We start from the raw sequence: 47,734 nt of genomic DNA, 5'->3' as shown, positions 1-47,734 counted from the left end.
GCGGTGTTAGCCCGCTTTCTTTGCTTACTTTCTTTGCGGCGGCAAAGAAAGTAAGTGCCGCCCCGCACAGGGGCAACCCTGGCAGACCACTAACAAAAAGCGGATGCCAGCGAAAAACACCCACAAAATGCCGGCGACGCATAAGCAAACCACGTCCCACGCGCCGCAGGCAAAAAACAAAAAAACAAAAACCTCAGAATGAGTAAATAAACTGCGTCGCCAGCAAATCATTCGACTTGCTATAAGACCCATCATTCCGCAGGAACACATTCTGATTCGCCCAGTCATGGCGATATTCCACCTTGACGGTAATCTGCTGGGTCGGGAAGAACAACAGATCCAGCGCAACATCCTGACGATTCGCACCCTTACACTCGAACCCAAGGCCACCATTGGACAGCGAATTCGCGCGGCAATCGGCGCCGATACCGAACCCGTTATTCACATCCATGCCATTGGAATTGAGCGCAATACCACCACCGCCGCCGCCGTTCTTGCTATTGACGAGCAGGTCATAGCGCACAGTCGCACCCATGCGGCCAACAACCGGCATGTTGAACTTGCGGTGCGCCAGCAGCGACAGACCATACCATTGCGCCTGGCCGCCGTTATACGCCGCGTGCTGCTGCTGACCATAGTCCAGTTCCGCGTTGTACTGGATATCCGCAAGCGTATAAGTCGCATCCACTTCGCCGAAGAAGAACGTGCCACCCGATCTCGGCGACTGGCCGCCTATGCCATAGCTGACGTTACCCGTCGTAGGATCGACCGAGCTCGGCAGTGTCTGACGTCCAATGTTGAACGAGCCGCCAATATCCAGCGCGCTCGACCACGTGTAGTCGGCACGCGCCGTGAACGTCGGAATTTTGTTGCTTGCCGTGATCGGGTCGCCCAGCGCGTTCGTGCCCGTCTGCGTGACGGCACCATACGTGCGGTACTGTTCGTTGCCAACGAAGAACTTCCACGCCCAGTTGCCCGCCGTGTAGTTCGCACCCACGCCGACGTAGCTGCCCGGATCGGAGAAGTCATACAGCAGGTTGTGCGTGAGCGTCAGCATCTGGTTCGATTGCTGGACTTCATAACCGCCGAAGCTCGGAATCAAACCCGCAACGAACGTCGTCGAACCCGTCAACGGCACGTTGATCACAGCCGTATTCAGGATGTTGTTGCCAATGTCGCCGTGCGAGTTCTGCAACAGCGTAATGCCGTTGCCACGGTTCGGCATCAACGTGATTTCCGCCGACGGCGCCATCGGGCCGACACCAAATGTCTTCTTGATGTCGAGGTACAGATCGCCGAAGGTACTGTTGTAGTAGTTGTAGACGTTTTCGTGGTTCGCGAACAGGAACGACGAAGAACTTTGTGCGCGGTTATAGATGTACGTCGGATCGATATAACCCGTCACCGAAAGACCCGCAATCGGGCCCGTCTGCGCTGCATCTTCAAGCGAATCCACCTTCAACTGCTGGTTCGCGATCTGTTGCTTGATCGTGGTCAGGTCGTCGTTGGAAATCGATGCGGGCGCCTTGCCGTAATCGGGCGAACTGATATCGACAGGCGCGGCGGCCACTGCAGGTGCTGCCGCCGTACCCGCTAACGCCGTTCCCGTCTTCGCATTCGGATTAGCCGCAACCTGCGAGCGCAGTTCCTTCACTTCCTTCTGCAGCGCGTTGAGTTGCTGCTGAAGCGCCTTGATCTGTGCACTGGTCGAATCCGCAAAAGCGGCTCCCGGCAGCGCCCCCGCTACCAGTAGACAGATAAGTTTCTTTCTCATGCAATTTTCTCCTTGTTTGTCGTATTGCGAAGAACTTCTTATGCGTTGGCCGTATCGAGCGTGCTGGTCGCCACGGCAGGGCGTGTGGTGGAAGAAGGCGCATCGGCGATGGCGAACGCCATCTGCATGTCGCGCGTACGCTTGCGGTCACGCATCAGCATCCATTGATTGACGGCGATCACGCCGATCGTCACGGCTGAAATAAAGAGCGTGGCAAGTGCGTTCATTTCCGGATTCAGGCCAAGACGCACGCGCGAGAACACCACGAGCGGCAGCGTCGTCGAACCGGGGCCCGACAGGAAGGCGGACAGCACGAGATCGTCGATGGAGAGCGTGAACGAGAGCAGCCAGCCCGACAGCAAGGCCTGCGAGATCAGCGGCAGCGTGATGACGAAGAACACCTTGAACGGTGTCGCGCCGAGATCGAGTGCGGCTTCTTCAAGCGATTTGTTCATCTCCTTGACGCGCGACTGCACGATGATCGCTACATACGACACGCATAGCATCACGTGGCCAATCCACATCGTCAGCACACCACGCCCCTTGGGCCAGCCGATCATCTGCTCAAGTGCAACGAACAGCAGCAGCAGCGAAATGCCCTGGATCACTTCGGGAATCACCAGCGGCGCGTTGATCATGCCGGCGAAGAACGTGAAGCCACGAAAGCGCCCAAAGCGCGCGAGTACATAGCCCGCCCACGTGCCGATCACGACTGACGCGCACGCCGTCATCAGGCCGATCTTCAGCGACAGCCACGCGGCCGTGAGCAATTCGTCGTCGTGCAGCAGCGCGGCATACCACTTCAGCGAAAAGCCGGACCAGATAGTGACGAGCTTCGACTCGTTGAACGAGAACACGACGAGGCTGATGATCGGAATGTAGAGAAAGAGAAATCCGAGTGTCAGCACTGTCGCCGACAAAGGCTTATTCGGCTTGATCATTTCGCGCCCTCCAGTTCCTTGACCTGGTAGTACTGGAATACGGCCATCGGCACCAGCAACAGCAGCACCATCGCTACCGTTACGGCAGACGCCATCGGCCAGTCCATATCGTGGAAGAATTCATCCCACATGACACGGCCGATCATCAGCGTGTCCGCGCCGCCAAGCAGTTCGGGAATCACGTACTCGCCCACGGCAGGAATGAACACCAGCAGAGAGCCCGCGATGATGCCGTTCTTCGACAGCGGCAAGGTGATGCGCGTGAAGGCCGTCCACGGCTTTGCGCCGAGGTCATAGGCAGCTTCGAGCAGCGTGAGATCCATCTTCACGAGGTGCGCATAGAGCGGCATCACCATGAACGGCAGATACGAGTAGACCATGCCGATATAGACGCCAATATCCGTGTGATAGAGACGGAAAGGCGAATGGATCAGGCCGAGTGCCATCAGTGTGTGATTGAGCAGGCCGTCGTCCTTGAGAATGCCGATCCATGCATAGACGCGGATCAGGAACGATGTCCAGAACGGCAGCATCACGCCCATCATCAGCAGGTTGCGCGTAGCGGGTGCCGAGCGCGCGATGTAGTACGCAATCGGATAGCCGATCACCAGACAGCAAAGCGTCGAGATCGCCGCCATCTTCAGCGAGCTGAGATACGTCGCGACGTACAGGCTGTCCTGCAACAGGAACGCGTAGTGGCCCAGTTGCAGCGCGAAATGCACGACGCCGTCCTTGACGCTGACGAGTTCCGTATAAGGTGGAATGCCCAGTCGCAGATCGGCAAAGCTGATCTTGAACACCAGTACGAATGGCAGTGCAAAGAAGACGGTGAGCCAGATAAAGGGAATGCCGATCACAGTGCTGCGGCCCGAAGGCAGCAGCTTCGCGAGGCTCTGTTTGATCGAGGCGAGCGCGGAGCTGCCATTCGATGCGGCGCCCATCTGCGCCGCCGTGGTTTGGGCAGGATTTCTCATTGCGTCAGCACCACGCCGCTCGAGGGCGACCAGGAGACGAACACGTCGTCGTTATAGACGGGCGCACCTTCGCTCATCAGGTGCGAGCTGGAGAGATTCGACATCACGGTCTTGCCGCTCGGCAGACGCACGTGATACAGCGAATAGCTGCCCATGTACGCGACATCCGTGACGACGCCACGCGCCCAGTTGTGCGACGCTCCCGGCTTTTCGCGCGACACGCGCACACGTTCTGGTCGCACCGAAATGCCGACGGGCATGCCAAGCGGTCCTGTGACGCCGTGGCTCACATACATACGCGCTTCGAGATCTTCGCTTTCGACAAAGATGTGATCCGGTTCGTCTTCGACGACGACACCTTCGAACAGATTGGTCGAGCCGATGAATTCGGCAGAGAAGCGGCTATTCGGAAACTCGTACACCTGCGTCGGCGAACCGATCTGCACGATGCGGCCTTCGCTCATCACAGCGAGACGGCTTGCCATCGTCATCGCTTCTTCCTGATCGTGCGTGACCATCACACAGGTGACATCAACTTTCTCGATGATGTTCACCAGTTCGAGTTGCGTCTTCTGGCGGATCTTCTTGTCGAGCGCGGACATCGGCTCATCGAGCAGCAACAGCTTCGGGCGCTTGACGAGCGAACGCGCGAGCGCGACGCGCTGCTGCTGACCACCCGAAAGCTGATGCGGTTTGCGTTGCGCGTACTTGCTCATCTGCACGAGATTCAACGCATCGGCGACGCGCTCCTTGATCTCGTTCTTCGGCGTGCCTTCCTGCTTGAGGCCGAACGCAACATTCGACTCGACCGACATATGCGGAAAGAGCGCATACGACTGGAACATCATGTTCACGGGGCGTCGATAGGGCGGCAGGCTCGCGAGGTCTTCGCCGTCGACATAGATCTTGCCGGACGTGGCCGTCTCCAGGCCTGCCAGCATGCGCAACAGCGTGGACTTGCCGCAGCCCGAGCTGCCGAGCAGCGCGAAAAGCTCGTTCTTCGCAATGCTCAGGTTGACGTTGTCGACAGCCGTGCTGTCGCCGAACTTCTTCACGACGTTTTCGATGCGAACGAACTCGTTCGTCTTCGTCGTCTGGGGCTGCGTAGCCGCTTTCGCTGCTTGCGTGTTATGCGTCGTATTCATGTGTACCGTTCTTTACGGATCGCGGGCACGAACGGGCCCTTACGAGGCGCGCGAAGCGCTCGCAGGCGTCATGCTGCAATCGGGGAAACAGGGGGCTGCGCACAAGGCGCAGACTGACTGCGCTACTGCTTCACGACGAGGGATCGAGCGATCCCTCGTCGTCTCATTCAGTTCCCTTTTATGTCCCTGAAAACCGGCTTTGAATCACCAATCAATGGCCGGTCTTCAGCTGTGCCCACAGGCGGTTTTCGAGCCGCAGAATATCTGTCGGCATCGGTTTCATCAGTGTCATCTTCGAGAGCACGTCGTCGGCCGGGTAGACCGTCTGATCCTGCACGACAGCCGGGGTGACGAACTGGCGCGCGGCGCGATTGGCAGTGGGGTAGAAGACTTCGTTGGTAATCTCTGCGTTGTTCTTTGCATCCGAAATGAAGTTGATCCATTTCATGGCGGCTTCAGGATGCGGTGCGTCCTTCGGTACGACCATCACGTCGAACCACAGCAGGCCGCCTTCCTTCACGTTCGAGAACTTGATCTCGTACGAACGTTTCGCTTCCAGCGTGCGGCGGCGTGCAATGCCGACGTCGCCCGACCAGCCCACTGCGACGCACACGTCGTTATTCGCGAGGTCGTTGATGTAACCCGACGAGTTGAACTGCGTGATGTACGGGCGGACTTTCTTCAGCACTTCGAAGGCGGCCTGGTAGTCGGCCGGGTTCGTGCTGTTGGGATCCTTGTGCATGTACTGCAGCGTGGCTGCAAACACGTCCACAGCCTGATCGAGGAACGACACGCCGCAGCTTTTCAGCTTGGAAAGATTGGCGGGATCGAACACGAGCGCCCAGCTATCCACGGGCGCATTCGCGCCGAGTGCTTTCTGCACGGCCTGCACGTTGTAGCCGATACCGTCCGTGCCGTACGCCCAAGGCACGCCGTACTGGTTGCCCGGATCGGCGTCGGCGATCATCTTCATCAGCGTCGGGTCGAGGTTCTTCAGATTCGGCATCTGCGACTTGTCGAGCTTCTGGTACACGCCAGCCTGAATCTGCTTGGCCATGTAGTTCGACGTCGGCACGACGATGTCGTAGCCCGAGCTGCCTGCAAGCAACTTGGCCTGCAGCGTGTCATCACTGTCGTAGTTGTCGTACTTGACGTGAATGCCCGTCTGTTTCTCGAAGTTCGGGATCGTGTCCTTCGCAATGTAGTCGGACCAGTTGTAGACGTTCAGCTCGGTATCGGCCGCTTGCGCTGCCGTGCCCGACAGCGCGGTAATGCCTGTCACGGCAACCAGCGCGGCCCCCGCGACCGCATGACGAAGATGACAAACGCTCATGTTGATTTTCCCTTGGTGGTAAAAGTCCGGCATGAGCGTGTGTCGCGTTGTCGATGCGTCACGGCGCCCGCGCCGGTGGTCTGACTGCCGTTACAAAAGTCCTAACTGTTGTGCGGTTGCGTCGATGGCCTTTTTGGCCTTCGCGACGATCTCGTCGATCTCGTTCTTCGTGACGACGAGCGGCGGCGAGAGCAGCATGCGGTCGCCCGTCGCACGCATGATCAGGTTGCCGTTGAAGCAGAAGTCGCGGCAGATCGTGCCGACGTCACCGCCGTTCGCGAAGCGCTTGCGCGTCTTCGGGTTCTCGGAAAGCTGGATACCCGCGACCAGACCCGCGCCCGCGATTTCACCGACAATCGGATGATTCGCGAAGGTCTCGCGCAGCAGCTTCTGGAAGTACGGGCCCGTTTCGTTCTTCACGCGCTCGATGATCTTTTCGTCGCGCAACAGCTTGAGATTGGCGACGGCCACGGCAGCGGCAACGGGATGTCCCGAGTACGTGAGACCGTGATTAAACTCGCCGTTCTCGATGATCGCTTTCGCCACGCGGTCATGCAGGCCAACCGCGCCCATCGGGATATAACCGCTCGTCAGGCCCTTGGCCATCGTGATGAGATCGGGTTCGAAGCCGAAGTGCTGATGCGCGAACCATTCTCCCGTGCGGCCAAAGCCGCCGATCACTTCATCGGCTACGAGTAGCACATCGTATTTGCGGCAGATGCGCTGGATTTCCGGCCAGTACGTCGACGGCGGGAAGATCACGCCACCCGCTCCCTGGAAAGGCTCACCAATAAACGCGGCGACGTTCTCCGGACCGAGTTCGAGAATTTCCGTTTCGAGCTGGCGTGCACGTGCAAGGCCGAATTCTTCCGGCGACATATCGCCGCCTTCGCCAAACCAGTAGGGCTGCTCGATATGCACGATGTGTTCGACCTGCGAAGGCATCTGCTCATGCATATAGCCCATGCCGCCAAGCGTGCCACCTGCAATCGTCGAACCGTGGTAACCGTTCTTGCGCGAAATGACGAACTTCTTCAGCTTCTGGCCTTGCGTCGCCCAGTACTGGTGGACGATGCGAAGTACTGTGTCGTTACCTTCCGAACCACTGTTGCAATAGAAGAAGTGGTTGAACGGCGCAGGCGTCAATTCAGCGAGCAACGCCGACAGTTCGATCACGGGCGGGTGTGTTGTCTTGAAGAACGTGTTGTAGAACGGCAGTTCCTGCAATTGCTGATAGGCAGCGTCCGCGAGTTCCTTGCGGCCATAGCCGACATTCACGCACCACAGGCCCTCCATGCCGTCGATGATCTTGTTGCCGTCCGAATCCCACAGATAGACGCCTTCCGCTTTCTCGATCACGCGGCTGCCGGTGCGATTGAGCGCGCCCATATCCGAGAACGGATGAATGTGATGCGCGGCGTCCATTGCGCGGTATTCGGCCGTGCTGCGTTGCTGTTGCGATGCTTTCGCGGCCGGTTGCGCGGGCTGCACGTAAGCGACTTCTTCTGTTCTGAAACTCATGTTGCCTCCATTTGTTTTGCGGATGACGCCAGGTTTTAGACGTGCAGCAGCAAATGCTTGCGTTCCCACGAACTGATCACGCGGAAAAACGCTTCATATTCGGTTTCCTTCAGCGCGAGATAGGCCTTGATGAACTTCTCACCCATGATTTCGGAGAGCGGTTCGGATGCGCCCATCAACGTGAGGCCTTCTTCGAGGTTGCGCGGCAACTGGTACGGCAGTTCATAGCCGTCGCTGGTGAGCGGCTCGGTCGGCGTGAGACGCTGCGTCATGCCGAGATAACCCGCTGCGAGCGTGCCTGCAATCGCCAGATACGGATTGCAATCGACACCCGGTATGCGGTTCTCGATGCGGCGTGCCTGCGGACCCGAATGCGGAATACGGAAGCCGACCGTGCGGTTGTCATAACCCCATTGCACGTTGATCGGCGCAGCCATGAAGCGCGACAGCCGGCGATACGAGTTGATGTACGGCGCAAAAATCGGCATCAATGCGGGCGTGTACTTTTGCAGACCGGCGAGATAGCCATCGAACAGTGGCGTCGGCATGCCGTCCGGGCCCGTGAACAGGTTCTGGCCCGTCTCTTCATCGACGAGACTTTGATGCACGTGCATGGCCGAACCCGGTTCGTTCTCCATCGGCTTCGCCATGAAGGTCGCGTACATGTGATGACGCAATGCCGCTTCGCGCACCGTGCGCTTGAAGAGAAAGACCTGGTCCGCGAGCTTGAGCGGGTCGCCATGCAGGAAGTTGATTTCCATCTGCGCGGCGCCGACTTCGTGAATCAGCGTGTCGACTTCGAGTTCCTGAATGTCGCAGTACTCGTAGATGTCTTCGAACAGCGGATCGAACTCGTTCACCGCTTCGATCGAATAGGCCTGGCGTCCCGTTTCCGGACGGCCTGTACGGCCTACAGGCGGCTGCAAGGGCAGGTCCGGGTCCTTGTTCATGTCGACCAGATAGAACTCCAGTTCCGGTGCGATGACGGGCTTCCAGCCCTTGGCCTTGTACAGATCGAGCACCTGGCGCAGCACGCGGCGTGGCGAGATCGCGACGGGCGTGCCGTCGAAATGCACGCAATCGTGAATCACCTGCGCGGTCGGATCGACGGCCCACGGAATGATGCGGATCGTCGACGGATCGGGGACGCACACCATGTCGGGGTCGGTGACGCCCGTGAGTGTGCCGTCTTCAGGGTATTCGCCCGTCACCGTCTGGATCATCACGGCCTGGGGCAGGCGCATCGATTCGCCCGATTCGAACTTGCTGCGCGGAATGATCTTGCCGCGTGCGATGCCCGACATGTCGGGGATGATCGCTTCGATTTCGGTGATGCGGTGTTTTTTCAGAAACTCGTCAATGTCATGCATGATCGTTCTCTCTGTTTTATTGCGCAGGACGGGGATCAGACATGTGCGCTTGCAGCCGCTGTTGAACCCATCCTCGTGCGCATTCGATCGCGGCACGCTGCGCCGAACGCACTGAAAATCGCTGTCGATAGCGCATCGTTCGCGTGCTTCCATTCCGGGTGCCATTGCACACCCAGTGCGAAGGCACGCGCGTGCGTCGCGCTGATCGCTTCGATCAGGCCGTCCGGTGCGCGGGCTTCGACCGTGAGGCCGTCGCCGAGCCGCTCGACGCCCTGTCCATGCAGGGAATTCACGCGCACTTCGCTCGCGCCGCCGGCGAGCTTCTGCAACAGCCCGCCTTGCACGAGATGCAGCGCATGCGAAGGCGCGTACTGCACGTCGAGGTTGTCTTCCTTGTTCTCGCGGTGGTCGTCGTAACCGTCCACCGTTTGAACGCTTTGATGCAGCGTCCCACCGAAAACCACGTTCATTTCCTGAAAGCCACGGCAAATCGCGAGCACGGGCACGCCTGCGTCGATGGCAGCACGCATCAGCGGCAATGTGGTCGCATCGCGTGCGGCATCGTGCAGCGTGCCAGGCGCGCTTGCATGACCGCCATAACGATGCGGTTCGACATTCGAATAGCTGCCCGTAAAGAGCAGGCCATCGATATGCACGAACAGTTCTGCGGGTGTTTGACGCTCGCCGAGTGCGGGCAGCAGCATCGCCAGCGCCTGCGCGCCGTCGACCACGGCAGCGATGTACTTCTCGCCCGTCACGTGCGACGCATGCGCACCCATCATCGTTCTGTCGGCCGTGACACCGACCAAAGGTTTCATTTGCATGACTAACTGGTATTCGTCGTTGACTGCGGGAACGCGGCAAATGTCGCTGTATGTATGCGCGGCACGATTCCGCAGCTTTGCGAAAGCGCAAAGCTGCTGGAAGGGTGCGTGCGTGGCAGCGTCGTCAGCGGATCGCGCCGCGCGTCGCAAACAGATAAGCGGTCCGGGTAGCTCCGCTGCGCTCGATCGCAGGCGTGCAACGGCGCGCGTCCAGCGTAGGGACGAGCGTGACCGAAGACGCGGCGCGACAAGGCGCGCGAAGCCATGACCCGCAAGCGGGCCGGACTGCAGCAGGAGGAGAGGCGCTAGGGCAAGAGCGATGCGACTTCGTCGGTATGAACCGCGATGAACGCACGCGCTGAAATGGCGTTATGACGACGGACGGAACGGCGCGACAGGATCGTGAAGACGGACAGAAAGCGGCGAAACGCAAGCCTGCCGTTGCTGCCGTCGGCGATGGCGTTGTCAGCGCGAAGACACCTCGCGAACTGACTACGATCCCACCTAACCAAAGGGCCTCGGACTCTCACGATTACACTCGACTGGCACGTTGAAAGTATTGAACACCTCGTTCAGGAAAACGCACGGGGCGTTTAAAGAAACGAGACGCCAGGTTGAGATTCGAATTACATTCTTTATCGGTTACAGCGCACTGAATTGAATCAGGCTGCATGCAAACGAATCAGGAAACATCAACCTGTAGGTCAGCATATACGAGTCAAAAAGGCCGTCAAAGTCTTTTTACGAATCTTTGATGAGGGCTTTCCCTGAGCTATCTATACCCATTCAAGTCCACTTTGAAGCAGATCGATGCGTAAGAATTTCGTTTGCCTTTCAGGGTTTTCCCCAGAAGCCGCCAAATTAAAGTGATTAGAATATTCAACACACGCGCGTACTATTCGAAAGACGCTTCTTTTATGAAGTTCTGCCCGTTCTCATGAGTGCATCGATGTCAATTGAAGTGGCAACCCGCCTGCAGTACATCCGCAAAAAGCACGGTCTTTCGCAGCGCGAGCTGGCGAAACGGGCGGGCGTGACGAACGGCACGATTTCGCTGATCGAACAGAACCGCGTGAGTCCTTCCGTCGGCTCGCTGAAGAAGCTGCTCGAATGTATTCCGATGAGTCTCGCCGAATTCTTCACATTTGAAATCGAGGCCGACCGCAACGTGGTATCGCGCCGCGCGGAGATGCCGAATCTCGGCAACGAGCAGATCGAGTTCTATCTGGCGGGCGCGAGTGTGAAGGATCGCAATATGGGCATCATGCGCGAGGTGTATCAGCCACTCGCGGATACCGGCCCCGAAATGCTGCAGCACGCAGGGCACGAGGGCGGCGTCGTCGTCAGCGGTCAGCTCGAATTGACTGTCGATGGCACGACGTGGCTGCTCGACCCCGGCGACAGTTACTACTTCGAAAGTCGCTTACCGCATCGTTTTCGCAATCCCAGCGCGCAGCAGGTGTGCGAAGTCGTGTCGGCCAATTCGCCGCCCACTTTCTGATTCTTCGCACATCGCTTCGCGTCAACGCGTCGGGTGCAGCACGGCATCGCACATGCGCCGATGCACTGCGCCCGACACACAACATTGAGGCATCCTGATGGACAAGACGACCCTGGCTTACTGGCAAGACAAGGCAGCGACGCTCGCAATCGAAGGGCGCGCATTTATCGGCGGCGAGTATCGGACGGCTGAAAGCGGGCGCACGTTCGATTGTGTGAGTCCTATTGACGGCAAGGTACTCGCGAAAGTCGCCGATTGCGGCGAAGCGGATGTGAATGCCGCTGTGCGCGCAGCGCGCGATGCGTTCAACACAGGCGTATGGGCTGGCCTGAATCCACGTCAGCGCAAAGCGAAGCTGCTCAAATGGGCGGCGCTGATGCGCGAGCATCTCGACGAACTCGCGCTGCTCGAAACACTCGACGCAGGCAAGCCGATCGGCGATACGACCAGCGTCGATGTGCCGGGTGCGGCGTATTGCGTCGAATGGTTTGCGGAAGCGATCGACAAGGTAGGGGGCGAAGTCGCGCCCGCCGATCATCACCTCGTCGGTCTCGTCACGCGCGAGCCGCTGGGTGTCGTCGCAGCAGTCGTGCCGTGGAATTTCCCGATCCTGATGGCATCGTGGAAATTCGGACCTGCGCTCGCGGCAGGTAACAGCGTCGTGCTGAAACCGTCGGAGAAGTCGCCGCTCACGGCCATTCGCGTCGCACAACTCGCGCACGAAGCGGGCATTCCTGCCGGCGTGTTCAACGTCGTGCCAGGTGGCGGCGAGCCGGGCAAACTGCTCGCGCTGCATCACGACGTGGATTGTCTTGCGTTCACGGGCTCGACGAATGTCGGCAAGCTCATCATGCAATACGCCGGGCAGTCGAATCTGAAACGCGTATGGCTGGAACTGGGCGGCAAGTCGCCGAATATCGTGCTACCCGATTGTCCCGACCTCGACCGCGCCGCGAAAACAGCGGCGGGCGCGATCTTCTACAACATGGGCGAGATGTGCACGGCAGGCTCGCGCCTGCTCGTGCATCGCGACATCAAGGACGTGTTCCTCGACAAGCTCGTCGCCGCGGCGCGCAGTTATGCGCCGGGCAATCCACTCGATCCGAACACATCGATGGGCGCAATCGTCGATCAGGTGCAACTCGACCGCGTGCTCGGCTATATCGAAGCAGGGCGCGCCGAAGCGAAGCTGTTGCATGGCGGCGCGCGCGTGCAGCAGGAAAGCGGCGGCTTCTATATCGAGCCGACCGTATTCGATGTACCGAAGCATGACGCGAAGATCGCGCGTGAAGAGATCTTCGGGCCGGTGCTGTCCGTGATTACGTTCGACACGATCGACGAAGCCGTGCAGATCGCCAACGACAGCGATTATGGCCTCGCCGCCGCTGTCTGGACCGGCAACCTGACTACCGCGCACGAAGTATCGCGGCGTCTGCGTGCAGGCACGGTGTGGGTCAATTGCTACGACGAAGGCGGCGACATGAACTTCCCGTTCGGCGGCTACAAGCAGTCGGGCAATGGTCGCGACAAATCGTTGCACGCGCTGGAGAAGTACACGGAGTTGAAGTCGACGCTGGTGCGCTTGCGTTGATGCGAATGCGGCGCGCGGAATAAAACATTCGCGCGCCGCACGATCATATAGACGGAGCCGAAGGCGCGCGTTGCCGCGCCTGCCGGTGTCCTTCGCGCATGCCGAGTGTGTAGATCATCAGCGCGCCGCTGATGATCGCGAGTTGCCACATCAACATGTCGTTGCCGAGTGCCTTCATGGCGGTCCCTGCAAACAGAGGACCGACGATCGAACACGCCGTGAACGCGAGTGACAGCAGCCGCATGTTGCGCGTGATTGCCTGCTTGTCGCTGCAAGCTGCGGCATACATGCCGAGCGTGATGTACGCGCTGTTCATGCCGCCGAGCAGCAGCGCCGCGCCGACATAAGCAAGCGATGCCGTAGGCGCGCACGAAAACGCGACAATCGCCACCGTGCTCGCCAACGCGCAGACGATCACCGTCGATGCAAGGCCGCAGCGATCCGCGAGCCATCCAACGGGAAACTGCAACACCATCCCGCCGATGCCGAAGCACGCGAGCATCGTGGCCGTTTGTGCGGCCGTGAGTCCGCGGCTCTCGGCGAACAGCGGAAAGAGTCCATACAGCGCGCCATCGCCGATACCGCCAGCTGCAATGGTGACGAGGCCGAGGCACACGATTGGCCCAGGCTCGAGCCGCTTGCCGTTCGTCGAGACAGGCGTGGAGACGGGCAGGGACGGCGACGAGCGCGTGAGCCACAACGGCAGCGCGGCAGCGAACGTCATCAGCGAGCCTGCGACGAACACCAGTGACCCGCTGGCATCACCATAGACAGCAAGCGCGGGCGCAAGCACACCTGCCGATGCAATCAGCGTTTCGTGCACGCCGACCACCTTGCCGCTCTTGTCTGCAGGCACGAGGCTGTAGAGCCAGGTTTCATTCGCGATCCAGCGTAAGCCGATACCGAGCCCCGTCAACATGCCGGGCAGCATCCACGCGGGCCACGACACGGCGCCGAACGACGCGTACGCAACCAGCGACGCAGCCAGCCCCAGCGTCACCGTCAGCTTCGCACCGATGCGTCCCATCAGCCGCGGCGCGACCAGCAACCCGATGAACATGCCCGCCCATTGCGCGGCAGCGAAAAGACCGGCGCGCGGCGCATCGAGTCCCTGATGCGCGAGCCACACGGGCAGCACCATGAAGCCAAAGCCGAACTGGCCGATCTGTGCGAATGTCGATACGGCAGTCAACGCGGCCACCGCACGCCAGCGCACGGGCGGCGCCGTTGCGTGCGGCGTGTTCATGTCGCACTCCGTTCGGGCATCGGCAGCCCCTGTTCGCGGCATTCGACAGGACAGCCCGCTTTCAGGCATGGCTTGTCGTCGCAGAAGCGGCAAAGCTGCATCGCGTGCGGCGCGTCGCGCGTTTCGTTCCAGAGGATCTTGATCAGCAGACTTTCGAGCACGTCGCGTTCGCCTGCATCGAGTTGCGCGGCGATACGTTCGAGCATGCGCCCGCGCGCGGCGCGCAAGCGGTTCGCTTCGCGGCGGCCCGCAGCAGTGAGCGCCAGTGCAACCGAGCGTTTGTCGCTGCCCGCCTTCTTTTCAATGAGGCCGGCATCGACCAGACCCGCGACGGCACGCACGGCGGCCGGGTGCGAAAGATCGACGGCGTCGCGCAGCAGTTCGATTGATGAGTCAGGATACTGGCCGATCGCGTTGAGCATCGCGCGTGCCGTCGATCCGGCCAGCGCGGGAATGCTGGGTTGCGCGTTCAGCTCGTCCGTTACCAGCAGGGCGAGCACGCCGAGCAGATTTTCCAGGCGCTGCGTCATCGCTTCACCTCGATATGTGCATCATGCACATATGCATGGTGCACATATCGGACGACGATTTCAAGGCAAATCCCGCTGGCCCTTTTTTAACCTTTTTCAGCGATTTGCACAGACGCAGGGTGTAGAAATATCCAGTAACGCATTCGTAACTCAAGCCTAAGTCTGTTGGACTATTGTTCTCTTATTGGACATTGGCATTTTTCATTGGCAGGTCGACGAACATGGACAAGACACAAGTCGCAAGAAAATTTGCAATGCCGACGTTGGCCGTCGGGGTGCTGCTCGCATTGGGCGGTTGTGCGGTGATGCCGCCGAGCGGGCCGAGCGTCGTGGCGTTGCCGCCCAAGGGCATGCCGCTCGAGCAGTTCCAGCAGGAAGATTATCAATGCCGCGATTACGCGTACCGCAGCACGGATCCGAACGCCGCATCGCAGGCGGCGACCAACAGTGCGGTGGGCAGCGCGGCGATCGGCACGCTCGGCGGCGCGGCGGTGGGCGCGCTGATCGGTGCGGCGGCGGGCAATCCTGGCGCAGGTGCAGCCATCGGCGCGGGCAGCGGTTTGCTGGTTGGCGGCGCGGCGGGTGCGATCGGCGCGTCGTAGTCGGCGTATGGCTTGCAGGGGCGCTATGACGCGGCGTACGCGCAGTGCATGACGGCCAAGGGCAACACCATCCAGCAGCCGCCTGCGCCTGTCTACGCAACGCCGCCGGCCTACTACGCGCCAGGCCCCGTGTACTACGCGCCGCGTCCGTATTACTACGGTCCGCCGGGTGCCGTGTACTCGCCGTATCCGTACTACTGATATAGATCGACAGCCGGAAAAAGCGTGCGCGCGTCACCCGCGCTCACGCGTTTTTGTATCAATCTGTGCATTGCGCACATGTCGTCGCCGGCACTTCTTCGCGTTGAGAATCCTTGAGCCTTGTCATGGCGCCGAAGGTGACGAAGCTGGCAGCCGCGAGCAGCCACACACCAACGCCTCCATAGAGCATCATCCACCCGAAGCCGTGCACGAGCGCATCGTGGGCGAGCTTGCTGTCGAGCGCCACCGCATGGCCGGCCGCAATCGCTGCACTGCTCGCGTGCAGTTGCGCGGTGCCTTGCGCGCCTGACAACGCGCGCGCCAGATACGCTTCCACACCCGCCACCAGCACGAAGCCCATCAACGCGATGTTGATGGCGAGCGAGATCATCCGCGCGCTCATGTCGATGCCCGAAGCCATGCCCGCGCGCGCCGCCGATACCGCGCCCGTGGTCGTGTTGGTGACGGTGGTATTGGTCAGCCCCAGTCCGACGCCCGCGACGATGCAACCCGGCACCATCGTCATCCAGCTGGCCGGTTCGGCGCTGCTGCCTATCCGCATCAGCATGACGCCGAGGCCGATCGTGAACAGCCCAGCCGGAATCACGAAGCCCGGCTGATAGCGGTGCGCGAGCCGTTCCGCGACGGGCGGCACGACCAGCGTCGGCAGCGTGTAGGCGAGCAGCGCGAGGCCCGCATGCAGATCGTCGTTTCCGAGTGCGTTGTGGAAGTACACAGGCAGATAGATCATGAAAGGCCAGAAGCTGAAGTTCATCGCTGCCGAGCCGATCAGCGCGCCCGAAAACTTGCGGATGCGAAACACGGAGAAGTCGAACATCGGGTGTGCGCTGAGATGTTCGGCGACGAAGAAGGCGATCAGGCACAGCGCACTCGCCGCGAGGATGCCTAGCGCCGGCACGCTGGCGAAGCCGAGATCGGGGCCTTGCGTGATATAGAGCGCCACGCCGAACACAGCCAGCGACAGACTCAGCACGCCCCACACATCGAGCCTCTGCTCATGCGGATCGCGCGATTCGCCTACGCCGCTGACGGCAAGCGCGATGGTCGCGAGCGCGAGCGGCGCATGGACGAGAAACACCCATTGCCAGCCCGTGAGCGCCACCGTCGCGCTGCCGATGATCGGCCCGAACCCCAGCCCGATGCCGAAGATGATGCCCCACGCGGCGAACGCCTTCACGCGTTCGTGTCCCTGCTGGAACTGATGCGACAGCACGGCCACCTGGCAGATCAGCATGGCGCCACCGCTTGCGCCTTGCAGGAAGCGACCCGCAATCAGCACCGCCATGTTGGTGGCCAGGCCGCACAGCAACGACGTGACGCCGAACAGCGCAATGCTGACGATAAACACCCGCTTTCTGCCGAAGCGGTCAGCAAGCGTGCCCGTCGCCATCAACACGGTCGTGCACGCGATCGTGTAGGCATTCATCACCCATTGCAGATCCTTGAAATCGCCATGCAGCAGTTGTTCGAGGGTTGGCAGGATCGCGGGCACGCTGGAAATTTCGAGGCCGAACATCAGTGACGAAAGACAGGCGGCGAGTAGTGCAAGCGTGTTCTTGCGCGGGTGAAGCAGTGGCATGGCGTGCCCCGATGGAAGGAGGTGCGGCTAATATATCGGGAACTACAGTCCCGATTGACGCGATGAATTCCCATGAGTGAATCCATAAAGGAACCAATGAGGCGTGCCCATGACTGACAGCCTCGACGGCGTGGCGACCTTCGTGCAGGTCGTCGAAGCGGGCAGTTTTGCGCTTGCGGCGGAACGCCTGAATCTGACGCGGTCGGCCGTCGGCAAGGTGATTGCGCGGCTCGAAACGCGGCTAGGCGTACGATTGATCCAGCGCACGACACGCAGCCAGTGCCTCACGGAAGACGGTCAGGCGTACTACGAACGCTGCGTGCGTGCGCTCGCCGAACTGGAAGCAGCGGAGGCCGAACTCGAAGGCGGGCGGCGCGCGCCGCGCGGCAGGCTGCGCGTGAGTTTGCCGCTCGCGTTCGGGCAGTTATGCGTGGCGCCCGTGCTGATGAAACTGGCGCGCAAGCATCCGAAGTTGCAGATCGACATGTCGTTCAGTGACCGCATGGTCGATCTCGTCGAAGAAGGTTTCGACCTTGCGGTGCGGATCGGCGAGTTGCGCGACAGCACGAGTCTCGCCGCGCGGCGGCTCGGCGTGCAGTACACGAGTATCGGCGCGGCGCCGTCGTATCTCGCGCAGCACGGCATGCCCGTTTCCCTCGACGATATGAACGGCCGCGAAGGCATCGTCTATGCGCGCGGCGGGGCACTCGTTCCGTGGGATCTGAACGATGAAGACGGCGAGGTGAAGCGCGTGAAGATCAACCCGCAACTGAGCATGGACGATGTACAGGCGATTGCCGCGGCGGCCATTGCGGGCTTCGGGCTGGCGCGTATTCCGTCGTGGCTGCTGGCCCGCTATGTGAAGACGGGCGAACTCGTGCTCGTGAAAGGGCGCTGCAGTCTGCCGCCGCAGGAGATCAACGTCGTGTGGGCGCAAACGCGGTATATGACGTCGAAGGTGCGCTGCGCGATCGATGCGCTGGTCGCGGAGATTCCTGCTTTAATCGAAGACTGAAACGTGAAGGGCCGCTTCGCATGTGACGCGAAGCGGCATGCAGCAATGCGGCGCTGCGCGGCCTTCAGTCTGGTGCGTACTTGAATTCCGGCAAGGCTTCGAGCGACGACTTCGTCGCATCGGGCATGGTCACCTGTTTTGCGTTGATCTGCAGATCGCCGAACGGCACAGCCACATAATGCTTGCCCATGCCGAGAAAGCCGCCCACAGAAAGAATCGCAAACGCAGTGTGATCCGATGGCGAGACGACCAGATCGTCGATGGTGCCGATCTTGTCCTTGTCGCGGTTATAGACGTTCGCGCCCGACAGCTTCGATGCTCGAAAACCGCTGCCCGTCTGCATGACTTCCGTGTGCCGCTCGGTGATGGATTGCGGCGCGCCCTGCGCGAGCACTGCCGTTGAAACGAGCGCGGCCAGCAAACCCGCGACGCCGATCCGGCAGCTTCTATTGATTGCCTGTTGCACGATGATCCTCCCTCCCTGCTATTGGATGCTGATGACGGACGGCGCTTGCCCTACAGCTTGTCGTCCTCGTAATCGGGATTGACGTCGGGATCGAGTGGCGGCGCGTCCGGATCCTGTGGCGGACCGACATCGGGCAGATCGGTCTGCACGACGTCGGACTGGTCGGGGCGGATCGGGTTTTCGCCTGTGTTTGGCGTGGTCGACATGGCCGGTCCTCCTTGGGTTGCGTTGCTGATAGCCGTATCGTCAGCAAGTTGCGCACCCGGCCGGCGCGCGGAGGCGGTGAAGTGTGCTCAGGCGTCCTCGCCGGTATGAAGCCGCACGGGCACGGCCTGCTTCTGCGCCGCCTCGGCTTCGGCGAGACGCCGCGCGGCCTCGCTCACTTCCTGGCGGAACTGCACCAGCGCGCTCAGCGACGCGTCGGGCGGCTGCAAAGCCGACCACAATACGTCGATCAGACGATCGGCGGTGGCATCGATGTCAGTGCGGCGATTGCCGAGCGTCGCGTCCCACAGCACGTGCTCCATCGGCCCGAACACCAGCGAGCGCAACAGGCGCAGCGGCATGTCCGAGCGGATCTGGCCCATCTGCTGGCCTTGCGACAGCACGCGCATCAACGGCGCGGTATAGCGCCGCTGCAGCGCAGTGAGTTCTTCGCTGAGTTCGTGTTGGCGCGTACGGCCTTCGGACAGCACCAGCGCGCACAGCCCCGTGCCGTTCACCAGCATCAGCCGCAAATGCGTGCGGACGATAAACGCAAACTGCTGACGGATACTGCCGTCGCGCGGCAAACCCGATTCGATCGCTTCGATGATTTCGTCGTACCAGTCGCCGATCACGCGCGCGCACAGCTCCCGCTTGCCGCGAAAGTAGCTGAACACGGTGGCCTCGGAAATGCCGAGCCGCTGCGCGATTTCGGAAGTCGTCGCCCGGGCGTAGCCTTTTTCGGAGAAAACGTCGCGGCCCGCCTGAAGGATTTCCTTCACGCGCTGCTGCGACTTGCGGCCCGCCGGCTGGCGGCGCGAACCCGGCACCTCGGCCCTTGCTACGCCCATCATATGAGTCCAGTTCAGATTTCGGAGCAGGAAAGCTCCCATTGCGGCCGATACTACCACGCTACAAGGCCATTCAGCGCGCACTTCACGGTTTTGAGTGGCACTCAAAAATACTGATTGACGCTTACGTAAATCTGGAGTGAAATGCGCTCTGTGCTGCCGCGTAAACGTGCATGCCGGCTGAATCGCCGGATATGTGAATGGCGCGGCTGGCGAGCCGGCTGAGTCCGGCTCAGAAAAATTGCCCGATGTGGCGCGGCACCTGACCTGGAAAGCCGCCCGCCGCACCCGACGAACTCCTGGAGACACACACAATGAGCAACTTGCCCGGTTTGCAATTCCCGCTTGGTGAAGAGATCGAGATGCTGCGCGACAGCCTGACGTCGTTTGCCGCCAGGGAAATCGCGCCGCGCGCGGGCGAGATCGACCGCACCGACCAGTTCCCGATGGACCTGTGGAAGAAATTCGGCGATCTGGGCGTGCTCGGTATGACGGTTTCCGAGGAATACGGCGGCGCAAACATGGGCTACACGGCCCACATGGTCGCGATGGAGGAGATTTCGCGGGCGTCGGCATCGGTAGGGCTGTCGTATGGCGCGCATTCGAATCTGTGCGTGAACCAGATTCACCGCAATGGCACCAAGGCGCAAAAAGAAAAGTACCTGCCGAAGCTGGTGTCGGGCGAACACGTCGGCGCGCTGGCGATGAGCGAGCCGAACGCCGGTTCCGACGTAGTCAGCATGAAGCTGCGCGCCGAGAAGAAGGGCGACCGCTATGTGCTGAACGGCACGAAGATGTGGATCACCAACGGCCCGGATTGCGACACGCTGGTCGTGTACGCGAAGACCGATATCGAAGCTGCTTCGCGTGGCATCACGGCGTTTATCGTCGAGAAGGGCATGAAGGGTTTCTCCGTTGCGCAGAAGCTCGACAAGCTCGGCATGCGCGGCTCGCATACGGGCGAACTGGTGTTCGAGAACGTGGAAGTGCCGGAAGAGAACATCCTCGGCGAACTGAACGGCGGCGTGAAGGTGCTGATGAGCGGCCTCGATTACGAGCGCGCGGTGCTCGCAGGTGGTCCGACGGGCATCATGCTGGCCGTGATGGATTCTGTCGTGCCGTATATCCATGATCGCAAGCAGTTCGGCCAGTCGATCGGTGAGTTCCAGTTGATCCAGGGCAAGGTCGCGGATCTTTACACGACGTTGCAGGCTTGCCGCGCGTATCTGTACGCGGTGGGCCGCCAGCTCGATACACTCGGCACGGCGCATGTGCGCCAGGTGCGCAAGGACTGCGCGGGCGTGATTCTGTACACGGCTGAGAAGGCGACGTGGATGGCGGGCGAGGCGATCCAGATTCTCGGCGGCAATGGCTATATCAACGAGTATCCCGTTGGACGCCTGTGGCGCGATGCGAAGCTGTATGAGATCGGCGCGGGCACGAGCGAGATTCGCCGGATGCTGATTGGCCGCGAACTGTTTGCGGAAACGATGTAAGAGGCAAGGGACGAACATGCCGATCATCGAATCAAAACTGAACCCCCGTTCCGACGACTTCCGCACCAACGCGGCGGCGCTCGAAGCCCTCGTCGAAGACCTGAAAGCGAAGATCAGCAAGCTCGCGCAAGGCGGCGGTCCTGCTGCGCGCGACAAGCATGTATCGCGTGGCAAGCTGCTGCCGCGCGACCGCATCGCGCAACTGCTCGATCCCGGCACGCCGTTTCTCGAACTGTCGCAACTCGCGGCCTACGGCATGTACAACGACGATGCGCCGGGCGCGGGCGTCATCACGGGCATCGGGCGCATTGCGGGCCAGGAATGCGTGATCGTCTGCAATGACGCAACGGTGAAGGGCGGCACGTACTATCCCGTGACCGTGAAGAAGCACGTGCGCGCGCAGGAAATCGCCGAAGAAAACCGCTTGCCATGCGTGTATCTCGTCGATTCGGGCGGCGCGAACCTGCCGAATCAGGACGATGTGTTCCCCGACCGCGATCACTTCGGCCGCATCTTCTACAACCAGGCGAACATGTCGGCGCAGGGCATTCCGCAGATCGCCGTGGTGATGGGTTCGTGCACGGCAGGCGGCGCGTATGTTCCCGCGATGAGCGACGAATCGATCATCGTCAAGAATCAAGGCACGATCTTTCTGGGCGGCCCGCCGCTGGTAAAGGCAGCAACAGGCGAAGAAGTCAGCGCGGAAGACCTGGGCGGCGGCGACGTGCATACGCGTCTGTCGGGTGTCGCCGATCATCTGGCGCAGAACGATCCGCATGCACTGGCGATTGCGCGCAGCATCGTCGGCAATCTGAACCGGCGCAAGGACGTGCCCGTCACGATGCAGGAACCGAAGCCGCCGCGCTACGACGTGAAGAGCCTCTACGGCGTGATTCCCGTCGATACGCGCAAGCCCTTCGATATCCGCGAAGTGATCGCGCGTATCGTCGACGATTCCGCCTTCGATGAATTCAAGGCGCGTTACGGCACCACACTGGTATGCGGCTTCGCGCATATCTGGGGCCACCCGGTCGGCATCGTCGCGAACAACGGCATTCTGTTTTCCGAGTCGGCATTGAAGGGCGCGCACTTCATCGAACTGTGCGCGCAGCGCAAGATCCCGCTCGTGTTCCTGCAGAACATCACGGGCTTCATGGTGGGCCGCAAGTACGAGAACGAAGGCATCGCGCGTAACGGCGCGAAGATGGTGACGGCTGTCGCGACGGCGAAGGTGCCGAAGTTCACGGTGATCATCGGCGGGTCGTTTGGTGCGGGCAATTACGGCATGTGCGGACGCGCGTATTCGCCGCGCTTCCTGTGGATGTGGCCGAACGCGCGCATCTCGGTGATGGGCGGTGAACAGGCGGCGTCGGTGCTGGCAACGGTGAAGCGCGACGGCATCGAAGCGAAGGGCGGCACATGGACGCCCGAGCAGGAAGACGCATTCAAGCAGCCGATCCGCGAGCAATACGAACATCAAGGCCATCCGTACTATGCAAGCGCGCGTCTTTGGGACGACGGCGTGATCGATCCCGCGCAAACGCGCGACGTGCTGGGTCTCGGTTTGTCGGCGGCGATGAATGCACCGATCGAAGACACGCGCTTCGGCGTGTTCCGCATGTAACGTCGACGCAGCGAAAGGAGCTTCGGCTATGCAATACGAGAACCTCACCGTCGCGTTCGACAACCAGATCGCCACTGTCACGCTGAATCGCCCGGACGTGCGCAACGCGTTCAACGAAGCGATGATCGCGGAACTCACGTCGGCATTCAACGCGCTGAACGAACGCGACGACGTGCGCGCCGTCGTGCTCGCGGCAAACGGCAAGGCATTCTGCGCAGGCGCGGACCTGAACTGGATGAAGAAAATGGCCGGTTACTCGGATGACGAGAACCGTGCCGACGCGCTGCGTCTTGCCGACATGCTCGCGTCGATCTATCGCTGCAACAAGCCGGTGATCGCGCGTGTGAACGGCGATGCGTACGCGGGCGGCATGGGCCTGCTGTCGGCGTGCGATATCGTGGTTGCCGTGGATAGCGCGAAATTCTGCCTGTCCGAAGCGCGCCTCGGCCTGATTCCCGCGACGATCGCGCCGTACGTGATTCGCGCGCTCGGCGAGCAGGCGTCGCGCCGCTATTTCATGACGGCAGAAGCGTTCGACTGCGCGACGGCGCATCGGCTGGGCTTTGTTGCCGAATGCGTGAGCGCCGACAAGCTCGACGAAACCGTGCAGCAACTCGCCGCGACGCTGTGCGCGAACGGCCCGCAAGCGGTGAAGGCGTGCAAGCAGCTCGTGCATGACATCGGCGGACGCGAGATCAGCGCGGCGCTGATCGAAGACACGGCGGTGCGCATCGCGAAGACGCGTGCGGGCGCGGAAGGGCGCGAAGGCGTCGCGTCGTTCCTCGACAAGCGCTCGCCTTCGTGGCGCGTCTGAACCCTGCGTCCGCACAGAACAATATCCATCGAGACACTTCATGTTCAACAAGATCCTGATTGCGAACCGTGGCGAGATTGCCTGCCGTGTCGCGGCGACCTGCAAGCGGCTCGGCATCACTAGCGTCGCGGTCTATTCCGACGCCGACGCGAATGCGAAGCACGTCGCGGCATGCGACGAGGCGGTTCACATTGGCGGTTCGACGGCGGCGGAAAGCTATCTGCGCGTCGAACGCATCATCGAAGCGGCGATTGCGACGGGCGCGCAAGCCGTGCATCCGGGCTACGGCTTTCTGTCGGAGAACGAGGACTTCGCGCAGGCTTGCGAAAAGGCCGGCATCGCGTTCATCGGGCCGCCCGTCGAAGCGATTGCTGCGATGGGTTCGAAGGCCGCTGCGAAGGCGCTGATGCATTCGGCTGCCGTGCCGCTCGTGCCGGGCTATCACGGCGACGATCAGAACGCGGATCTGCTGCATCGCCAGGCCGATGAGATCGGCTACCCGGTGTTGCTGAAGGCGAGCGCGGGTGGCGGCGGCAAGGGCATGCGCGTGGTCACGCGCACGGAAGAATTCGCGGCCGCGCTTGCATCGTGCAAGCGCGAAGCGGCGAGCAGCTTCGGCAACGATCGCGTGCTGATCGAAAAGTATCTGACGCGTCCGCGTCACGTCGAAGTGCAGGTGTTTGCGGATAAGCATGGCGGCGCGGTTTATCTGTTCGACCGCGACTGCTCGGTGCAGCGTCGCCATCAGAAAGTGCTCGAAGAGGCGCCCGCGCCGGGCTTGCAGCCGCACGTGCGCCGCGCGATGGGCGAAGCGGCCGTCGCGGCGGCACGCGCAGTGAACTACGAGGGCGCGGGCACCGTCGAGTTCATCATGACGGAAGGCGGCGAGTTCTACTTCATGGAGATGAACACGCGCCTGCAGGTCGAGCATCCTGTGACGGAAATGGTGACGGGGCTTGATCTTGTCGAATGGCAGTTGCGGGTTGCTGCGGGCGAGCCGTTGCCGCTCGCGCAGGACCAGTTGAAGATCGAAGGCCATGCGATCGAGGCGCGTATCTATGCCGAGCATCCCGCGCGCGGTTTTCTGCCGTCGACGGGCACGCTCAAGCATTTGCGCATGCCGGCAGGCGTGGAATTCACGATCGGCACAGGCGGCGACCGCGCACCGGTACGCATCGACAGCGGCGTGCGCGAAGGCGATACGATCACGCCGTTCTACGATCCGATGATCGCGAAGCTGATCGTGCGCGGCGCAAGCCGCGAAGAAGCGTTGAAGCGCATGAGCCAGGCGTTGCGTGGCTGCGAAGTGGTCGGGCCGCATACGAACGTCGAGTTCCTGCAGCGTATCGTTGCGAGCGTGCCGTTTTCGACGGGCGATCTCGATACGGGCCTGATCGAGCGTCATCACGATGCGCTGTTCGCGCCCGTGAAGAAGCCGTTTGCCGAAGCGCTGGCGCTTGCGTGCGGCGCGTTGATGACGCGTGAAGGCGGCGTCGCGCATGGCGCGTCGCCGTGGGATGCGCTGTCGCACTGGCGTCTGAATGGCGGCTATACGCAGACGCTCAACTGGCGCGATGTCGAGAAAGAGTCTGCTTTTACAGCGGTTTTCTCGCGCGACGGCGACGCACAGACGCTTACGCACGATGGCAAGACCGAGCCGTTCAAGTGGTGGTGCGGCGCGGGTGAACATGAGTACGGCGCGACCATTGGCGATGCACATGTGACAGGCCGCGTGTTTATCGATGGCGATACGTTTTACGTGTTCTGCCGCGGCGAGGCGCTCGCGTTCGAATGGCAGAACCTGCTCGCGCATGCAGCGGACTCGGAGCATGGCGAAGGGCGGCTCACGGCGCCGATGCCGGGCAAGGTGATCGCGGTGCTGGTCGAGCAGGGTGCGGTGGTGGAGAAAGGGCAGCCGCTGATCGTGATGGAAGCGATGAAGATGGAGCACACGATCGGTGCGCCCGCAGCGGGTAAGGTGGCGGAGGTGCTGTATGGCGTCGGCGATCAGGTCGCCGATGGTGCGCAGCTGTTGGTGCTCGACGTCGAATAAGACGCAGCGTTTTTAAAAGCGTCCGATGTCATGCGAGGCGCGCGTAGTTCGCTACGCGCGCCTCGTTTTCCATTTGACGGATGCTCTCGTACGCTTGCGGCGGTAGATGCGAAAAGCCCTTGAGTTTGAGCCTCGAGGCGCGCTCGGGTTGTGCGGCGAGGGCTTCGCTCAGGGCGTCGCGTAACGCTTCTGCAGTGTCAGGTGATATGAGCTTCGAAGCAATCAACGGCAATCCCGGCGATGAACGCGTATAGCCGATTTCGCGCAGAAGGTCTGTGAGTTCCGGATACGCTTCAGTTGCGAAAGCCCAGGTCACGCAGTCGATAGCCGCCACATCCGCGCGATCGTCTGCAACCGCTCGCATCGAGCCAAGATGCGAGCCAGTTTCGAGTGTCGTGCTGAAGAAGCGACCGTGTTGCGCATGCGGTGCAACCATGTGACGCAATGCGTTGTAGCCGCTATTCGAATCGGTGGAATTGAAGGCAACGCGTGCGCCACGACATGCTTCGATCGAATCGAGCGGTGCCTCTTTGCGCACGATCACCACGCTCGAATAGTTCGCGCCATCGCAGCCGGGCGCTTCGAAGTGCGGCGTCGCGATCAGTTGGACGTGTTCGTGCAGACCGAGTACATACGGATAGCCGCAAGTCTGAGAGAGCAGTAGCTCGGGACGCCGCCAGAACGCGTGCAGATCGTCGGGTTCCGTGATGATGGCGGCCGGATCGACACGGCGCAGCACGTCCGCGAGCAGCGCGTGCCAGTCGGCTGCGAGCGCGGGCGAGACGTTGTACATCGGCAGGGCGGCGATTCTCTTCATGCGTGTGATTCTAATCGCGAATCAACCTGCCCATATCTACGTTGTCACGCCGCCGCGCCGAGACGCGAGTCCGGTTCACCAACGGCAGCGACGGACTGCAACACGGCTTCTACCACACGCGCGCCGTCCGGCCATTCCGTTAGCCGCTGGCCATCGGCGGATTTCGCGGGCGCGATGCTGACGTAGGACGCCGGATAACCCCAGATCGCGTCGTGCACTTCCGGCCTGCTGATGCTGCCGCCGAGCACGGCCACCGTCGGACGGCGGAACGCGGCGGCGACGTGCATCAACATCGTCGAGTTCGTCAGCACGGTATCGGCCTGTTCGACGAGGGCGAACATCACGCGCATCGGTATGTCGCCTGCGAGCGAGCGCACGGGCACACTGCTGCCGGCGGCGGCGATCGCCTCGGCGGCGCGCGCCCGGTCCGCATCGCTGCCGACGATCACGATCTCGCACGCGCGCCCTTGCTGTTCCAGCGATTGCGCGACTTGCGCAAGAGCGGCACCCACTTCGCGAGCGGGCCACGCCTTGGTCGGTACGCCCGCTCCGACACCCGCGACGATACGCACCACGGGTCTTGCTGGCGTGGCGTTCACGGTCCATAGCTGCGCAGCGCGCGCACGCTCGTCGCCAGTCAGAAAGAGTTGTGGACGCACTTCCGGTAACGCTGTCGCACCGAGCAATTCGCCTTGCGCAAGCGCAGCGCGTCCCGCTTGCCGCCTCGCGTACTCGATATAAGCCTGGCATCCGCTCCAGCCGCCGCGATAGCCGCGCACGCCGACGCGGTAGCGTGCGCCGAGCCGCATCATCAGCAGCGCGCCCATATAACTGCCGAGCACGTCGATTGCGACATCGAATCCGCCTCGCGCGCGCAACGCGGCAACCTGTGGAGACGCACGCAGAAAGCGCAACACATTCTTCTGCGAGCGGTCCGCGATGATCTTGTTGTTCCAGGGCGCATCGAGTTCGACGATTTCGTCGATATACGGATTGTTCTCGAGAATCGGCCTGCCCCAACTGCCGATACCGGCGATCAGCTTCGTCGCCGGAAACTGCTTGCGCAGCGATTCGAACAGCGGCGTGGTGCTGAGCAGTTCGCCGAAGTCGTTGGGCCGCAGCACGAGGATTTCGCGCGGTGCGCCGCGACGCGGATCGAAGCGCGCTGGATGGAACCGGCTCAACAACCAGACAGGTGTTTCGACCAGCAGATTCTTCCATCCCATGGATCGCTCCCTCTGGCCGGACAGGGCTGCCGGCATGCGTTCGATTGTGCCGGGTTGCTGCCGTGCAAAAACGCCGAGGTTCCGCTCTTTTCCGTCATTGCGCATGCAAACGACGCGCGTGCGGCTGCCTTCAGCGGCTGCGCGAGTAATGAACGGGCTTGCGCTGCACGGCGAGTGTGCCGCGTTCCGGGATGGGTTCGAAGCCGGAGCGCTCCCCATGCATCGGGCTGGCCACGGAAGCGAACGCATAGCGCTTCGCCCATTCGCCATAGCCTTTCACCACGAAGCCGCCGGAACGTTCGCGATACTGCTGCGCCGACGCCTCATAGACCGCGCGCAACGCAAACCACGGCACATGCGGCAAGTCATGATGCACGAGATGATAGTTGTTGTTCAGAAACAGCAACCGCCAGATCGCACCAGCTTCATTGATAACCGACCGGTGCTCATGCAACGCCGCCGCCCGATGCTCATGAAACGAGCGCACCGCACTCAGCGCCAGCGCCGGATAGCCGACCCCGGCGATGAACAGCCACGGTGCGATGCCACACGCGCGGTCCAGCCACACAATCAGCAAAGCCAGCGCCACGATATGCGCAACCCACGCAGGAACATCCGACAGATCGCCGCGCAGGATCTTGCGCGACCCTTGAGTCGCGGTGGCGGCAATTGAAAACGCAGGACCAAGCAGCAGACGTCCAGCAAACGTATTGCGCGCGATCAGCAATACACGCGTCAGCATGCCCGCCTGCTGCCAGGCGTCACGGCTGACGAAATAGCTCTCGGGATCGATCTCGGGATGCGTCAGATGCGGATCGTCGTGATGCTGCAGATGCAGATCGCGATACACGCGATACGGAAACCACACCGCGAGCGGCGCAAAACCAATCAGGCCATTGACGAAAGCAGATCGCGTCGGATGCCCATGCAACAGCTCGTGCTGCAACGACATGTACCACGCGCTGAACACGGCCAGCAGCGGAATCGCGATGCTAAGGCCGAGCGCGCGTGCGTGACTCGCGAAAAAGAACCAGCCGCCGTAAATGGTGCCGATCAGCAGCCACGTCGGCCATTCAGTGCGCCACGTAAAACGGGTACGCCGTTGCGAAAGGGTGTGGCGTTGTGCGTCGTCGAGATAGAAGGACATCGGCGGATCGGTTCTCATGCAGTTCACCGATCCTAAAGGCGCGCGCGCCGCCGCCGAACCAATTTGTTCGGCAAAGCATGTGAGTAAAGCGGATTTGGCGCCGGTTATGCGTACGGACTGAACAAATGCCCCGCACGTTTACCGATGCATGCCGATCTCGCACGCGTGATCGAGCATCGGTTCCGCCGTGCCGCTGCCGTTGTCCAGTTCGAGGCCGCTGTTGACGATCAGCCAGCCGTCGGCGTCGGTTGGCCCTGCGCCCGTCACGAGGATGGTCTGCTGCGCCATCGCGTCACTGCCCCGATGGTCGCGCGCGACGACGCGGAACGGATTGTCATCGCCCGTCAGCGACAGCACGCGCATCACGCGGTATGAATCGCCGTCGAGCCTGGTCCAGTGCCACTGACCGGGTTCCACCGCGCGAAAAGGCGCGAGCGCCTTGATGATGCTGTCGTGCATGCAATCCATATGGATATGCAACTGGTTCTGCGTGCGGCGGAATTCCGAATTGATTTCGAGGCCAAGCTGGTTCGGCGGAAACGTCAGACCAATACGCGAGCCGACGTCCTGCCGCTGCGACCATGCATCGGCCCAATAGTCGGGCGCATCGGCGGCGAGCACGCTGGGGCTTTCGATGCCCGTTACGCGGTCGGTCGGAATCAGCAGATATTGCGTGTTGCCGTTGATGTCCTTGAGGATCGCGTAGTGCTTCGAAAGATCCACCGACGTGCAGAAGCCCGCGCCGCCCGTCGCGCGCGCGGCGGGCACGCATTGGTGGTCGACGATTTTCCACAGGGCGTTGGGGTCGGCGGTGGCGATGAGCGCGCAGCCTGACGTGCACAGCGCGACGGCTATCGCCGCGAGGTGCCTGATGCGTGGTCGGATCATGAAGTGTCAGATAGTTGGGGCGGGAACGGAGCCTAGCAGTCCTTCGATCGCGATGCCAATGGCGAGCAGCCGCCGGTCGCTGCCGAGCGGCCCGTCCAGTTCGAGGCCGACCGGCACGCCGTCCTGCGTCAGCCCGGCGGGCAGCGAGAGGCCCGGAATGCCGGCGTTGCTGGCGGGATCGGTGTTGCGCAGATAGGCCGTCATTTCGTCGAGTGCGGGCGCGCCGTCGATCGATACGACCGATGAGCCGTTCACTTCGTCGATCGGCACGGCCACGAGGCGCGTGGTCGGAAACAGCAGCGCATCGAGGCGCTCGGCGGCGAAGGTGTCGGCGTAATGCTGCTGCAGTTGCGGTCGCCACGTGTTCATGGCGGCCGGATAGTGCTGCGCGAGCGCGGCCGCCAGCACCACGTCGTAGATTTCGCGCACGTCCGGACTGGCGATGCGCGCGGCCAGTTCGCCGACTGTCTGCACGGGTGCATCGTTGGCGACGAGATAGTCGCGCACGTCGTCGAGTGCTTCGTGAATCGCGATCGGGCCGCCCGTTGCTTCGTTCAGGCGCAGCAGATCGGGCATCGCGACGGGCACGAAGGTCACGCCCGCGGCTTCGAGCCGGGTCAGCGCGGCGCGCGCGACGTCTTCCGTGGCGCGTTCGAGATCGGCCCACAGCGGCTCGGGCAAGCCGATGCGCAACGCGGGCAGTTGCACGACGGGCAGTGTGGCATCGCCCGCGATCACGCCGTCGAGCAGTGCAATGTCCGCCACCGTGCGCGCCATCGGCCCGACGGTATCGCGTGTGTGGCTGATCGGCACCACGGCATGCGGATCGTGATAGCGCCGCTCGGCGCCGCCGTTGCCTACGGATGGGCGGAAGCCCGCAATGCCCGTCAGCGCAGCGGGAATGCGCGTGGAGCCGCCCGTGTCGCTGCCGAGCCCGGTTGGCGCGACGCGCGCGGCCACGGCCACGGCGGTGCCGCCCGACGAGCCGCCCGCGATCAGCGCAGGATCATAAGGATTGCGCACCACGCCCGCGTGCGGGGCCAGATTCGCACTCGTGATGCCGAACGCCAGTTCGTGCATGTTGGTCTTGCCGAGCACGATCGCGCCTGCCTCGAGCAGCTTGCGCACCGAGGGTGCGTCGGTCTTCGGCTTGAAGCCGTCGAGCGCGGGCGTGCCGGCGGACGTCAGCAGCCCCGCGGTGTTGATGTTGTCCTTGATGACGACGGGCAGGCCCGCGAGCGGCAGGCGGGCCTTTTCGTCGGCGGAAAGGGCGTCGATGCGTTTTGCGGCGGCGAGCGCGCCTTCCATGTCGATCGCCGTGAACGCGTTGAGCGTGGCGAGCGCGGCGGCGCGGGCGAGCAGGGTCGCGACGTAGTCGGTTGCGCTGAGTCGCTCCGACTGGATGGCGGCCACGGCTTGTGTGGCGGTCAGCGCGAGTTGCTCATCGACGGTCCATTGCATGTGATCTGTCTCCCTGGATCGAACGCGTGGTGACGTTTTGTGACGTGTCGTGGAAATGCCCGCCTGCGCGGGCGCGCGGTCCGTCCATGCGTGCGCTGCATGCACGCTCGCTGCTGGCTTATTTGCCGATGAACCGCAGCGCAAGGCGCGCCAGCTTCGGCACGAGCGTCGGACGAACCAGCCGCTTGTCGTAGCCGGCCATCCGTTGGTCGTTTTCCTGGAGGCAGAGTTCGATCAGTTGACGTGTCGAGAGCGCCTGGCCGATGGTCGCGCTGTTGGCGGGCAGGAAGTTCGAGTCGTGTGCGACGCCGTTCGAGTCGATGCCTTTGGCAATCGCGACGCGGTCCCAGATCAGTTTGATCCAGATCGCGCCAACCCGCAGCGAGTGCCAGGGACGACGCCACCACGGCATATTGCGGCGATACCACGCAACCCAGTTGATGAAGAACAGGATATGACGCGCTTCTTCCTGGATGACGGGCTCGAAGGTTTCGACGAGTTCTTCAGGGAAGTAGCCCGACAGTTGCGCCGAGCGGAACAGCCCAAAAGCGAAGAAGCTGTCGATACATTCGCTATAGCCGGTGAACATCCACGCCCATTCGGCATCGCGCGGTGCGGGGTAGTCGGGTTCGGGTGCGAGTTCGATGCCGTATGCGGCGACAAGGCGCGACAAAACGTGCTTGTGGCGCGCTTCTTCGGCGGCATCCATTTCGATCGCTTCGCGCACCAGCGGGTCTTGCAGTTGCGCTGCGTAGGTGGACACGCGGATCGACGCGCGGCCTTCCGTCTGCACGGCGATGTCCCAGATAGGCAGGGACGTGATGCGCTTCAATGCGTCGGGCGGCAACTGTGGCCAGTCGATCACGGCTGGCTTGTACGGGTTATGCGTTTCGAGCAGCATCCGGCAGAACATCTGCTTGTGCGCATCGGAGCCAACCCGCATGCGTGCGTGACTGGCAAAGGTCCAGTTGCGCAATGCATGATCGTGAGCAGCTTCTACATCTGTTATCAGGGTGTCTGACATGTCAGGCGGAAACTTTGGCTAGTTATTCCGGCCATTCTGTCATAACCCGTCATTTTGTGGCGTCGAGCGGGCATGTGCCGTGCTGCCGCACGCACGTTTCGCGCCGCCTTCGTCAAAAATTGCAATAGCGTGCTGCGTTTACTGATGGCTGTCGATCCACAGGCGTCCCCATCGGAACGCATACGCAAGCGCGTGTTCTTCGTCGAAGAAGTAGTCGAGCGCGTCGAATGAATACGCGTGCCCGCCCTCATGCGATCCATTCGAGGCGGACGCTTTCTCGATGGTGAGATTCGCGGCGAACAGCCCATTGGGCAGACGCTGCGCAGCGGGCGCCACTTCGTAGCCCTTGTAGCGGATATGCTGCATGGCCCGCAGTGATTTGTCGGGCTTCGGGTGATCGGAATGGTTCCGATATCTGTTTTGTGTGGCCATCGTGACTGCTCCCTGCTGCTTGATCGTCCCGCAAAGCGTAAGCGACCCCGTTCGACGACTGAACCAACGATTCGTCGAAAGCAAATCAGACCGGGGTATCTTTATGTTTTTGCGGGAGAGTCTGCTTCAGCGAACCGTCAGGTACAGCCCGATTCTGCCGCGCGCGAGTGCGATGCGTCGTGCGGTTTCGTACAGTGCGCGCGAAGATTTCCGGCCGCGCCGGTTCGATGACTGCCTGATCGCATGCCTGCCGTGTGCACTGCGCGCCCCTTCTGCAGACCAATGCGCGAACGCTGACTACACTGATGCCCGGTGTGCCCGTTTCGCGAACGCACGCCGCCGCCGGGCGCTCTCGCAATACAGCTTTCCGTCACGCGCCTACACTGCCACGTCGGTCATGACGCAGGTGGTCTGAATCGACGTCTTCGTGAAACTGCCCTCACGTCAGGAAGGAAACGATCATGTCCACACCGGCCTATGGCTATGACGTCCTGCACAATCCGCGTCTCAATCAGGGTTCCGCGTTCTCGCTCGAACAGCGAAAGACTTACCGGCTCGAAGGCTTGTTGCCGCCTGGCGTCAATACGCTGGAACTGCAGATTGCGCGCACGCACGCGGAACTCGCGCATCTCGACAATGATCTGCAGCGGTATCTGTTTCTGTCGGACTTGCAGGCGCGCAACGAGACGTTGTTCTACGCGCTCTTGATGTCCGATCCGGCGACCTACATGCCGATTGTCTACACGCCGACGGTCGGCGAGGCATGCCAGAAATTCGATCACGTGTTCCGCGCCACGCGCGGCATGTATATCCCCATCGACGCGCGCGGCCGCGTCAAGGAACTGCTGCGCAACTGGCCCGAAGCGGACGTGCGTTTCATCGTCGTCACGGATGGCGAGCGCATTCTGGGACTGGGCGATCTCGGCGTGGGCGGCATGGGCATTCCCATCGGCAAGCTGGCGCTCTACACGGCGTGTGCCGGCGTGCCGCCGATGCATTGTCTGCCTGTCACGCTGGATGTCGGCACGAACAACGTGGCCTTGCTCGAAGACCCCTTGTATCTGGGGCTGAAGCATGAGCGCGTGCGCGGCGATGCGTATCACGCGTTCGTGGACGAATTCGTCGATGCCGTGCAGGACGTGTATCCGAAGTGCTGCATCCAGTGGGAGGATTTCGCCAACTTCAATGCGGTGCCGTTGCTCGCGCGCTTTCGGGACAAGGTCTGCACCTATAACGACGATATTCAGGGCACGGCGGCCGTTGCGCTGGCAGGCATCTATGCCGCGCTGCGCATCTCGAAGCAGAAGCTGACCGACCAGCGGTTTCTGTTTCTTGGCGGTGGATCGGCCGCGACGGGCATCGCGGAGTTGATCAGCGAGGCGATGGTGCTGGAGGGGCTCGATATCGATACGGCCCGCGCGCGCAACAGTCTGTTCGACGTCAATGGACTGATGGTGAAGTCGCGCACCGATCTCGCCGACTTCCAGAAAATCTTCGCGATCGATCACGAACCGGTCGATGTCTTCGTCGATGCGGTGAAAGCGTTGAAGCCGACGGGCATCATCGGCGTCAGTACGGTGCCGCAGCTTTTCAGTCAGCCGGTGATCGAAGCGATGAGCGAACTCAACGAGCGGCCCATCATCTTTCCGTATTCCAATCCGACTTCACGCTCCGAATGCACGGCTGAAGAGGCATACCGATGGTCCAAAGGACAAGCCATTTTCGCAAGCGGCAGTCCGTTCCCGCCGGTGCAGATCGATGGGCGTCAGTTCGTGCCGGGGCAGGGCAACAACGTCTATATTTTCCCCGCGATGGGGATGGCGGTGTTCGCGACAGAGGCGACGCGTGTGACGCAGGCGATGTTCATCGTGGCGGCTAAAGCGGTGGCCGAGCAGGTGAGCGGCGAGAGTCTCGATAAGGGGTTGATCTATCCGCCGCAGAGCAGCATCTTCGAGGCATCGATGCATGTGGCGGGTGCCGTGGCCCAATATATTTTCGATCATCAATTGGCGCGGGTCGAGCGGCCAGCGGATCTCGTCGCGCATATCAGGTCGGCGGCGTACTCGCCTGTGTATCGATAGATCGCGTGCAGCCCGCGTTAGCTGCGCGGGTGGCAAGTGACGTGCGCCAACGCCGTGCAGCCCTGACCCCGGCAGATCCGTCGACTCGACAACACGATGGTCATGGGCACATTCGACTGCGTGTCGAAGCTCACGGCGTTACCCATTTTCTGCGACTGGCAAAACGTGTCGGCTGCGGGCGCACCGCAATTGGCGGCCCAGTCGTGGCATGCGTCGACGCGAATGCTTTCGCCATCGGGAAAGACGAATGATGGCGAGGAATAGTTGACGCTGCCGTCGGCATTCCGGACTTGCGACATCGCCGACTGGACGAAAGGTGCACGGCCACAAGTCAGCTTGACCTCGGTGACGAAGCGCTGATCGTGACTGACCCATCCATGTACACCCGTAGCGAGTTGTCCGGGCGAGCAGCTTTCGCGCGGTTGTGGGTGCGCTGCCGGACCGCCTCCGCCTGCGTAGCGCACCTGCGTCCCCGTCAGTGCGTGTGCCGGCAATAGCGAGCCGCATTGAGAGACCACGGCAGACGCATACGTGGCTTCGTTGACGACGACTTTATCCACTTGCCACGACATCAGCGCGGTGCCGTCGGGACAGGTCTGCTGATTCCGTGCGCCGCCCCGACCACCCGCGTGTACGCGTGGTGTCGTGATCATCACGGACTGGAACGTTCGCTCGTCCCACTTTGCGCAAACGGGCGCGATGGAATCGATCCAGGCGCCCGTGTTGCCCATCAGACCCACTACATACTCGCCGTTGCGGCAATCCATCGTGATTGGCGCCATCAGCTCGGCGCTGGCGGACAGCGGCCACGCGCATGTCAGAACACTCATCCAGATCGCGAGACGTTTCCACATGATTGCGCTCCCGTGTCGATACGGTGCCGCCCGCTCAAGCACTCATGCGGAAAGGCCTTTTGCACGAGTGCCGCGTCACGTTCATGAGTGTCGGGTGGATATCAGGAAGACGCTACTGGAACCTTGCAATTTCAATCCAGAGTGAAGGCCGCAGGTGGCATTCAGAAAGACGTTGCACAGGCTGCTGCAGGGTTGTGTCGAGCGCCGCGCGCCGACACAACCCTGCAGATGATCGCGTCGCAGCGCGTCATTGCCCCTTGCCGAGATCGCGCAGACGTTTGCCAGACATCAGATCATTGCCGAGCTTCTCGAGCGACACGCCGCGCGTCTCCGGCACATAGAAGAACACGACGGCCGCGAATACCACGTTGAGGACGGCATACAGCACGAACGTATTCGCTTCGCCCACCGTCGACAGCAGGCTGAGGAAGGTGGCTGCGACAGCCATGTTGGCCACCCAGTTGACCAGCGTCGATACGGCGATGCCGAAGTCGCGTCCCTGTTGCGGCTGGATCTCCGAGCAGAGAATCCACACCAGCGGACCAGCGGACATCGCGAAACCGGCGATAAACAGCAGCAGCGCAGCAACGGCCAGCATCTGGGCGGTAAGACCCGCCACGCCGACATGCAGCAGAACACCGAGCGAGCACCTGCCGCACGCCATCACTGCACAGCCGGCGTAGAGGATCGGCTTACGGCCCCAGCGATCGACGAATGCAATTGCACCGAATGTGGCCAACACGTTGACGAGGCCCACGATCACCGTCGCCCACAGTTGCTGCTCATGCGTCGCATAGCCGGCCAGCTCGAAAATCCGCGGCGCGTAATACATCACGACGTTGATGCCCGTGAGTTGCTGAAACACTTGCAGCACGACGCCGAGCAGCACCGAACGGCGGAAATTCGAATTCTTCCGCAGCAGGCTCCAGCCTTTCTGAGGACGCGTGTTGTCTTCGTTGACCTGGTCCAGTTCGGCCTGAACGTCAGCGGAATTGCCGTAGAGGCGTTGCAGTACCGAGCGCGCTTCCGCTGCGCGGTTGCGCTGCAGCAGCCAGCGCGGGCTGTCGGGAAGGGCGAGCACGCCTGCCAGGAAAAACACGGCGGGAATCGCGATCACGCCCAGCATCCAGCGCCAGTCGGCGATATACGACAGGCCGATGTTCGACAGGAACGCCGCCAGGATGCCGACGGTAATCATCAGTTGATAGGTGGAGATCATCGCGCCTCGCACATGACGCGGCGCCACCTCCGACAGATACAGCGGCGCCGTGAAGGACGCCATGCCGACCGCAAGGCCCAGCACCAGACGTGCGCCGATCAGGTGCACCGGACTGCCCGCGACCCCCGAATACAGCGACCCGACGATAAACAGTACGGCCGCCAGCACGAGCGCATTGCGGCGCCCGAGACGCCACGACAGCCAGCCGGCGCCCAGCGCGCCGATTGCCGCGCCGACCATCATCGAACTGACGATCCATTCCTGATAGCGGTCGCTCAGCACGAAGTGCTTCGCGATAAAGGGCAGCGCGCCTGAAATCACGCCGATGTCGAGGCCGAACAGCAGTCCGGCGAGTGCGGCCATCAGGCAGACGAACAGACCATAGCGTCTGGCCTGCGAGTGGGTGGGAATGCTGCGATCGGTGAGGGTGCTCATTTGCTGTGTCTCCATGTTGCTTTTACATACCAGTCACGGTCACGTTGCGGCGATGGCGCATCCATCGCTCAACTGCATACATGATCGGACGGGAGAATTAGCGAGAGATGAGGGCGCACGGCACGTAAGGCACTCGCACCATTGAAGAAGATGGATTCAGTCTTGCGCCGCAACATCAGCAGCTTCACTGCATTGGCGATGCGTTTCGCCACGCTCATTTATCGCTAATTCACGGGCGTTAATCTGCTTCACATCGGCGGTGCATGTGAAGCGGATTCACCAGCCTCAGTCACATGCGCTGCGTTCACACGACAAGGAGCACATCATGTTTGCACGTCTTTCCAACTTCTTCGAAAAAATGGTATCCGGTAACGACGTTTCTGTCTGCAACGCGTACCTTGCGTCGTCGAGCGATCTGGCGGATCTCGAACGCCGCATGCGGCAGGTCGACGAAGAAGATCACGCCTATCGCATGCCGTTTTGTGGCTCGGTATCGCGTGACCAGGGTTCGTTCACCTCGCATCACTAAGCGCTAACAACAGCGCATCGCGGTGCTGCGGAGTTTGCGCGGGTTACTGGCATCCCGTTGGGACGCAACCTGTGCAGGCTCCCGGCCTGAAACCGCTCATGCCATTCATGGTGTAGTTCTTCACGCAGTTCATCTGCTATCGGGAAGCTGACGGTCACGCTTACAAAGCGCCTGTCACGTCGTCTTAATCTCCCGACAATTCACCTCTCTCTTACCTGACACAGCAAATTAGCAACACTCCGTAACATGCCGCTAGGCTTCAACGAAGTGACACGCTATGCTGCCGTTCACGGTCTTGCCTGTTCGATCCCGCGGAAGAATTGATCCTGTCGGCTCACCACTTACTGTGGATCGCTAATGAAAAAAATCGTCCTTTCCAGTGCGGCTGGCGCGCTCGTCGTGGCCGCCACCTCGTCGGCATACGCACAAAGTTCGGTCACGCTCTACGGCATCGTCGATGAAGCGGTCCGCTATCAGACCAACGCGGGACCAGGCGGCAAAGATCAGGTCGCCATGACCTCCGGTCCTGAAACACATAGCCGATGGGGCTTGAAGGGCAGCGAGGATCTGGGCGGCGGCTGGGCGGCTGTCTTCCACCTCGAAAACGGCTTTGAAGCCTTCGACGGTCAGCTGCACGTTCCCGACACATTGTTCAGCCGGCAGGCCTATGTCGGACTGTCGAACGAGACGTGGGGCGCGCTGACGTTCGGCAGGCAATACGCACCCGCCTACGACACGCTCGGCGATATCTTCGACCCGTTGACAGTTGGCAACTACTGGCAGAACAGTTGGCCGTACAACGGCATCGGCAGTTACCTGGAAATCAATAACGCGGTCAAGTACAAGGGCACCTTCTACAACCTGGCCATCGATGCCGCTTATGGCTTCAGCAACCAGGCAGGTGCACTGGGCATCGGCTCGATCTACGCGGTGGAACTGACCTACACGCTCGGACCGGGCATGCTCAACGCGGGCTATCAGCAGGTCTCCGTGCCGACCTCGGCACTCGGCTCGGCGACGGGCACGAGCGTGGGCAGCGCGATCAACGGCGCGAAAAATACCTTCCTGCACGTGAGCGGCGCGTATCAGGTGACGCAGGAGATTCGCCTGCTGGCCGGCTGGCTGCACGCGCAGGATCAGACGGGTTTGACCGACAGCAACATGCAGCAGTCCGGCGCACCCAAACTGCCGGGCGCGAGTCCGAACCGTATCGACGATACGTATTACGTCGGTGCGAACTGGAAAGTGATGCCGCCGTTGCTGCTCACGTTCGCGTACTACTACGGGCATGCGCGCAATGCCGAACGGCTCGACGGCTCGCTCGGCGTGGGCGTGAACCAGTCGGCGACGGTGCTGGCTGAATACTCGTTCTCGAAGCAGTCGGAGGTGTATGCGATCACGGACTGGGCGCGCGGCACGGGTGCCTTCTCCGCCGATTACCCCGGCGGCGCCACCTCGGAAGGCGTGCCGACCAACACCGTGGGCCGCACCAACAATCTCGGCGTGGCCGTCGGTCTGCGCAAGATGTTCTGACGATGCGTGATGCGCGCCGCGGCGGACTTCGCCGCGGCATGCGCGTCAGTTGGCCAGCGCGAGAATCCGGCGCGGGCGTGATTGATCGGCGTCGCTGGCTTCGTTTGCTTCATGGGCCAATGCGCCGCCCGAATGCAGCGAACGAAACGCCAGCGCAAACTGTGCGGCCTGCTGCCCGACCATCGCCAGTTGCTCGACCACCTTCTGGTCGGAGCACGAATCAGCCGATTCGAACTTCGTTTCCAGCGTGTTGATGCCGGCACCGAACGGCGTCGGCCAGCCGCGCAGCGCATGCACGATCGAGCGCAGCGACGTAAGGACGGATCCCGCCGCCTGCCATCCATATGCCGTGACGATGCAACCGACTGCGCGTCCGTCGAGATACGGACGTTCATCGGCGCGCAGTTCTTCGAGCGTGTCGAGTGCGTTTTTCACGAGTCCTGACACGCCGCCGTGATAACCCGGTGTAGCGATGATGAGGGCGTCCGCATGGCGCACGGCCTCGATCAGTTCCGTTTGCTCCGGGGTGCGTTGCGCGCTTTCAGGCGCGTAGTGCGGCAGGCTGTGCAGGAATGTGCCGCCAAACAGACGGGTGCGTGCGCCTGCCTGTTCTGCGCCGCGCAGCGCGAAACCGAGCGCGCGTTCAGTGGACGACGCAGCGCGCGTGGTGCCGCCGATGCCGATCACGAGCGGACGGCGGTTCTGGTCGAAACGGGTCAACTTCAAGCTCCTTGCTGCAGTGGCGGCCAGCCGGATGCGGGTTGGACAGGCGCAGCCTGTTTTCCACGCGAACGGCCTGTAGACCTGAACCGCCATGTTAGTGACCGATCGTACCAGCGGGAAACGACTTTTTGTTCTAACGATATAACGCTGGAAGGGGTATTGGCTGCGCGTGCCGGCGTGGATTGCTTGTGCGAAAGGCTTGGTTGGAGTCGGCCGGGAGCGGCGCTAGCATGGAGCCGTCTCCTCCATGAAAACTCCTTGACATGGGATTGGCCCCGGATTCGGGTGGATCCGGGGCTTTTTTTGTCTATTGCGCGGCCTGATCGGTGGCTTCCTTCGGTAACGGCACGATTCTCTTCGGCCCGAGCAGGTTGTCATCGGCGGTCAACTGCCGCGACTCCGGCGTCACACACACGGTATCGCCCGGAAACGCATTGCGCCACACGCACCCCGTCTTGCAGGTATCGGGCCCATACGGCCCGCCCGTCGGCGAGCGATTCTCACTGGCCTTGCTGTTTTCGTCGAGTATGCGTTGCTGCGTATCAGGCATCACGCACACCTTGTCGCGCGGTTGCGCCTGACGCCATACGAACGGCTTCACACAGGCGCCGCGCTCGTGCGCAGCCCGCTGCAAGTCCTTCTTCGACACCATCTGGTTGCCGCTCGCGGCCTGATTCTCTGCCGACGATGGCACGGCAGCCGGCACAGGCTGCGAAGCAAACGACGTATCGGCCTTCGCCTCATGCGCAGGCTCCGACATCTTCAGCGCGACCGCGCCCATCAGCGCAACGGCTGCGACTGCGCCGCCTATCGTCCACATGCGCTTGTGACTGACGCCGTCCGCTTTCGCGTTGCGTCGACCGCGCGTCGTGATGGGCGTATCGCCTTCCTGCGAGTCTTCGCCGGCCGACTCGCGCAGCGCGTTGATCAGCAACTGCACATCGCTATCCCAGCGTGCGTGAGTCAACTCGACGGAATTGCGGTAGGCGAGATCCTTGATATCGACGGGCAGATCGGCTTCCTGCGGCATCGACGCACCTTGCACCAGCACGGGTATCACTTTCACGCCGCGCTTGAGCGCCGACGATGTTTCGAGCCGCACGAAATCATTCGGATTGTCGAGCCGCCGCTTGCCTTCGCGATCCGTGACAGTGAGCCACGTGCGTCCGATCAGCGACAGCAGCACCGCGCATCGGTCGATGTTGGTCTCGATGGCGCGCCGGAAATCGGCACCCGGCTCGATGTTCGCTACGTCCATGAACACCATGTGCTCGCCAAATATTTCGCGTAGCGATTCGAACAGGCGCCCCGCCTGGCCTTCCGTATCCTCGCGCCGGTAACTGATGAAAATGGGCCGCATCGAACGCATCCTCCTTCATCGGGTTGAACGGCGAGCCGGACCTGCAATTCAAAGCGCTCTTTCATTAAAGCAGAGCGAAGCCCGTCCTGTTAGCGTCGCCTCGCGCATGTGGCTCGCGCGGGATGGCGGCACGTCGCCGCATAACTGAAACAACGCAGTCCATTCTTGCGAACGATGCAACGCACGCCTCGTGTGCTCACCGGGATCGTTCCACACGAGCGAAGCAGGCACCATCGACAGACGACGCTTTCTGTTCGGCAACACGCAGAACGCACAAACTCGCCTTGGCATTGAGATGTGCTTTGCTATCCTCATTGAAGCCTGGACGAACCCGCCTATCTGTCAGGCGCCTATCCGCTGGCGCATGCGCGCCTGATTGCCCGCGATCACGCGGGCTTGTCCGGAGTCCTCCATGAGTGCATTCGACACATTGCTGGCGCAGACCATCCAGTCTGCTGAACTGCTTTCCGATAGCGGCTCGAACGACGAGCGCAAGGCTTATGACGAAGCGAACCCCGTCGTGCTGCCCGTGCGCCGCGCTGCATTGCCCGCGATTTCCGACAAGGCCGTCGAGTTGATCGTCACCTTCGAGGTCACGAGCGAAGCGCTATACAACCGGCTTTACGTGCATCCCGTGTGGCCGCAAGGGCAGTCGGGCTGCACCATCGGCATCGGCTTCGATCTCGGTTATGTGAGCGCGCAGGACATGAGCACCGACTGGAGCAGCGCGCAACTCGCACCCGCCGATCTTGCGTTGCTGCAGGGAGTCTGCGGACTCAAGGGAACGGCTGCACAGCAGGCGTTGCCGCGCGTGAAATCGGTGAGCGTGCCGTTCGCGGCTGCCAATACGGTGTTCCGGCAGGTCACGCTGCAACGCACGGTGGCGCAGACCATCAACGCGCTGCCTAAAGCTGCACAGCTCGCACCTGATTGCCTAGGTGCACTGGTGTCGCTGGTCTACAACCGCGGGCCATCGTTCGGCGCGCAAGGCGACCGATACACCGAAATGCGGGCGATCGCCGCGGACGTCGCCAGCGGCAATCTCGCCGATATCCCACAGCAGTTCCGCTCGATGAAGCGGCTATGGGAGAACCAGCCGAACATGGCGGGACTCGTGCGCCGCCGCGAACTCGAAGCGTTGCTGTTCGAAGAAGGGTTGGGCTGATTCGTTTATCGGGTCCATCTGGCTGAGCGGCTATCGGTGCGTTTTCTCGAGCGCCGTGCCTGACGGAGTGAAGCGTGCAACGCATCGAAACGACCGTGGCGCCCGACGTGCTCGCCGGGCTTCCGCAGCCGCCGCAGGCCGGGGCGGCTGCGAGCAGTGCCGACGCCAATGCCGTCCGTGCCGACGAACCCTGTGACGCGAAGCCGCTAAAGGTCAGCGTCGTGAACGGCAATCTGCAGTTCGAGCAGGAAGCGCTGCTGCTCGGCCACTATCGCGATGCGTCGCTGACGGGTGTCGAACGCGTGGTCGACGATCTGATCGGCGGCGCGCTCAGCACGTCAATCCGGCTCGGGCGCTATCCGCAGCATATCGGCACACAGCAGGTGTTCGTCAACTCGGGCTTCCGTTCGCCGCATCCGTTTCGCTTGCCGCGTCCTGCCGGGCTGATCGTCGTGGGTCTGGGCAGCGAAGGGCAGTTGCGCGCCGCCGATCTCATCACCACGGTGCGGCTCGGCGTGATCGCGTGGTCGCAGCGGCTCGCGGAAAGCGTGCCGGGCGGCGCTGCACCGTTCGTGCTCTCGGCGACGCTGATCGGCAGCGGCGGTTCGGGCATCGCCGCGGGGCAGGCGGCGCGGCTGGTTGCCGAAGGCGTGCGCGATGCGAGCCTGCGGCTTGCCGTCACCGACTGGCCGTGCGTCGCCCATCTGCGGCTGATCGAGTTGTACATGGACCGTTCGACGGAAGCGTGGCGCTCGTTGAAACTGCTCGAACAGGCGAATCCCGATTGCTATGCCATCGACGACATCGTGAACGACGGCACGGGCGGACTGAAGCGACCGCTCGACAGCAGCTATCGCGGCGCGGACTACGACCTGATCAGCGCCGTCACGCAGATCGATGCGTCGGGCGAGACCAATATCGTCTACACGCTCGACACGCGCCGCGCGCGCACGGAAGTCCGCGCAACGGCCACGCAAGGGCGCCTGCTCACGCAACTGGTGAAAGCGGCATCGAGCGCGGACAACGACGACGCAAACATCGGCCAGGTGCTCTATCAGTTGATCGTGCCACGCGAAATGCGGCCGTTTCTCGCGGGCGGCTCCGAGATGCAGATCGAAGTGGACAGCGGCACGGCCGGCATCCCGTGGGAAATGCTCGACACCTCCGTGAATGCGGCTGAGCGTAACGCCGATTCGCCGCGTCCGTGGGCGATCCGCGCGAAGCTGTTGCGCAAGCTGCGCATCGGCGATTTCCGGCATCGTGTCGACGATGCGAGCCGCGACGCGCAGATTCTGGTGATCGGCGAGCCGTATGTCGGCGATCCGCGCTATCCCGCGTTGCCGGGCGCGCGGCAGGAAGCCGATGCCGTGGCACGCATGATGAGCGAGCGCAACGGCGCGGCGAGCGTCACGCGGCTGGTCGCGCATGCCGACGGCGAACGCGGACCGGATGCGCGCACCATCGTCAGCACGCTGCTCGAGCACGACTGGCGCGTGCTGCACATCTCGGGACACGGCGAGCCGCCCGCCGACGACACGAGTCCCGTCAGTGCCGGCGACGACCGTCTGCGCGGCGTGGTGCTGTCGGACGGTATCTTCCTGGGCCCGCGCGAGATCGGCATGCTGCAACGCACGCCCGAACTCGTGTTCGTCAACTGCTGCTATCTGGCTGCGCGCAGCGGCGATCAACTGCTCAAAGAAGCGAACGTACCCGCGTACGACCGGCCGCGCTATGCCGCGAATGTGGCCGAGGCGCTGATCCGGATCGGCGTGAAGTGCGTAATCGCGTCGGGCTGGGCCGTCGACGACGATCCCGCGCAGAAGTTCGCCACCACGTTTTATGCGCGGATTCTCGACGGCGAGCGTTTTCTCGATGCCGTCGCGGCCGCGCGCGACGCAGCGTGGCTGTGTGGCGGCAATACATGGGCCGCGTACCAGTGCTACGGCGACGCCAACTGGACGCTGGAGGCGGCGGCGGGCGGCACGAGCGGACACGGGCGTTCGCCTGAGGAGCGCTATGCGGGCATCGCGTCACCCGTCTCGCTGATGCTCGCGCTCGAAGAACTGGAGATCAACGCGCGCTTCGAGGCGGCGGGATCGGCGGAACTGCTGCAGTATCTCGACGACCAGTTCAGCCGGCGCTGGGGCGGGCTGGGTGACGTCGCCGAGGCGTACGGGCGCGCGTGGGCGGCGTGGAAGGACGACGCGCGGGCAGTTGCGTGGTATCAGCGGGCCGTGGGCGTCGGCGACGGCCGCACCACATTTGCCGCTGCCGAACAGCTCGCGAACCTGCAAGGCAAGCTCGCGTGGGCGGCGTTGAAGGCGTTCGCGGCACAACCGGGCGGCGCACCCGCAGCCGAGATCGACGCCGCGCGCGAGCAGATCGAGGCGAGCCTGCGCCTGCTGCAATCGCTGCTGGCCGTGCGGCGCACGGTCGAGCGCCTGAGCATCTGCGCAGCGGCGTACAAGCGCATTGCGCTGGTCGAGCGATGCGCGGGCAATGCGACAGCCGAGTCCAATGCGATTGGCGCGACGCTCGCGCTTTACCGCGAAGCCGAGGCCCTTGGCGACGCGCAGGACAATGCCGCGACCTTCTATCCCCTCATCAACCGGCTCGCCGCCGAGTTGATGCTCGGCATGGAAACCGACAACGCGAGCGGCTTCGATGCCGGCTCCGTTGCGAAGCTGCGGCGCATGCTCGAGCAGCAGGCGCGCGACGATCCCGATTTCTGGAACATCTCGGCAAGCACGGAACTGCGCATCTACGAGAGCGTCGCTGCGAGACAGTTCGCCACGAATCTGCCGTCGATCCGCGAGAATTTCGGCGATCTGCACACGCGTGTGCCATCGCGGAGCAACTGGAGTTCCGTGCTCGATCAGTGCGATTTCGTGCTGCACCGTTACGCCAGTCAGACGACATCGAGCGACGAGGAGAAGGCGGCGGTCGCGCAGTTACTGGACATGCTGGGCAAGTGGGTGGCATGACGTGATGCGCGAAGCGGACGCGTAGTGCCTGTAGTGCGGGCGGCGGCACGTTCGATGCCGCGCCGCCGCTCGTCTCGCTTACGACAGGTCGGGCAGGGCGCTCAGATAGCTGCTGGTGAAGCTCGCCACTTTCTGCTGCAGCGTGCCTCGCACGGCGTCGAGCACGGACAGATTGATTCGTGCCGTCGTCGAAAAGCGTTTCAGGTTGGCCTCGTTGCTTTTCACCTTGACGAACAGCACCTGCGTGACCGTCATGCTCGCCGACAGAGAGAACGCCATCAGCGACACCGTGAGGTCGCCGTTGGCGTCCGGCTCGGCGAGCGCGATCTGGAAGCTCGCCGTGTTGGCGCGCCGGCTTTCGCGGTTGAAGAGGGTGATCCATGGCGTGGACGTATCCATCGACTGCAAGGCCTTGAGTGTCGCCTCGATCAGCGGCGCAGCGGCGATGGCGCCGGGGCCCAGCAGCACGGCGGCGACGGCCATGATGGCTTCGTGCACGTCGAGACCGGCATCGCCGGATACGTAGTCGGTCATCTCACAGGTTTCGACCAGCCAGCCGAGATTGGCGAGCACGCTGCCGTAGCCGTGATACCAGTTTTGCGTGTCGTCGGGCGAGACGCCCTTGTGCTTGAGGATCAGTTGCGCGAGCAGCAACGAATCGGCAACGGCCTGGCGGCGTTCGGCGGAAATACCCGTCTTGAACGAGACGACACCCGAGCCGGCGACGATCGCCTGGTCCTTGCTGGCGTCGAAGTCCGGCGGCGGATTGCCCGCATCGGCATCGCTGCCGCGGCGGCGATGCAGGTCAGGCAGTACGGCGTCGTTCACGAAGGCGGTCGCCTGGGCAGCGGTTGGAGTGGACATGGTGAGACTCCCGTGGGCTATGAGGACAGTCGGGCGATGAGTCAGGCGTGTGTCGCTAACGTTGCTTATGTCGCTTATGCAGCGTGTCTCGCGCGTTTCGCGCGGGGCGTTGAAGGGGCGCGATATCGATTGGAGGAGGTCTTTGCGACGGACCGTCGCGAGATCTCTGGTGCCTGTGCCGGCACGTTCAAACAGGGTAGGTCAATCGCGATCGATGTAAGGGCATTTTTCGGTGCAGCGTTCGGAAAGTCACATTGGCTGGCGCGCGGCTTCGGGCGTGCGGCCGGCTGTCACTGCGGTCGATGGAGGAAGCCATGCAGACCCAGATGAAAGTGTTTCCCTCGCAGCAGATGGGTACGCAGCACGCGCCCGATCTCAGCCCGTTCAACTGGCAGTTTCTTGCGCAGGGCGATTCGTGGTTTTCGATCAGCACGCTCAAGCCGTGGGCCGCGTCGAACCTGCTCGAACATCTGCAGTTCCCGCAGGGTGCGGCGGCGGTGAACTGTGCCGATCCAGGCGACACGCTCGCACATATGATCGACACGCGGCGCGACCCGCTGTTTTTCGCGCTGCTGGCGGGGCCGAGGGAGCAGCAATGGACTGCGTTGTTGCTATCGGCGGGCGGCAACGATCTGATCGACGCGGTGCAGGTTCTGTCTGTGGACGACAACCAGATGCCGGTTCCGCCACATGAGCGCTTGCTGTTGACGAAGGACGACTGGGATGGCCCGCTTTCCGTCGATCGCTATATCTCTCGCGATGGCTGGGCCAACTTCGCGAATCATTTGACGCTGCAGTTCAAGGCGCTGGATTTCATTCGTTCGAAGAGCCGGACCAACCGCGATACGCCTATTTTTGTGCACACGTATGACTACGCGACACCGCGGGCGAGTCCGGCGCTGCCAGGCCTGGGGCCGTGGCTGATGCCGGCGCTCGTGGCGTATGAGATTCCTGTTCAGGACTGGGACAAGGTTGCTGATGCTTTTATCGACAGGCTTGCTGGGATTATTTTGAATCTTGGGCTGCCGAATCTGTTTGTGGTCGATACGCGGAATCTGCTGGTGCGGGCTGTCGATGGGTCGACAGGTGTCAGTAGTGATTGGGAGAATGAGATTCATCCGACTGGGGCGGGGTATGCGAAGTTGGCTGTGCCCTATGTTGGGAAGATTTGTTCGGTGTTGGGGATTGGGTGAAGGTTTGGTTTTTGGTTTTGGTTTGGTTTTTGGTTTTTGCTTTTGTTGGCATCCGCGCTTTCGTGTCGGTATGCATGCGTCGCCCCTGTGCGGGGCAGCACCTACTTTTCTTTGCCGCGGCAA

At 62.1% G+C, this 47,734-nt stretch carries 40 protein-coding genes and 1 pseudogene; 14 read left to right on the top strand and 27 right to left on the bottom strand.

Annotated features, from left to right (window positions below; all coding sequences use genetic code 11):
* Positions 1-193: 193 nt before the first annotated feature.
* From DK391_RS29235 to DK391_RS45435, 9 genes are all read right to left on the bottom strand, one after another.
* On the bottom strand, positions 194-1,774 hold the full coding sequence (locus DK391_RS29235; protein WP_109481487.1) for a DUF3138 family protein: 1,581 nt from the start codon (positions 1,772-1,774) through the stop codon (positions 194-196).
* A 38-nt stretch (positions 1,775-1,812) separates the two neighbouring features.
* Positions 1,813-2,715 (bottom strand): ABC transporter permease subunit, encoded by a 903-nt coding sequence (locus DK391_RS29230; RefSeq protein ID WP_109481486.1) that lies wholly within the window; start codon positions 2,713-2,715, stop codon positions 1,813-1,815.
* On the bottom strand, positions 2,712-3,689 hold the full coding sequence (locus DK391_RS29225) for an ABC transporter permease subunit (RefSeq protein ID WP_109481485.1): 978 nt from the start codon (positions 3,687-3,689) through the stop codon (positions 2,712-2,714). The genes DK391_RS29230 and DK391_RS29225 overlap by 4 nt, the downstream gene beginning before the upstream one ends.
* Complete coding sequence (gene potA / locus DK391_RS29220; RefSeq protein WP_109481484.1) at positions 3,686-4,834, bottom strand: polyamine ABC transporter ATP-binding protein; 1,149 nt, start codon at positions 4,832-4,834, stop codon at positions 3,686-3,688. The genes DK391_RS29225 and potA overlap by 4 nt, the downstream gene beginning before the upstream one ends.
* 211 nt (positions 4,835-5,045) lie before the next feature.
* The gene (locus DK391_RS29215) at positions 5,046-6,167 is read right to left on the bottom strand and encodes a polyamine ABC transporter substrate-binding protein (protein ID WP_109481492.1); all 1,122 of its coding nucleotides are present in this window, start codon (positions 6,165-6,167) and stop codon (positions 5,046-5,048) included.
* A gap of 90 nt (positions 6,168-6,257) precedes the next feature.
* On the bottom strand, positions 6,258-7,688 hold the full coding sequence (locus DK391_RS29210; protein ID WP_109481483.1) for an aspartate aminotransferase family protein: 1,431 nt from the start codon (positions 7,686-7,688) through the stop codon (positions 6,258-6,260).
* A 35-nt stretch (positions 7,689-7,723) separates the two neighbouring features.
* Entirely contained in the window at positions 7,724-9,058 is a 1,335-nt protein-coding gene (locus DK391_RS29205; protein ID WP_109481482.1) for a glutamine synthetase family protein, read from the bottom strand.
* A 35-nt stretch (positions 9,059-9,093) separates the two neighbouring features.
* A complete protein-coding gene (locus DK391_RS29200) occupies positions 9,094-9,882 on the bottom strand; it encodes a gamma-glutamyl-gamma-aminobutyrate hydrolase family protein (RefSeq protein ID WP_109481481.1) in 789 nt (262 codons plus the stop codon).
* A 305-nt stretch (positions 9,883-10,187) separates the two neighbouring features.
* Positions 10,188-10,394: a hypothetical protein gene (locus DK391_RS45435; protein WP_109481480.1), complete on the bottom strand. Its 207-nt coding sequence runs from the start codon at positions 10,392-10,394 to the stop codon at positions 10,188-10,190.
* 437 nt (positions 10,395-10,831) lie between these two features.
* On the opposite strand from DK391_RS45435, the gene DK391_RS29190 reads away from it, so the two are divergent.
* The gene (locus DK391_RS29190) at positions 10,832-11,383 is read left to right on the top strand and encodes a cupin domain-containing protein (protein WP_109481479.1); all 552 of its coding nucleotides are present in this window, start codon (positions 10,832-10,834) and stop codon (positions 11,381-11,383) included.
* Positions 11,384-11,480: 97 nt separating this feature from the next.
* A complete protein-coding gene (locus DK391_RS29185; protein ID WP_109481478.1) occupies positions 11,481-12,974 on the top strand; it encodes an aldehyde dehydrogenase in 1,494 nt (497 codons plus the stop codon).
* A gap of 43 nt (positions 12,975-13,017) precedes the next feature.
* Here the strand turns inward: DK391_RS29185 and DK391_RS29180 are convergent, their stop codons facing one another.
* Positions 13,018-14,220: an MFS transporter gene (locus DK391_RS29180; RefSeq protein ID WP_109481477.1), complete on the bottom strand. Its 1,203-nt coding sequence runs from the start codon at positions 14,218-14,220 to the stop codon at positions 13,018-13,020.
* Positions 14,217-14,750 (bottom strand): MarR family winged helix-turn-helix transcriptional regulator, encoded by a 534-nt coding sequence (locus DK391_RS29175; RefSeq protein WP_109481476.1) that lies wholly within the window; start codon positions 14,748-14,750, stop codon positions 14,217-14,219. The genes DK391_RS29180 and DK391_RS29175 overlap by 4 nt, the downstream gene beginning before the upstream one ends.
* Before the next feature lie 221 nt (positions 14,751-14,971).
* Here DK391_RS29175 and DK391_RS29170 point away from each other — a divergent pair.
* Positions 14,972-15,553 (top strand): annotated as a pseudogene (locus DK391_RS29170) (glycine zipper family protein).
* A gap of 58 nt (positions 15,554-15,611) precedes the next feature.
* Here DK391_RS29170 and DK391_RS29165 read toward each other — a convergent pair.
* On the bottom strand, positions 15,612-17,153 hold the full coding sequence (locus DK391_RS29165; RefSeq protein WP_109481475.1) for an MFS transporter: 1,542 nt from the start codon (positions 17,151-17,153) through the stop codon (positions 15,612-15,614).
* A gap of 109 nt (positions 17,154-17,262) precedes the next feature.
* Here DK391_RS29165 and DK391_RS29160 point away from each other — a divergent pair, with 109 nt between their 5' ends.
* Complete coding sequence (locus DK391_RS29160) at positions 17,263-18,168, top strand: LysR family transcriptional regulator (protein ID WP_109481474.1); 906 nt, start codon at positions 17,263-17,265, stop codon at positions 18,166-18,168.
* A 64-nt stretch (positions 18,169-18,232) separates the two neighbouring features.
* Here DK391_RS29160 and DK391_RS29155 read toward each other — a convergent pair whose 3' ends face one another.
* From DK391_RS29155 to DK391_RS29150, 3 genes are all read right to left on the bottom strand, one after another.
* Positions 18,233-18,604, bottom strand: a complete 372-nt coding sequence (locus DK391_RS29155; protein WP_239482990.1) for a PRC-barrel domain-containing protein — start codon at positions 18,602-18,604, stop codon at positions 18,233-18,235.
* Between the two features lie 80 nt (positions 18,605-18,684).
* Positions 18,685-18,840 carry a hypothetical protein gene (locus DK391_RS44995; RefSeq protein WP_204117460.1) on the bottom strand — a complete coding sequence of 52 codons (156 nt, stop codon included), beginning with the start codon at positions 18,838-18,840 and terminating at the stop codon, positions 18,685-18,687.
* Between the two features lie 87 nt (positions 18,841-18,927).
* Positions 18,928-19,692, bottom strand: a complete 765-nt coding sequence (locus DK391_RS29150) for a TetR/AcrR family transcriptional regulator (RefSeq protein WP_109481473.1) — start codon at positions 19,690-19,692, stop codon at positions 18,928-18,930.
* A gap of 311 nt (positions 19,693-20,003) precedes the next feature.
* Here DK391_RS29150 and DK391_RS29145 point away from each other — a divergent pair, with 311 nt between their 5' ends.
* The 4 genes from DK391_RS29145 to DK391_RS29130 are packed head-to-tail and all read left to right on the top strand — an operon-like array spanning position 20,004 to position 25,676.
* Positions 20,004-21,185 (top strand): isovaleryl-CoA dehydrogenase, encoded by a 1,182-nt coding sequence (locus DK391_RS29145; RefSeq protein ID WP_109481472.1) that lies wholly within the window; start codon positions 20,004-20,006, stop codon positions 21,183-21,185.
* A 16-nt stretch (positions 21,186-21,201) separates the two neighbouring features.
* The gene (locus DK391_RS29140; protein ID WP_109481471.1) at positions 21,202-22,809 is read left to right on the top strand and encodes a carboxyl transferase domain-containing protein; all 1,608 of its coding nucleotides are present in this window, start codon (positions 21,202-21,204) and stop codon (positions 22,807-22,809) included.
* A 28-nt stretch (positions 22,810-22,837) separates the two neighbouring features.
* Positions 22,838-23,623: an enoyl-CoA hydratase/isomerase family protein gene (locus tag DK391_RS29135; RefSeq protein WP_109481470.1), complete on the top strand. Its 786-nt coding sequence runs from the start codon at positions 22,838-22,840 to the stop codon at positions 23,621-23,623.
* A 40-nt stretch (positions 23,624-23,663) separates the two neighbouring features.
* Positions 23,664-25,676, top strand: a complete 2,013-nt coding sequence (locus tag DK391_RS29130) for an acetyl/propionyl/methylcrotonyl-CoA carboxylase subunit alpha (protein WP_109481469.1) — start codon at positions 23,664-23,666, stop codon at positions 25,674-25,676.
* 28 nt (positions 25,677-25,704) lie between these two features.
* On the opposite strand, the gene DK391_RS29125 is transcribed toward DK391_RS29130, so the two are convergent.
* The 7 genes from DK391_RS29125 to DK391_RS29095 all read right to left on the bottom strand — a co-directional run bounded on the left by DK391_RS29125 (position 25,705) and on the right by DK391_RS29095 (position 32,605).
* On the bottom strand, positions 25,705-26,493 hold the full coding sequence (locus DK391_RS29125) for a PhnD/SsuA/transferrin family substrate-binding protein (RefSeq protein ID WP_109481468.1): 789 nt from the start codon (positions 26,491-26,493) through the stop codon (positions 25,705-25,707).
* A gap of 44 nt (positions 26,494-26,537) precedes the next feature.
* Positions 26,538-27,719 carry a glycosyltransferase family 9 protein gene (locus tag DK391_RS29120; protein ID WP_109481467.1) on the bottom strand — a complete coding sequence of 394 codons (1,182 nt, stop codon included), beginning with the start codon at positions 27,717-27,719 and terminating at the stop codon, positions 26,538-26,540.
* Positions 27,720-27,849: 130 nt separating this feature from the next.
* Positions 27,850-28,866, bottom strand: coding sequence for a fatty acid desaturase (locus DK391_RS29115; RefSeq protein ID WP_109481466.1), 1,017 nt, complete (start codon positions 28,864-28,866; stop codon positions 27,850-27,852).
* Positions 28,867-29,004: 138 nt separating this feature from the next.
* Positions 29,005-29,754, bottom strand: a complete 750-nt coding sequence (locus tag DK391_RS29110) for a CDP-diacylglycerol diphosphatase (RefSeq protein ID WP_109481465.1) — start codon at positions 29,752-29,754, stop codon at positions 29,005-29,007.
* 6 nt (positions 29,755-29,760) lie between these two features.
* Positions 29,761-31,215, bottom strand: coding sequence for an indoleacetamide hydrolase (gene iaaH / locus DK391_RS29105; RefSeq protein ID WP_109481464.1), 1,455 nt, complete (start codon positions 31,213-31,215; stop codon positions 29,761-29,763).
* 118 nt (positions 31,216-31,333) lie between these two features.
* Complete coding sequence (locus DK391_RS29100; protein ID WP_109481463.1) at positions 31,334-32,239, bottom strand: ferritin-like domain-containing protein; 906 nt, start codon at positions 32,237-32,239, stop codon at positions 31,334-31,336.
* Positions 32,240-32,377: 138 nt separating this feature from the next.
* Positions 32,378-32,605 (bottom strand): transcriptional regulator, encoded by a 228-nt coding sequence (locus DK391_RS29095; protein ID WP_109481462.1) that lies wholly within the window; start codon positions 32,603-32,605, stop codon positions 32,378-32,380.
* A gap of 527 nt (positions 32,606-33,132) precedes the next feature.
* Here DK391_RS29095 and DK391_RS29085 point away from each other — a divergent pair.
* Complete coding sequence (locus tag DK391_RS29085) at positions 33,133-34,752, top strand: NAD-dependent malic enzyme (RefSeq protein ID WP_109481460.1); 1,620 nt, start codon at positions 33,133-33,135, stop codon at positions 34,750-34,752.
* Between the two features lie 17 nt (positions 34,753-34,769).
* On the opposite strand, the gene DK391_RS29080 is transcribed toward DK391_RS29085, so the two are convergent.
* Both DK391_RS29080 and DK391_RS29075 read right to left on the bottom strand, forming a co-directional pair.
* Positions 34,770-35,606, bottom strand: a complete 837-nt coding sequence (locus DK391_RS29080; RefSeq protein ID WP_109481459.1) for a hypothetical protein — start codon at positions 35,604-35,606, stop codon at positions 34,770-34,772.
* A gap of 247 nt (positions 35,607-35,853) precedes the next feature.
* Complete coding sequence (locus DK391_RS29075; protein ID WP_109481458.1) at positions 35,854-37,260, bottom strand: sugar porter family MFS transporter; 1,407 nt, start codon at positions 37,258-37,260, stop codon at positions 35,854-35,856.
* A 325-nt stretch (positions 37,261-37,585) separates the two neighbouring features.
* Between DK391_RS29075 and DK391_RS29070 the strand changes: the two genes are divergently transcribed.
* Positions 37,586-37,789: a DUF3563 family protein gene (locus tag DK391_RS29070; protein ID WP_109481457.1), complete on the top strand. Its 204-nt coding sequence runs from the start codon at positions 37,586-37,588 to the stop codon at positions 37,787-37,789.
* Positions 37,790-38,146: 357 nt separating this feature from the next.
* Positions 38,147-39,322 carry a porin gene (locus DK391_RS29065; protein ID WP_109481456.1) on the top strand — a complete coding sequence of 392 codons (1,176 nt, stop codon included), beginning with the start codon at positions 38,147-38,149 and terminating at the stop codon, positions 39,320-39,322.
* A gap of 45 nt (positions 39,323-39,367) precedes the next feature.
* Here the strand turns inward: DK391_RS29065 and DK391_RS29060 are convergent, their stop codons facing one another.
* Together DK391_RS29060 and DK391_RS29055 are read right to left on the bottom strand one after the other, a co-directional pair.
* Positions 39,368-40,042, bottom strand: a complete 675-nt coding sequence (locus DK391_RS29060; protein WP_109481455.1) for an NAD(P)H-dependent oxidoreductase — start codon at positions 40,040-40,042, stop codon at positions 39,368-39,370.
* Positions 40,043-40,352: 310 nt separating this feature from the next.
* On the bottom strand, positions 40,353-41,405 hold the full coding sequence (locus tag DK391_RS29055) for a toll/interleukin-1 receptor domain-containing protein (RefSeq protein ID WP_109481490.1): 1,053 nt from the start codon (positions 41,403-41,405) through the stop codon (positions 40,353-40,355).
* 412 nt (positions 41,406-41,817) lie between these two features.
* Between DK391_RS29055 and DK391_RS29050 the strand changes: the two genes are divergently transcribed.
* The gene (locus DK391_RS29050; protein WP_109481454.1) at positions 41,818-42,570 is read left to right on the top strand and encodes a hypothetical protein; all 753 of its coding nucleotides are present in this window, start codon (positions 41,818-41,820) and stop codon (positions 42,568-42,570) included.
* Positions 42,571-42,644: 74 nt separating this feature from the next.
* Positions 42,645-45,554, top strand: coding sequence for a CHAT domain-containing protein (locus tag DK391_RS29045; protein WP_109481453.1), 2,910 nt, complete (start codon positions 42,645-42,647; stop codon positions 45,552-45,554).
* Positions 45,555-45,632: 78 nt separating this feature from the next.
* On the opposite strand, the gene DK391_RS29040 is transcribed toward DK391_RS29045, so the two are convergent.
* Complete coding sequence (locus DK391_RS29040) at positions 45,633-46,418, bottom strand: hypothetical protein (protein WP_162600932.1); 786 nt, start codon at positions 46,416-46,418, stop codon at positions 45,633-45,635.
* Between the two features lie 314 nt (positions 46,419-46,732).
* Between DK391_RS29040 and DK391_RS29035 the strand changes: the two genes are divergently transcribed.
* The gene (locus DK391_RS29035) at positions 46,733-47,611 is read left to right on the top strand and encodes a hypothetical protein (protein WP_204117459.1); all 879 of its coding nucleotides are present in this window, start codon (positions 46,733-46,735) and stop codon (positions 47,609-47,611) included.
* Positions 47,612-47,734 lie beyond the last annotated feature (123 nt).

Source organism: Paraburkholderia sp. C35 (assembly GCF_003121405.1).
GTDB lineage: Bacteria > Pseudomonadota > Gammaproteobacteria > Burkholderiales > Burkholderiaceae > Paraburkholderia.
The sequence above is the reverse complement of the archived record's forward strand: the minus strand, read 5'-3'. Positions and strand labels throughout refer to the sequence as shown.

Bases quoted from the DNA above. Each gene is read 5' to 3' on its own strand.
- DK391_RS29235 (WP_109481487.1), bottom strand. From the start codon at position 1,774: ATGAGAAAGAAACTTATCTGTCTACTGGTAGCGGGGGCGCTGCCGGGA.
- DK391_RS29230 (WP_109481486.1), bottom strand. From the start codon at position 2,715: ATGATCAAGCCGAATAAGCCTTTGTCGGCGACAGTGCTGACACTCGGA.
- DK391_RS29225 (WP_109481485.1), bottom strand. From the start codon at position 3,689: ATGAGAAATCCTGCCCAAACCACGGCGGCGCAGATGGGCGCCGCATCG.
- potA (WP_109481484.1), bottom strand. From the start codon at position 4,834: ATGAATACGACGCATAACACGCAAGCAGCGAAAGCGGCTACGCAGCCC.
- DK391_RS29215 (WP_109481492.1), bottom strand. From the start codon at position 6,167: ATGAGCGTTTGTCATCTTCGTCATGCGGTCGCGGGGGCCGCGCTGGTT.
- DK391_RS29210 (WP_109481483.1), bottom strand. From the start codon at position 7,688: ATGAGTTTCAGAACAGAAGAAGTCGCTTACGTGCAGCCCGCGCAACCG.
- DK391_RS29205 (WP_109481482.1), bottom strand. From the start codon at position 9,058: ATGCATGACATTGACGAGTTTCTGAAAAAACACCGCATCACCGAAATC.
- DK391_RS29200 (WP_109481481.1), bottom strand. From the start codon at position 9,882: ATGCAAATGAAACCTTTGGTCGGTGTCACGGCCGACAGAACGATGATG.
- DK391_RS29190 (WP_109481479.1), top strand. From the start codon at position 10,832: ATGTCAATTGAAGTGGCAACCCGCCTGCAGTACATCCGCAAAAAGCAC.
- DK391_RS29185 (WP_109481478.1), top strand. From the start codon at position 11,481: ATGGACAAGACGACCCTGGCTTACTGGCAAGACAAGGCAGCGACGCTC.
- DK391_RS29180 (WP_109481477.1), bottom strand. From the start codon at position 14,220: ATGAACACGCCGCACGCAACGGCGCCGCCCGTGCGCTGGCGTGCGGTG.
- DK391_RS29175 (WP_109481476.1), bottom strand. From the start codon at position 14,750: ATGACGCAGCGCCTGGAAAATCTGCTCGGCGTGCTCGCCCTGCTGGTA.
- DK391_RS29165 (WP_109481475.1), bottom strand. From the start codon at position 17,153: ATGCCACTGCTTCACCCGCGCAAGAACACGCTTGCACTACTCGCCGCC.
- DK391_RS29160 (WP_109481474.1), top strand. From the start codon at position 17,263: ATGACTGACAGCCTCGACGGCGTGGCGACCTTCGTGCAGGTCGTCGAA.
- DK391_RS44995 (WP_204117460.1), bottom strand. From the start codon at position 18,840: ATGTCGACCACGCCAAACACAGGCGAAAACCCGATCCGCCCCGACCAG.
- DK391_RS29150 (WP_109481473.1), bottom strand. From the start codon at position 19,692: ATGATGGGCGTAGCAAGGGCCGAGGTGCCGGGTTCGCGCCGCCAGCCG.
- DK391_RS29145 (WP_109481472.1), top strand. From the start codon at position 20,004: ATGAGCAACTTGCCCGGTTTGCAATTCCCGCTTGGTGAAGAGATCGAG.
- DK391_RS29140 (WP_109481471.1), top strand. From the start codon at position 21,202: ATGCCGATCATCGAATCAAAACTGAACCCCCGTTCCGACGACTTCCGC.
- DK391_RS29135 (WP_109481470.1), top strand. From the start codon at position 22,838: ATGCAATACGAGAACCTCACCGTCGCGTTCGACAACCAGATCGCCACT.
- DK391_RS29130 (WP_109481469.1), top strand. From the start codon at position 23,664: ATGTTCAACAAGATCCTGATTGCGAACCGTGGCGAGATTGCCTGCCGT.
- DK391_RS29125 (WP_109481468.1), bottom strand. From the start codon at position 26,493: ATGAAGAGAATCGCCGCCCTGCCGATGTACAACGTCTCGCCCGCGCTC.
- DK391_RS29120 (WP_109481467.1), bottom strand. From the start codon at position 27,719: ATGGGATGGAAGAATCTGCTGGTCGAAACACCTGTCTGGTTGTTGAGC.
- DK391_RS29115 (WP_109481466.1), bottom strand. From the start codon at position 28,866: ATGTCCTTCTATCTCGACGACGCACAACGCCACACCCTTTCGCAACGG.
- DK391_RS29110 (WP_109481465.1), bottom strand. From the start codon at position 29,754: ATGATCCGACCACGCATCAGGCACCTCGCGGCGATAGCCGTCGCGCTG.
- iaaH (WP_109481464.1), bottom strand. From the start codon at position 31,215: ATGCAATGGACCGTCGATGAGCAACTCGCGCTGACCGCCACACAAGCC.
- DK391_RS29100 (WP_109481463.1), bottom strand. From the start codon at position 32,239: ATGTCAGACACCCTGATAACAGATGTAGAAGCTGCTCACGATCATGCA.
- DK391_RS29095 (WP_109481462.1), bottom strand. From the start codon at position 32,605: ATGCAGCATATCCGCTACAAGGGCTACGAAGTGGCGCCCGCTGCGCAG.
- DK391_RS29085 (WP_109481460.1), top strand. From the start codon at position 33,133: ATGTCCACACCGGCCTATGGCTATGACGTCCTGCACAATCCGCGTCTC.
- DK391_RS29080 (WP_109481459.1), bottom strand. From the start codon at position 35,606: ATGTGGAAACGTCTCGCGATCTGGATGAGTGTTCTGACATGCGCGTGG.
- DK391_RS29075 (WP_109481458.1), bottom strand. From the start codon at position 37,260: ATGAGCACCCTCACCGATCGCAGCATTCCCACCCACTCGCAGGCCAGA.
- DK391_RS29070 (WP_109481457.1), top strand. From the start codon at position 37,586: ATGTTTGCACGTCTTTCCAACTTCTTCGAAAAAATGGTATCCGGTAAC.
- DK391_RS29065 (WP_109481456.1), top strand. From the start codon at position 38,147: ATGAAAAAAATCGTCCTTTCCAGTGCGGCTGGCGCGCTCGTCGTGGCC.
- DK391_RS29055 (WP_109481490.1), bottom strand. From the start codon at position 41,405: ATGCGGCCCATTTTCATCAGTTACCGGCGCGAGGATACGGAAGGCCAG.
- DK391_RS29050 (WP_109481454.1), top strand. From the start codon at position 41,818: ATGAGTGCATTCGACACATTGCTGGCGCAGACCATCCAGTCTGCTGAA.
- DK391_RS29040 (WP_162600932.1), bottom strand. From the start codon at position 46,418: ATGTCCACTCCAACCGCTGCCCAGGCGACCGCCTTCGTGAACGACGCC.
- DK391_RS29035 (WP_204117459.1), top strand. From the start codon at position 46,733: ATGCAGACCCAGATGAAAGTGTTTCCCTCGCAGCAGATGGGTACGCAG.